The sequence below is a fragment of the Flavobacterium tistrianum genome, assembly GCF_003254545.1.
GTDB lineage: Bacteria > Bacteroidota > Bacteroidia > Flavobacteriales > Flavobacteriaceae > Flavobacterium > Flavobacterium tistrianum.
The window spans coordinates 115,344-173,014 of the sequence record NZ_QJRH01000067.1 but is presented as its reverse complement, the minus strand read 5'-3'; the positions used below and the strand labels follow the sequence as shown (position 1 = coordinate 173,014).

General features: G+C 33.5%; 56 protein-coding genes and 1 tRNA gene (1 of these 57 only partly in view). 14 read left to right on the top strand and 43 right to left on the bottom strand.

All coding sequences use genetic code 11. The features are described from left to right. Positions 1-22: 22 nt before the first annotated feature. Positions 23-397 carry a transposase gene (locus DMB71_RS09925; RefSeq protein ID WP_111365757.1) on the top strand — a complete coding sequence of 125 codons (375 nt, stop codon included), beginning with the start codon at positions 23-25 and terminating at the stop codon, positions 395-397. 160 nt (positions 398-557) lie between these two features. Here the strand turns inward: DMB71_RS09925 and DMB71_RS09920 are convergent, their stop codons facing one another. From DMB71_RS09920 to DMB71_RS09910, 3 genes are read right to left on the bottom strand one after another with little or no spacing between them, the layout of a single operon-like run. Then, positions 558-1,529 (bottom strand): lipid A deacylase LpxR family protein, encoded by a 972-nt coding sequence (locus DMB71_RS09920; RefSeq protein WP_111365756.1) that lies wholly within the window; start codon positions 1,527-1,529, stop codon positions 558-560. Then, positions 1,504-2,295 (bottom strand): monofunctional biosynthetic peptidoglycan transglycosylase, encoded by a 792-nt coding sequence (gene mtgA / locus DMB71_RS09915; protein WP_111365754.1) that lies wholly within the window; start codon positions 2,293-2,295, stop codon positions 1,504-1,506. The genes DMB71_RS09920 and mtgA overlap by 26 nt, the downstream gene beginning before the upstream one ends. Next, positions 2,295-3,407 (bottom strand): NAD(P)/FAD-dependent oxidoreductase, encoded by a 1,113-nt coding sequence (locus tag DMB71_RS09910; protein ID WP_111365752.1) that lies wholly within the window; start codon positions 3,405-3,407, stop codon positions 2,295-2,297. The genes mtgA and DMB71_RS09910 overlap by 1 nt, the downstream gene beginning before the upstream one ends. 205 nt (positions 3,408-3,612) lie before the next feature. Here DMB71_RS09910 and DMB71_RS09905 point away from each other — a divergent pair, with 205 nt between their 5' ends. Beyond that, a complete protein-coding gene (locus DMB71_RS09905) occupies positions 3,613-5,514 on the top strand; it encodes a S9 family peptidase (RefSeq protein ID WP_111365750.1) in 1,902 nt (633 codons plus the stop codon). 173 nt (positions 5,515-5,687) lie between these two features. Continuing rightward, entirely contained in the window at positions 5,688-8,120 is a 2,433-nt protein-coding gene (locus DMB71_RS09900) for a hybrid sensor histidine kinase/response regulator (RefSeq protein ID WP_111365748.1), read from the top strand. Between the two features lie 27 nt (positions 8,121-8,147). Here DMB71_RS09900 and DMB71_RS09895 read toward each other — a convergent pair whose 3' ends face one another. The 12 genes from DMB71_RS09895 to pdxA form a co-directional block, all read right to left on the bottom strand. Then, positions 8,148-9,509, bottom strand: a complete 1,362-nt coding sequence (locus DMB71_RS09895; protein ID WP_111365746.1) for a sigma-54-dependent transcriptional regulator — start codon at positions 9,507-9,509, stop codon at positions 8,148-8,150. Positions 9,510-9,646: 137 nt separating this feature from the next. Further along, a complete protein-coding gene (locus DMB71_RS09890; protein WP_111365744.1) occupies positions 9,647-9,943 on the bottom strand; it encodes a hypothetical protein in 297 nt (98 codons plus the stop codon). A gap of 15 nt (positions 9,944-9,958) precedes the next feature. Continuing rightward, entirely contained in the window at positions 9,959-10,252 is a 294-nt protein-coding gene (locus DMB71_RS09885) for a PepSY-like domain-containing protein (RefSeq protein WP_111365742.1), read from the bottom strand. A 17-nt stretch (positions 10,253-10,269) separates the two neighbouring features. Beyond that, positions 10,270-10,560, bottom strand: a complete 291-nt coding sequence (locus tag DMB71_RS09880; RefSeq protein ID WP_111365740.1) for a hypothetical protein — start codon at positions 10,558-10,560, stop codon at positions 10,270-10,272. 26 nt (positions 10,561-10,586) lie between these two features. After that, positions 10,587-10,883: a hypothetical protein gene (locus DMB71_RS09875; RefSeq protein WP_111365738.1), complete on the bottom strand. Its 297-nt coding sequence runs from the start codon at positions 10,881-10,883 to the stop codon at positions 10,587-10,589. A gap of 76 nt (positions 10,884-10,959) precedes the next feature. Continuing rightward, the gene (locus DMB71_RS09870) at positions 10,960-11,256 is read right to left on the bottom strand and encodes a hypothetical protein (RefSeq protein ID WP_111365736.1); all 297 of its coding nucleotides are present in this window, start codon (positions 11,254-11,256) and stop codon (positions 10,960-10,962) included. A gap of 312 nt (positions 11,257-11,568) precedes the next feature. Continuing rightward, positions 11,569-12,915: an acetyl-CoA carboxylase biotin carboxylase subunit gene (gene accC, locus DMB71_RS09865; protein ID WP_111365734.1), complete on the bottom strand. Its 1,347-nt coding sequence runs from the start codon at positions 12,913-12,915 to the stop codon at positions 11,569-11,571. Between the two features lie 107 nt (positions 12,916-13,022). Continuing rightward, positions 13,023-13,508, bottom strand: a complete 486-nt coding sequence (accB, locus tag DMB71_RS09860) for an acetyl-CoA carboxylase biotin carboxyl carrier protein (RefSeq protein WP_095928350.1) — start codon at positions 13,506-13,508, stop codon at positions 13,023-13,025. A 23-nt stretch (positions 13,509-13,531) separates the two neighbouring features. Beyond that, positions 13,532-14,530 carry a beta-ketoacyl-ACP synthase III gene (locus DMB71_RS09855; RefSeq protein ID WP_111365732.1) on the bottom strand — a complete coding sequence of 333 codons (999 nt, stop codon included), beginning with the start codon at positions 14,528-14,530 and terminating at the stop codon, positions 13,532-13,534. Positions 14,531-14,705: 175 nt separating this feature from the next. After that, on the bottom strand, positions 14,706-14,900 hold the full coding sequence (gene rpmF / locus DMB71_RS09850) for a 50S ribosomal protein L32 (RefSeq protein ID WP_008465217.1): 195 nt from the start codon (positions 14,898-14,900) through the stop codon (positions 14,706-14,708). Positions 14,901-14,909: 9 nt separating this feature from the next. After that, positions 14,910-15,452: a YceD family protein gene (locus DMB71_RS09845; protein ID WP_111365730.1), complete on the bottom strand. Its 543-nt coding sequence runs from the start codon at positions 15,450-15,452 to the stop codon at positions 14,910-14,912. A gap of 105 nt (positions 15,453-15,557) precedes the next feature. Next, positions 15,558-16,607: a 4-hydroxythreonine-4-phosphate dehydrogenase PdxA gene (gene pdxA / locus DMB71_RS09840; RefSeq protein WP_111365728.1), complete on the bottom strand. Its 1,050-nt coding sequence runs from the start codon at positions 16,605-16,607 to the stop codon at positions 15,558-15,560. A 57-nt stretch (positions 16,608-16,664) separates the two neighbouring features. Between pdxA and DMB71_RS09835 the strand changes: the two genes are divergently transcribed. Next, on the top strand, positions 16,665-17,255 hold the full coding sequence (locus DMB71_RS09835; protein ID WP_111365726.1) for a riboflavin synthase: 591 nt from the start codon (positions 16,665-16,667) through the stop codon (positions 17,253-17,255). A gap of 33 nt (positions 17,256-17,288) precedes the next feature. Here DMB71_RS09835 and DMB71_RS09830 read toward each other — a convergent pair whose 3' ends face one another. Then, a complete protein-coding gene (locus DMB71_RS09830; protein WP_111365724.1) occupies positions 17,289-17,540 on the bottom strand; it encodes a hypothetical protein in 252 nt (83 codons plus the stop codon). A gap of 418 nt (positions 17,541-17,958) precedes the next feature. On the opposite strand from DMB71_RS09830, the gene dcm reads away from it, so the two are divergent. Further along, positions 17,959-18,954 (top strand): DNA (cytosine-5-)-methyltransferase, encoded by a 996-nt coding sequence (dcm, locus tag DMB71_RS09825; RefSeq protein WP_111365722.1) that lies wholly within the window; start codon positions 17,959-17,961, stop codon positions 18,952-18,954. Here the strand turns inward: dcm and DMB71_RS09820 are convergent. The 5 genes from DMB71_RS09820 to DMB71_RS09800 form a co-directional block, all read right to left on the bottom strand. Next, a complete protein-coding gene (locus tag DMB71_RS09820) occupies positions 18,943-19,362 on the bottom strand; it encodes a very short patch repair endonuclease (RefSeq protein ID WP_111365720.1) in 420 nt (139 codons plus the stop codon). The two genes, dcm and DMB71_RS09820, sit on opposite strands and share 12 nt — an antisense overlap. Before the next feature lie 159 nt (positions 19,363-19,521). Then, positions 19,522-19,595: transfer RNA gene (locus DMB71_RS09815), tRNA-Ile, on the bottom strand. 145 nt (positions 19,596-19,740) lie between these two features. Beyond that, positions 19,741-20,145, bottom strand: coding sequence for a methylmalonyl-CoA epimerase (mce, locus tag DMB71_RS09810; protein WP_111365718.1), 405 nt, complete (start codon positions 20,143-20,145; stop codon positions 19,741-19,743). Between the two features lie 10 nt (positions 20,146-20,155). Further along, positions 20,156-22,516, bottom strand: coding sequence for a hypothetical protein (locus tag DMB71_RS09805; protein WP_111365716.1), 2,361 nt, complete (start codon positions 22,514-22,516; stop codon positions 20,156-20,158). Then, positions 22,476-23,384: a hypothetical protein gene (locus DMB71_RS09800; protein ID WP_111365931.1), complete on the bottom strand. Its 909-nt coding sequence runs from the start codon at positions 23,382-23,384 to the stop codon at positions 22,476-22,478. The genes DMB71_RS09805 and DMB71_RS09800 overlap by 41 nt, the downstream gene beginning before the upstream one ends. 270 nt (positions 23,385-23,654) lie before the next feature. Here DMB71_RS09800 and DMB71_RS09795 point away from each other — a divergent pair, with 270 nt between their 5' ends. Continuing rightward, on the top strand, positions 23,655-25,343 hold the full coding sequence (locus DMB71_RS09795; RefSeq protein WP_111365714.1) for an Ig-like domain-containing protein: 1,689 nt from the start codon (positions 23,655-23,657) through the stop codon (positions 25,341-25,343). On the opposite strand, the gene DMB71_RS09790 is transcribed toward DMB71_RS09795, so the two are convergent. The 5 genes from DMB71_RS09790 to DMB71_RS09770 form a co-directional block, all read right to left on the bottom strand. Then, positions 25,340-26,107 carry a nitrilase family protein gene (locus DMB71_RS09790; RefSeq protein WP_111365712.1) on the bottom strand — a complete coding sequence of 256 codons (768 nt, stop codon included), beginning with the start codon at positions 26,105-26,107 and terminating at the stop codon, positions 25,340-25,342. The genes DMB71_RS09795 and DMB71_RS09790 overlap by 4 nt on opposite strands. A gap of 35 nt (positions 26,108-26,142) precedes the next feature. Next, the gene (locus DMB71_RS09785) at positions 26,143-26,919 is read right to left on the bottom strand and encodes a DeoR/GlpR family DNA-binding transcription regulator (protein ID WP_111365710.1); all 777 of its coding nucleotides are present in this window, start codon (positions 26,917-26,919) and stop codon (positions 26,143-26,145) included. A 200-nt stretch (positions 26,920-27,119) separates the two neighbouring features. Continuing rightward, on the bottom strand, positions 27,120-27,866 hold the full coding sequence (locus DMB71_RS09780) for a succinate dehydrogenase/fumarate reductase iron-sulfur subunit (RefSeq protein ID WP_111365707.1): 747 nt from the start codon (positions 27,864-27,866) through the stop codon (positions 27,120-27,122). A gap of 95 nt (positions 27,867-27,961) precedes the next feature. After that, entirely contained in the window at positions 27,962-29,962 is a 2,001-nt protein-coding gene (locus DMB71_RS09775; protein ID WP_111365705.1) for a fumarate reductase/succinate dehydrogenase flavoprotein subunit, read from the bottom strand. Between the two features lie 11 nt (positions 29,963-29,973). Next, positions 29,974-30,639: a succinate dehydrogenase cytochrome b subunit gene (locus tag DMB71_RS09770; protein WP_111365703.1), complete on the bottom strand. Its 666-nt coding sequence runs from the start codon at positions 30,637-30,639 to the stop codon at positions 29,974-29,976. 356 nt (positions 30,640-30,995) lie between these two features. Here DMB71_RS09770 and DMB71_RS09765 point away from each other — a divergent pair, with 356 nt between their 5' ends. Continuing rightward, a complete protein-coding gene (locus DMB71_RS09765; RefSeq protein WP_111365701.1) occupies positions 30,996-32,357 on the top strand; it encodes a hydroxymethylglutaryl-CoA synthase family protein in 1,362 nt (453 codons plus the stop codon). 254 nt (positions 32,358-32,611) lie between these two features. Here the strand turns inward: DMB71_RS09765 and DMB71_RS09755 are convergent, their stop codons facing one another. The 4 genes from DMB71_RS09755 to DMB71_RS09740 are packed head-to-tail and all read right to left on the bottom strand — an operon-like array spanning position 32,612 to position 35,386. Further along, complete coding sequence (locus tag DMB71_RS09755; protein WP_111365697.1) at positions 32,612-33,061, bottom strand: GNAT family N-acetyltransferase; 450 nt, start codon at positions 33,059-33,061, stop codon at positions 32,612-32,614. Between the two features lie 4 nt (positions 33,062-33,065). Continuing rightward, positions 33,066-33,467: a nuclear transport factor 2 family protein gene (locus DMB71_RS09750; protein ID WP_239452953.1), complete on the bottom strand. Its 402-nt coding sequence runs from the start codon at positions 33,465-33,467 to the stop codon at positions 33,066-33,068. Positions 33,468-33,482: 15 nt separating this feature from the next. Continuing rightward, the gene (locus DMB71_RS09745) at positions 33,483-34,058 is read right to left on the bottom strand and encodes a hypothetical protein (protein WP_111365695.1); all 576 of its coding nucleotides are present in this window, start codon (positions 34,056-34,058) and stop codon (positions 33,483-33,485) included. After that, positions 34,055-35,386, bottom strand: a complete 1,332-nt coding sequence (locus DMB71_RS09740; protein WP_111365693.1) for a bactofilin family protein — start codon at positions 35,384-35,386, stop codon at positions 34,055-34,057. Before DMB71_RS09740 ends, DMB71_RS09745 begins: the two co-directional genes overlap by 4 nt. A gap of 175 nt (positions 35,387-35,561) precedes the next feature. Here DMB71_RS09740 and DMB71_RS09735 point away from each other — a divergent pair, with 175 nt between their 5' ends. Next, positions 35,562-35,969 (top strand): helix-turn-helix domain-containing protein, encoded by a 408-nt coding sequence (locus DMB71_RS09735; protein ID WP_066033377.1) that lies wholly within the window; start codon positions 35,562-35,564, stop codon positions 35,967-35,969. 64 nt (positions 35,970-36,033) lie between these two features. On the opposite strand, the gene DMB71_RS09730 is transcribed toward DMB71_RS09735, so the two are convergent. Then, positions 36,034-37,209, bottom strand: a complete 1,176-nt coding sequence (locus DMB71_RS09730; RefSeq protein ID WP_162614811.1) for a DUF5018 domain-containing protein — start codon at positions 37,207-37,209, stop codon at positions 36,034-36,036. A 254-nt stretch (positions 37,210-37,463) separates the two neighbouring features. Between DMB71_RS09730 and DMB71_RS09725 the strand changes: the two genes are divergently transcribed. Next, positions 37,464-38,756, top strand: coding sequence for an aminopeptidase P family protein (locus DMB71_RS09725; RefSeq protein ID WP_111365689.1), 1,293 nt, complete (start codon positions 37,464-37,466; stop codon positions 38,754-38,756). Positions 38,757-38,814: 58 nt separating this feature from the next. On the opposite strand, the gene DMB71_RS09720 is transcribed toward DMB71_RS09725, so the two are convergent. Both DMB71_RS09720 and DMB71_RS09715 read right to left on the bottom strand, forming a co-directional pair. Beyond that, the gene (locus DMB71_RS09720) at positions 38,815-39,333 is read right to left on the bottom strand and encodes a ferritin (RefSeq protein WP_111365687.1); all 519 of its coding nucleotides are present in this window, start codon (positions 39,331-39,333) and stop codon (positions 38,815-38,817) included. Positions 39,334-39,422: 89 nt separating this feature from the next. Beyond that, positions 39,423-39,779 carry a hypothetical protein gene (locus DMB71_RS09715; RefSeq protein ID WP_111365685.1) on the bottom strand — a complete coding sequence of 119 codons (357 nt, stop codon included), beginning with the start codon at positions 39,777-39,779 and terminating at the stop codon, positions 39,423-39,425. A gap of 177 nt (positions 39,780-39,956) precedes the next feature. On the opposite strand from DMB71_RS09715, the gene DMB71_RS09710 reads away from it, so the two are divergent. Both DMB71_RS09710 and DMB71_RS09705 read left to right on the top strand, forming a co-directional pair. Beyond that, complete coding sequence (locus DMB71_RS09710; protein WP_111365683.1) at positions 39,957-40,760, top strand: TIGR00266 family protein; 804 nt, start codon at positions 39,957-39,959, stop codon at positions 40,758-40,760. A gap of 133 nt (positions 40,761-40,893) precedes the next feature. After that, positions 40,894-41,670 (top strand): alpha/beta fold hydrolase, encoded by a 777-nt coding sequence (locus tag DMB71_RS09705; protein ID WP_111365681.1) that lies wholly within the window; start codon positions 40,894-40,896, stop codon positions 41,668-41,670. A 133-nt stretch (positions 41,671-41,803) separates the two neighbouring features. Here the strand turns inward: DMB71_RS09705 and DMB71_RS09700 are convergent, their stop codons facing one another. Then, entirely contained in the window at positions 41,804-42,124 is a 321-nt protein-coding gene (locus DMB71_RS09700; RefSeq protein ID WP_111365679.1) for a roadblock/LC7 domain-containing protein, read from the bottom strand. 286 nt (positions 42,125-42,410) lie between these two features. Here DMB71_RS09700 and DMB71_RS21950 point away from each other — a divergent pair, with 286 nt between their 5' ends. Continuing rightward, entirely contained in the window at positions 42,411-42,554 is a 144-nt protein-coding gene (locus DMB71_RS21950; RefSeq protein ID WP_162614810.1) for a hypothetical protein, read from the top strand. A 6-nt stretch (positions 42,555-42,560) separates the two neighbouring features. On the opposite strand, the gene DMB71_RS09695 is transcribed toward DMB71_RS21950, so the two are convergent. The 7 genes from DMB71_RS09695 to DMB71_RS09660 form a co-directional block, all read right to left on the bottom strand. After that, on the bottom strand, positions 42,561-43,235 hold the full coding sequence (locus DMB71_RS09695) for an ATP-binding cassette domain-containing protein (RefSeq protein WP_111365677.1): 675 nt from the start codon (positions 43,233-43,235) through the stop codon (positions 42,561-42,563). Between the two features lie 296 nt (positions 43,236-43,531). After that, positions 43,532-46,294 (bottom strand): PD-(D/E)XK nuclease family protein, encoded by a 2,763-nt coding sequence (locus DMB71_RS09685; protein ID WP_111365673.1) that lies wholly within the window; start codon positions 46,292-46,294, stop codon positions 43,532-43,534. A gap of 64 nt (positions 46,295-46,358) precedes the next feature. Then, a complete protein-coding gene (locus DMB71_RS09680) occupies positions 46,359-47,822 on the bottom strand; it encodes an OmpA family protein (protein ID WP_111365671.1) in 1,464 nt (487 codons plus the stop codon). Between the two features lie 113 nt (positions 47,823-47,935). Further along, positions 47,936-49,129 carry a glycine C-acetyltransferase gene (kbl, locus tag DMB71_RS09675; RefSeq protein WP_111365669.1) on the bottom strand — a complete coding sequence of 398 codons (1,194 nt, stop codon included), beginning with the start codon at positions 49,127-49,129 and terminating at the stop codon, positions 47,936-47,938. Between the two features lie 82 nt (positions 49,130-49,211). After that, entirely contained in the window at positions 49,212-52,370 is a 3,159-nt protein-coding gene (locus tag DMB71_RS09670; protein ID WP_111365928.1) for a UvrD-helicase domain-containing protein, read from the bottom strand. A gap of 132 nt (positions 52,371-52,502) precedes the next feature. Further along, the gene (locus tag DMB71_RS09665; RefSeq protein ID WP_111365667.1) at positions 52,503-53,102 is read right to left on the bottom strand and encodes a lipoprotein signal peptidase; all 600 of its coding nucleotides are present in this window, start codon (positions 53,100-53,102) and stop codon (positions 52,503-52,505) included. A gap of 119 nt (positions 53,103-53,221) precedes the next feature. Then, the gene (locus tag DMB71_RS09660) at positions 53,222-53,437 is read right to left on the bottom strand and encodes a hypothetical protein (protein WP_111365665.1); all 216 of its coding nucleotides are present in this window, start codon (positions 53,435-53,437) and stop codon (positions 53,222-53,224) included. A 181-nt stretch (positions 53,438-53,618) separates the two neighbouring features. Between DMB71_RS09660 and DMB71_RS09655 the strand changes: the two genes are divergently transcribed. Then, positions 53,619-53,975: a roadblock/LC7 domain-containing protein gene (locus DMB71_RS09655; protein ID WP_111365663.1), complete on the top strand. Its 357-nt coding sequence runs from the start codon at positions 53,619-53,621 to the stop codon at positions 53,973-53,975. A 35-nt stretch (positions 53,976-54,010) separates the two neighbouring features. After that, positions 54,011-54,391, top strand: coding sequence for a hypothetical protein (locus tag DMB71_RS09650; RefSeq protein WP_111365661.1), 381 nt, complete (start codon positions 54,011-54,013; stop codon positions 54,389-54,391). Between the two features lie 259 nt (positions 54,392-54,650). On the opposite strand, the gene DMB71_RS09645 is transcribed toward DMB71_RS09650, so the two are convergent. Continuing rightward, positions 54,651-55,031, bottom strand: a complete 381-nt coding sequence (locus tag DMB71_RS09645; protein ID WP_008465297.1) for a TraR/DksA family transcriptional regulator — start codon at positions 55,029-55,031, stop codon at positions 54,651-54,653. Positions 55,032-55,037: 6 nt separating this feature from the next. Next, positions 55,038-57,671: the 3' portion of an isoleucine--tRNA ligase gene (gene ileS, locus DMB71_RS09640; protein WP_111365659.1), read on the bottom strand. Its footprint extends 768 nt past the window's final position; 2,634 of the gene's 3,402 nt are visible here — the last part of the coding sequence; its start codon lies off the right edge, out of view — the gene reads right to left on this strand; the stop codon is at positions 55,038-55,040.

Genomic DNA, 57,671 nt, shown 5'->3' with positions numbered 1-57,671 from the left:
ACATTATACCTTATAGTGTCATATAAAAGAAAAATTATGGGCTTATCTTGGCGGGGTTTGCAAAGGTTTAGAGTGTAATCCCATTCAAGTAGGAGGATATAATGACCATGTTCATATTTTATGCTTATTGTCTAAAAAAATCACGCAAATGAAATTGGTTGAAGAAGTAAAAAAACAATCCTCAAAATGGATAAAAACTGTGGATTCACGTTATGCAAATTTTTATTGGCAGGATGGTTATGGCATTTTTTCTGTTAATCCCTCTCAATTGGATATCGTTATAAAGTACATTAAAAACCAAGAAGAACATAATAGAAAAAAGACATTTAAAAAAGAACTTTTAGCCTTTTTGAACAAATATAATGTTGATTATGACGAACGTTATCTTTGGGATTAGGCTTTCGCCCTTTCAGGGCTGGATTAACTGAAATCATTCATATTCATATTCATATCCATAACATAGCGCGTTGCGCTATGCTAATGGTTGTGCTCTTTCAGAGCATACCTCTGTAGAACTTTAGGCTGAAAGCCTAGAAGCATCACGATAGTGCAACGCACTATTTAAGCAAAAACCCCATCCTTATCGATCCATAAAAATATCCCGAATTAGTATCAATTCCTGGATCATTCAATTCTCTTCCGCGGTAGAGAAAAGAATAAGATATGTTGAAGTTATTGTGTCGGTATTTTAAACCAGCTTCGGCATTGAAACGAAGTGGTTCCAAATTGAAAGTTACTGGACTTGTATCATTGAACATACTTCCCTCAATTGTGGCATCATAAAACTGATAATTGATACTTGGTGCAGCGTAGAAATAAAATTCTCTAATGTTCGGCTGTACCTGCACATTTACAGAAGCATTATGCATATTAGAATCATAAATTGGAAGGAGTTTTTTAAATCCAAATCGTGCCATAAATCCCGTTGAAACTCCAGAAAAAATAGTTCCAAGATTTCCTTCTGACTGCCAATGAAGATCTACAAAATCATTGTGCTTTGAGGGAAACATTTTTTTAGAGTAAATAGCATGAGCCTGAACACCGAAAGCATTATGCAACTGATTTTCCCAACCGTAAACTTTTTTGTAGCCTATAATTTTATGAAAACCAACCTGAGTTTCTTCTCCCAAAGCATTTGGCCCCATAAAACCCAATTGAAAATCGATTTTTAAAACCGATTCGCTTTGATAAAAAAAGCTTTTTCCTGCTTCTGCAAAAAGATAAGCTGTAAAAGGACGGTCATTTACTGTAACGGCTTCTTTGTTTAAAAATCGCGGATTGTAAATATATTGCCCGATACGAAATTCGGTAATTTTTTTATTGATTTTTGGATTATCGTTTTTTGATAAAAATCGGTAAAAAAGCTCCAAACCATTGGTGTAATACATATCGTATTTAGACGATGTGTACAAATCATTATCCGATATAAAACCAATTTCTGTTGTTTTTCCTTGTCCAAAAGTTAACGTTACAGTCAAAATCAGAAAAGCAAAAAGCAGTTTTTTACTTTTTCTTTTCTTCTTTTCCATTGTAATTGATTTTGCCGACGTAACGCATCTCGCGCACAATTCGTTCTTTTCTTCTATTTATATAACTTGATGAACCTGTCGCTTTAAATTTTCTAGGATTTGGAAGAATAGCTGCAATTCCCGCAGCCTGCATTGGCGTTAAACTCGAAGCATCTCTGCGATACCAATGTTCGGTTGCAGCATAAGCGCCGTAAACTCCGTCGCCCATTTCAATACTGTTCAGATACACCTCCATAATACGTTCTTTGCCCCAAATCAATTCTATTAAAATAGTAAAATACGCTTCAAGACCTTTACGGAAATAACTTTTTCCTTGCCATAAAAAAACATTTTTTGCCGTTTGTTGCGAGATCGTACTTCCACCACGAATTCTTCGTCCGCGTTCGTTACTTTTATACGCTTTTTGCAATGCTTTAAAATCAAAACCATTGTGGGTAAGAAAAGTTCCATCTTCACTCGCGATTACGGCTTTTTGCAAATTCATTGAGATTTTATCAATCGGTTCCCAATCGTGATCAAAATAAACTTCTTTTCCAGCCATTTTATTTTCGATGGCGCGAATGAGCATTAAGGGCGTAAACGGCACAGGAACATATTTAAAAAATACAACCGACCCGATTGAAATTCCAAAAAACCATAAAGCGGCTTTGATAAAAAACCATTTTACTTTTTCTCCAAAAGAACGATTCGATTTTTTTGAAGACGAAGTCTTCGGTTTTGGTTTGTTTGTTGTTGATTTTGGTGCCGGTTTTTTGGTTGCTGCCATTATATTAAATCTGCTAATTCTGTTCCTATTAAACTGCCTATCGCAACTCCCATTCCGCCTAAACGCACTCCGCAGAATACATTTTCAGAAAGCTGGTTTACGACAGGATTCTTACTATTTCCGATTCCCATGATACCGCTCCATCGGTGCGCAATCTGAAAATCCTGATTTGGTAAAATTACATTTTTCAGTAAATCTTCCAATCTATTTTGAATAATTTTCGTCTGTCCAAATTCAGTAGTTGTTTCACCTTCAAAATCAAGATTTCTTCCTCCGCCTAATAAAATACGATCATTAATATTTCTGAAATAATAATAACCTCTATCTAAATGAAACGTTCCTTTGATATCTAAATTATGAATCGGCTCTGTAATAAGCACTTGTGCTCTTGCTGGTTTTACCGCTCCGTTTGTCAAAGATCCTGCAAAACCATTGGTTGCAAAAAGCAGTTTTTGTGTTTTAAAACTAAAATCATTTAAAACTACTTCGACATAATTTCCTGCATCTAAATATGAAGTTACCGTTTGCTGATTTAAGATTAAAATATCTGCCGAAATTGCCTGCTTCAGCAATTCCTGCATCATATTTCCTGTATCAATCTGCGCTTCAAACGGATTGAAAATTAAATACTCCTGAATATTCTGAAATCCGAAACGATCTACTTCTTTCGAAAAAACTTCTGCTTTGAAAAGTGGTTTTAAAACTTCATTAATAAACGGAATTTTAGAAATGCATTCATTAAATCCGAATTCGTCTTCTTTCAAAAACAATTCATACCCGCCGTGAGGCTTAAAATCAATTGCTTGATCTCCCAATCTTTTTCGAAGTAATTGCAAACCTTTCCAACGTTTTTCGATAAGCGCTACAACATCATCCTCAGAATGCGTTTTTAGATCATCCATAATTTCAGAAAGACTTCCGAAACAAGCAAAACCAGCATTTTTGGTACTTGCTCCTTGTGGCAGCATGCCGCGTTCGAGAACCAAAATTTTAGCAGTGGGAAATCTTTCGCGTAAGCGTAAAGCTGTATGCAAACCAACAATTCCACTTCCGACAATTGTGTAATCGACATTCGTAAACCAATTTTTAAGTTCCCAGTAACTTAGTTCCATCTTCAGAGTTTTTTATAAAAATAATGATTTTTTAATAGCCACAAATTCACGGATTATTTTTTGATAATCTTTGAGAATAAAAATTCGTGAATTCGTGGCGGAAAAACTTAACCCAGAATTTTAACATTTTTTGGGATTTGGAATTTAACAACTTGGATTTTAAATGTTGTATTTTTAGCACCACAAAAAATAGAATAATTTGATTATGAAAAAACTAGTATTAACAACCTTAATAATGATGAGTTTGAACGCTATCGGACAGAATGTTATGTCTCCAGAATTGTTATGGAAATTAGGAAGAGTGACACCTCTTGGCATTTCTAAAGATGCAAAAAATGTCGTTTTTAAAGTTTCAACTCCTTCTGTAGAAGAAAATAAATCGACTTCTAAAATTTACACAATTCCTGTAACTGGAGGAAATGCAACCGAAATTAAAGACACTAAAGAAATTTTGGCTGATAAAAACATTTCGCCTGATGGAAAATTTATCGTTTACAATGAAGAAGTAAAAATTGATAAAGTTTTGGGTAAAGATTTCTACCCAAGTCTAACAAAATCTGACGCTCAAATTTATGATGGTTTAGATTACCGTCACTGGGATACTTGGAACGAAGGAAAATTTAATCATGTTTTTTATAAAGAAAACAAAGACGGAGCGCAAGGAACCGACATCATGAAAGGTGAAACTTTCGATTCTCCGCAAAAGCCTTTTGGTGGTGACGAAGATTATATCTGGTCGCCAGACAGCAAAAGCATTTTCTACGTTTGCAAGAAAAAAGCAGGAACTGCTTATGCTATTTCTACAAACACAGATATTTATGAGTATAATTTAGAAACTCAAAAAACAACAAATAAAACCGAAGGAAATTTAGGTTATGATACTACTCCACAATTTTCTCCAACAGGAAATTTATCTTGGCTGCAAATGAAACGCGACGGTTATGAGTCTGATAAAAACGATATTATTGTTGAGTTTAAAGGAATCAAAACAAACTTAACAGCAAACTGGGACGGAACTGTAGATAATTTTATCTGGAGTAAAGACGGAAGAACTGTATTTTTTGTGGCTCCGATTGACGGAACAAAACAACTTTTCTCAGTTAATTTTCCAGGTTTAACTAAAATCGCAATCAACGTTCGTCAATTGACAAATGGAGATTTTGATGTGAATGATTTAATTGGTTTCTCAGGTGATGATATTATCGTTACCAGAACAGACATGAATCATGCTGGTGAAATCTATTCTTTCAATTTGAAGAAAAATACTTGGAAACAATTATCAAACATTAACACAGATACATATAAAACTTTAGCATTAAGCAAAACCGAAAAACGTTACGTTACTTCAACTGATGGTAAAAAAATGTTGGTTTGGGTAATCTTACCTCCAAATTTTGATGCTTCTAAAAAATACCCAACTTTGTTGTTCTGTCAAGGAGGACCACAAAGTGCATTGACACAATCGTATTCTTTCCGTTGGAATTTTTCTTTAATGGCAGCAAAAGGTTATGTAGTTGTTGCGCCAAACCGTCGCGGTATGCCAGGACACGGTGTTGAATGGAACGAACAAATCAGTAAAGATTGGGGTGGACAAGTTATGGACGATTACCTATCTGCAATTGATGATGTGGCAAAAGAGAGTTATGTTGACAAAAGCCGTTTAGGTTGCGTTGGTGCTAGTTACGGAGGATATTCTGTATTTTATTTAGCTGGCATTCACAAAAACCGTTTCAAAACTTTTATAGCTCACGATGGAGTTTTCAATACCGTTTCTATGTTAGGAACTACTGAAGAAGTTTTCTTTAATAACTGGGATTTTGGCGGACCTTACTGGGAAAAAGATAATGCTGTAGCTCAAAAAGCTTATACTACTTTTAATCCTGCAACTTTGGTTCAGAACTGGAATAAACCAATTTTGATTTTCCAAGGCGGAAAAGATTTCCGTGTGCCAATCGGACAAGGACAAGAGGCTTTTCAAGCAGCTCAATTAAGAGGAATCAAAAGTAGATTTGTGTATTTCCCAGACGAAAATCACTGGGTTTTAAAACCACAAAATGCTCAGGTTTGGCAGGGTGAATTCTTCAAATGGTTAGATGAAACTTTGTAACACCTAAAAACAATATTTTACAGCCGTAGATTTATATAATCTATGGCTGTTTTTGTTTTCAGACCTTACAATTATATAACATATTGGATAGATTTACTCTTCCAAAAACAGATTTTTTTAGATAAATTGCAATGTTTTAATAATCCCGAATTCCCAAATCTTTTAAGCAAAATATGGAGACAAAAAGAAGCTACACCGCAATCAAAGTTTTATTCAGCTATGTTGCATTACTGGCTTTGGTTGTTACAGTTGGATGGTTTCTTTATTCTGAAAATGTTGTTTATAACAAACTGGAAGATAAAATTGCTTTAGAAAAAACCAAAATTCTTAGAGTTAGTAAATTATATTCAAATGTTTATAAAACTGAAAGTTTAGCAAGGCAAACCATTCAAAATAACTCCGAAAAAGATTTTAAAAATTATCTTATCGAAACCGATTCTCTTCGCAAACGTATCGATACTTTAAAACAAATTGTTACTACAGAATACCAAAAAAAACTTTTGGATAGTGTTACCTATTTCTTGGCCGAAAAGACAGAAAACATCAAACAATTAAGAGAAATCAAAAATAAAGCTGATGATGAAACTTCTGTAAATAATGCGATTGATGAAATCACCAAAATGGAGTTTAACCTTAGAAAATTGGAACTTCAGGATTTTACAAAAAACCCGAATCAATTAGGAAGTTACCAGCGAAGTGTTCTACAACGTTATGTCGATTATTTAAATTCGAATATTCCAGATGACAGCACCAATACGCTGAGCAAAAAAGCTTCAGATTCAATTTTAGCCAATTCCAAAAAACTTTTAAGTTCTGTAAAACTAAAAGCCGAAAAGAAGAAAGAATCTTTGAATTTTGAAGAAAATAAACTGCTTCAAAATGAAATCGCGATTTCGGATCAGCTTAGAAAAATACTTCGAATTATCGAACGAGAAATCATCATCAATTCGATAAAAAACAATTCATTAAAAGAAAAATCATTAAAAAGAGTCAACGAAATTGTAACGGCTTCTGCTGTTATCGGTTTGTTGCTGACTGTTTTCTTTTCAATTCTAATTGTCAGCGATTATTCAAAATCTCAATTATATAAGAAACAGCTGGAAATTGCGAATTTTAAAACTAAAAATCTGCTGAAAAGCCGCGAACAATTAATTTCGACAGTAAGCCACGATTTAAAAACCCCTTTGAGCACTATTGTGGGCTATTCCGAACTTTTGGGCAATTCAGATGTCAATACCAAGCAATCGTATTTCGTCAAAAACATAAAAAATTCGTCTGAATATATCACGCAGCTCGTTCAGGATTTGTTGGATTTTTCTCAGATCGAAGCAGGGAAAATCTCTATAGAAAAAGTTCCATTCTCATTACCTGAGATTATTGAAGATGTTGCCCGAAATATTCAAACAGTTTACAAACAAAAAGATATTGATCTTATTATCAATGTAGACGACCAATTTCAGCAACGAATTGTTGGAGATCCTTTTCGCTTAAAGCAAATCCTGACTAACATTATTGGAAACGCTTATAAGTTTACCGAAGAAGGTCATATTCGAATTGCCGCTTACGCGAATGAGGACCAGTCTTTTACTATTTCAATTCAAGATACTGGAATCGGAATAGAAAAAGCCAATCAGAAATTGGTTTTTGAAGAATTTGCACAAGCAAACGAAGGCATTGAAAAGAAATATGGCGGAACCGGTTTAGGATTATCCATCTGCCAAAAGATTATTTCTATTCTGGGAGGAAGTTTAAGTTTAGAAAGCATTTTTGGAAAAGGAAGTACATTTATTATTCAATTACCGTTACTATTTGATAGCAGTCAAGGAAATATTGAAATCAAAAGTAAGCCATCAAAAAGCACCAAAAAACAAACTTTTATTGTTGTTGATGACGATATAAATCTTTTGAATTTGACGAGTGGTGTTTTAAAACAAGAAAAGCATCAGGTATTTTCGTTTACCAATCCAGCGAAAGCTTTGGAAACACTCAAGAGTACACCTTTCGATTTTGTAATTACTGATATTCAAATGCCAGAAATTGACGGATTCCAATTTTTAGAAAAACTTCGCGAACTTCCAGAAAGTATCTTTAAAAATCAGCCTGTAATTGCACTTACCGGAAGAACAGACCTTGATCTTTCAGTTTATAAAAATGCTGGTTTTACAACAGTTGTAAAGAAACCTTATTCGCCAAAAATTTTACTAGAAACTATTCAGCATATTTTAGATCATGAAGAAGTTCTTGTAACCGAATCTACAGAAAGTGTAAACAAAAATAGTTCTCAACTGTATTCTTTAGAAACTTTGAAAGACTTTTTAGGGCAAGATGAATCTGCCTTGAAAGAAGTATTAAAATCTTTTATAGAAACTACTTTAGAAAATATTCAGTTTTTAAAAACTGCGGTTCAAGAGCAAAATCATGAAGAAATAAAATCTATTGCACATCGTATCGCTCCAATGTTCAAACAAATTCAGTCAAACGAAATTGGCAAACTTTTAAAGGATCTGGAAAAAGAAGATTTAGACACAATTGATCTAAAAACAACATTCTCAGATTTAGACGGAAAAATAAAAAATCTTTTTAAGGAATTGAAGCAAGAAATTTAAAATATTGCTTTCAAGAAAAGTACTTTTTTACTCAATATTATATTGTTTCAATTTATTGTAAAGAGTCTTTCTGGTAATTTTCAGCAGTTTTGCCGCTTCCGATTTATTGTTCTGAGTTCTAGACAAGGCACTAATAATCGTTTCTTTTTCATTTTCAGATAATGAAAGAACTTCATTTGCTGAAGATTCCTGTTTTTGAATGTGGAAAAATTCTGCCGGAAGCACATCGCTTTCTATAAATTCGCCACGAGTTAAAAGAGTAGCACGTTTTACGCAATTTTGCAATTCGCGTAAATTTCCTGGCCAGCTGTAATTCTGAAAAATTGACACTACTTCTGGAGAAAATCCGATAACATCTTTATCTAATTGCTGATTCGCTTTTTCAAGGAAATAATCCGCAAAAACCATTAAATCTTCACCGCGATCTTTTAAAGATGGTGACTGAATAGAAAATTCGTTGATTCTATGGTATAAATCTTCTCTAAAATCGCCGTTTTTTACTGCCTCGCGCAAATCTTCGTTAGTAGCCGTAATAATGCGTATATCGACGTTTATTTCTTTATTACTTCCAACAGGTTTTATTTTTCTTTCCTGAAGCGCTCTCAACAACTGAATTTGATTTTCATATGAAAGATTTCCTATTTCGTCCAAAAATAAAGTTCCGCCATTAGCAGCTTCAAAATATCCTTTTTTATCGCTGATTGCTCCAGTAAAAGATCCTTTTAAATGGCCGAAAAATTCGCTCGCCGCCAATTCTTTCGGAATCGCTCCGCAATCTACTGCAATAAAATTATTATCTTTTCTTCTACTCTGCTGATGAATGCTCTTTGCTATAATTTCTTTTCCTGTTCCGCTTTCGCCAATAATCAGGACAGACATATCCGTTGGGCTTACCAATTGAATATGATCTAAAAGTTTTTTTGAAGCTACAGAAATTCCCTTAACAAATTCATTTTCTGTCGCAACTGGCTTTTTCGCTGTTTTCCTCTTTTTTTCTGGAATTTCAGACTGTTCTTCTGCTCCTACTTTTGGAGCTTGCAGTGCATTGGTAATAACCAAAAGAACCTCATCTGGATTAAACGGTTTAGAAATATAATCTGCCGCTCCATTTTTGATGGCTTTAACTGCGGTGTTTACATCAGAATAGCCTGTCATTAAAATAACTGGAATATGAGAATACGAATTTTTAAATTCAGACATCAATCCAATACCGTCAGAATCTGGCAAGCGAAGGTCTGTCAAAATCAAATCGAATGATTCGCTCTTAACTGCTTCACGTGCTTCTGCGGCAGAGAACGCTATCGTTACATCGTACGCTTTTTTGATTAGAAATTTTTCTAATAATTTACAAAACGCAATATCATCTTCTATTACTAATATCTTCGGCATCTGCTTTTAGGGACTTTTTGCTAAAATAATATTATTAAACTTGTTATTTCATAAAATTATGTAAAATATGTAAAAAAAAAGAGATTGCACGACGCAATCTCTTTTTCACCAAAAACATAAATCTAAATTCACCTAATTTATATCTTCAACCAGTTCCCATTGACATCTGAGTAAACAGTAGCCTTCTGGTCTCCAACTGATATTTCGAGTTTATACTCTTTTTTTTCGTTTACAAATGCTTTGTCCAGTTTCGCTCCCGGATAAGCGGTCTGCAAGGCTGTTTTTACAGCTGCAGGCACAGCATCTACTGTAACTTCTGTATATTCTGTCTGAATTGTTACAGTTGCTTTAGCATTTTGGGAAACAGGCAATACATTTGCATGTATAGACATTGTTCCTAAAACCACTATTGCCGATAAGATTAATTTTTTCATGATGCTGATTTTTGATTATTTCTTGATGATATTACCAGAAGCATCCGTAAAAATGGTGTACTTTTTGTCTCCACTTGAAATTTCAAGTTTGTACTCGTTTTTATCGTTTTTATAAGCTTTTTCTAGCTTAGTATTTGGAAACGATTTTTCAACTGTAGATTTCACCGCTGCCGGTATTTGGTCTGCGGCTACTTCAGTAAATGCATCTTGAAAAATTACTGATTGAGTAATTGAGATTGCTGGAAGAACTGCAGCATTTACTGAAAGACTTCCTAAAACAATCGCTGCTGATAAAACTAACTTTTTCATAATATTTGTGGTTTAAATTATTTTTTAAGAATATTACCAGAAGCATCTGTATAAACGATCGATTTTTCTCCTCGAACGGTTATCTCAATTTTATACTCCTTTTTTTCATTTACCCATGCTTTTTCAAGCACTACACCAGGATAAGCTTCATCTAAGCCTTTCTTTACAGCTGCCGGAACTCCGTCTACTTCTTTATATCCATCCTGATCATTAACTGTCTGTACCATCGGGTTTGTTACAGCAGTGGTTTCTGCATGCATCGACAAACTGCCTAAGACAATTGCTGCCGATAAGATTAACTTTTTCATAGTTATAGTTTAAGGGTTAGACTTAATTATTTTTTAATCCAAGTTCCGTCTGCATTAGCAAAAAGATTTCCTGTTTTATCTCCAACAGTTACTTCAAGCTTGTATTCAGATTTTGTGTTTTTAAATGCTTTAGAAAGCACAGCATCTGGATAAGCTTTTTTAAGAGCATCTGTTACTGCTGTTGGAAGTTCTTCCAATTTAATTTCTGTATAATCATCTTGGATAGAGATTGTTTTTACGATTGTATTTGAAATTGGCGAAGTTGAAGCAAATGATGTTAAACCTCCCAAAACGATTGCGGCTGATAAAAATAAATTTTTCATGATAGTTGTTTTTTAATATAGTTAATTTGATCTTAGTATTCTTGATCCGGATTTTCACAAGACCTTAGTTTTAAGATTATTGTTTAATCCAAGTTCCGTCTGCATTTGCGAAAAGATTTCCAACTTTGTCGCCAACAGTTACATCAAGTTTGTACTGTGCTTTTTCGTTTTTGTATGCTTTAGTAATTACCGCTTCTGGATATGCCTTTTTCAAAGCGTCAGTAATAGCAACTGGTAATTCTTCTAATTTGATTTCAGTGTATTCGTCTTCAATAGAAATCGTTTTTACGATTGTATTTGTTACTTGTGTAGTTGAAGCGAATGAAGTTAAACTTCCTAAAACAATTGCGGCTGATAAAAATAATTTTTTCATAACGTATATATTTAAATTAATAGTTGTTTACGCTTTAAGTAATGAAATTATTATGCCGTAAAAGAAAAGAGCTGTGTCAAAGATCATAAAAACCTGTTTTTAAAGGTTTTATATCAAATATAATAAAAAAAGAGACAACTTAGAAGGTGTGTAAAAGAGAAAAGAAGTGTGTAATAAGTAAACACTTTTAGTGTTACCTTGAATGGAAATTCCAAATTATGGAAATTCCAAGTTTAAAGTTTCATGTTCCAAGTTTGGAATTTGGGATTTGAAGGTTATAAAAAAGGCCGTCAATATTTGACGGCCTTTGAATTATTCTGGACTATTCATTTTAAATGTATCCATAAATGCAGTTGTATAATCTCCTGCAATATATTTCGGATCATCCATTAATTGTCTGTGGAAAGGGATTGTAGTTTTCACACCTTCGATTACGAACTCATCTAAAGCTCTACGCATTTTGCTGATAGCTTCTTCACGAGATTGCGCCGTAGTAATTAACTTAGCAATCATAGAATCGTAGTTTGGCGGAATGCTATATCCTGAGTAAACGTGAGTATCTAAACGAACTCCGTGTCCTCCTGGCATATGAAGCGTAGTAATTTTTCCTGGTGAAGGACGAAAATCGTTATAAGGATCTTCAGCATTAATACGAACTTCAATAGCGTGTAATTGTGGAAGGTAGTTTTTACCAGAAATTGGAATACCGGCAGCAACCATAATTTGCTCACGGATCAAATCATAATCAATAACTTGTTCTGTGATTGGGTGCTCTACCTGAATACGAGTATTCATTTCCATGAAGTAGAAATTTCTGTGTTTATCAACCAAGAATTCTACAGTTCCAGCTCCTTCATATTTAATGAATTCAGCAGCTTTTACAGCAGCTTCTCCCATTCTTGTACGAAGTTCGTCTGTCATGAAAGGCGAAGGTGTTTCTTCAGTAAGTTTTTGGTGTCGCCTTTGAACAGAACAATCTCTTTCAGAAAGGTGACATGCTTTTCCGTAAGAATCTCCAACAACTTGAATTTCGATATGACGTGGCTCTTCAATAAGTTTTTCCATGTACATTCCGTCATTACCAAAAGCTGCAGCAGCTTCTTGACGCGCGCTTTCCCAAGCTTTTAAAAGATCATCCTCTTTCCAGATGGCACGCATACCTTTTCCACCACCACCAGCAGTAGCTTTCATCATTACTGGATAGCCAATTTCTTTAGCTACTTCTTTTGCATGTTCGTATGATTCTAATAAACCGTCTGAACCTGGCACACAAGGAACTCCTGCAGCTTTCATTGTCTCTTTTGCAGTAGCTTTATCTCCCATTCGGTCGATCATTTCTGGAGCTGCACCGATAAATTTAATTCCGTGCTCTTGACAGATTTTTGAGAATTTAGCATTCTCAGAAAGAAATCCATAACCTGGATGAATTGCGTCTGCATTTGTAATTTCTGCAGCAGCAATAATATTTGACATTTTCAAATACGATAAGTTACTCGGAGGAGGACCTATACAAACCGCTTCGTCTGCAAATTTAACATGCAAACTTTCTGCATCGGCTGTAGAGTAAACTGCAACAGTTTTGATTCCCATTTCCTTACATGTACGAATTACACGAAGTGCAATTTCTCCTCTATTCGCAATTAATATTTTTTTAAACATCTTATTTTAATTAGATAATTAGACAATTTGATAATTAGATAATTTTAGATGTCTGTAATAACTCTGCCAGATCAATCTAAAATCTAAAATCTAAAATCTAAATTTATTTATGATGGATCTACTAAGAATAAAGGTTGATCAAATTCTACTGGAGACATATCGTCGACAAGAATTTTTACAATTTTACCAGAAACTTCAGATTCGATTTCGTTGAATAATTTCATTGCTTCAATTACGCAAAGAACATCACCTTTAGATACAGTGCTTCCAACTTCTGTGAAAACAGGTTTGTCTGGAGATGGTTTTCTATAGAATGTTCCAATAATTGGAGATTTTATAGTAATATATTTAGAATCGTTAGCAGCTGGTGCTTCTGGAGTTACACTTACAACTGTTGGAGCTGTAACTTGTGGAACTGCAGCTTGAGGTAAAGCTGCCTGAGCAGGTAATTGCTGTACGTAAGTTGCTTCTGTTACATTTGTTTCTAAAGTTGTTCTGATCGTGATTTTTACATCATCCATTTCTAACTTCACTTCTGCAACGCCCGAATTTGCAACAAATTTGATTAGGTTTTGAATTTCTTTTAAATCCATAATGATTCGTTTTTAGTTTTAATTTATTTTTTATCGTAAGCCCATTTTAAATAGATAGATCCCCAAGTGAACCCACCACCAAAAGCGGCAAAGATAATGTTATCTCCCTTTTTAAGTTTATCTTCAAAGTCAGCCAATACTAATGGCAAAGTTCCAGAAGTAGTATTACCATATCTTTCAATGTTTACTAACACTTTAGACTCATCTAATTCTAGTCTTCCTGCAGTAGCATCAATAATACGTTTGTTAGCTTGGTGTGGTACTAACCAATCAACATCTTGATTTGTCAAATTATTTCTTTGTAAAATCAATTCGCTGGCATCAGCCATATTAGTTACAGCATATTTGAAAACAGTTTTACCGTCTTGCATAATATTGTGCTGTCTATTTTTTATAGTGTCTTCTGAAGGTGGAATCAAAGAACCTCCAGCAGGAATTTTAAGGAAGTCGCGACCTACACCGTCACTTCTTAAATATTCATCTTGCAAACCTAAACCTTCGTAGTTTGGTTCAAAAAGAACTGCTCCAGCTCCATCACCAAAAATAATACAAGTTGCTCTGTCTGTATAATCTACAATTGATGACATTTTATCGGCACCAATTAAAAGCACTTTTTTGTAACGTCCTGACTGAACGTAAGCTGCAGCCGTTGACATTCCGTATAAGAAACTTGAACATGCAGCCTGCAAATCGTATGAAAATGCATTTGTTGCTCCAATTTCTGTAGCAACATAGACTCCTGTAGAAGCCACCATCATATCTGGTGTTGCAGTTGCCATTATAATCATATCAATCTCAAGCGGATCAATATTTGCTTTTGCAATCAAATCCTTTGCTGCTTGTATAGCAAGGTACGATGTACCTTTATCAGCGTCTTTAAGAATTCTTCTTTCTTTAATTCCTGTTCGAGCGGTAATCCACTCATCATTGGTATCAACCATTGTTTCTAGTACTTGGTTCGAAAGAACGAAGTCAGGAACATAAGCTCCAACAGCGGTAATTGCGGCTGTGATTGTATTCATTATATTCTATTATTTTCCTTTCAAATTAATAATAATTTGAAAAATTTTTAAAAGACCCGAAAATTACAAAAAAAAACGTAACGAATTTGTCTATATTTTCCTAAAAAACGAAAATTATAACCAACAAAAAAAACTCTCACTATGTGAGAGTTCTAGTATAATTTACAAAAACGTATTAAGCAACCGCTTCAGATTTATCGATAACAACTTGCCCTCTGTAGTACATTTTACCTTCATGCCAGTAAGCTCTGTGGTATAAATGCGCCTCACCTGTAATAGGACATGTAGCGATTTGAGCTACAGTAGCTTTGTAATGTGTTCTTCTCTTATCTCTTCTTGTTTTCGAGGTTTTTCTCTTAGGATGTGCCATTTTACTATATTATTTATCCGTTAATAGTTTCTTTAATTTTTCCCAACGCGGGTCAATATCTTCTTCTTTGTTACTCTCTTCCTTTTGTTCTTTTACTCTTAATTCATTCAGTTTCGTTAAAGCTTCTGTTTGCAGACTTCCATCTTTAACACCTGGATGAATTCTTTTCTGAGGTACAGAAAGCGCGATCATTTCATAAATATATTGTGCAATATCTATTTCATGTTCACCATGTGGTAAAATCAACAACTCTTCATTATCATCATTAAATTCTTCTCCAAAGCGAACAATCAGTTTCATTTTCCCTTTTATAGGTAAATCAAAATCCTCGCCTGTCAGATCACACGGAACATTTACGGTTCCTTTGTGTTTGAATTCTAACTCTAACATATTACTTTTCTTATCGAAAAGTAAATTGACTTTAATATCTGAACTTTGAAACTCATCGTACTCAAAGTCCTTAAAGAACGTGTTATTTATTTGATACTCAAAATGGTGTTTTCCTAGTTTTAATCCTACGAAAGGAATTAAAAATTCTTTTGTTTTGCTCATTTCAACATCAATTTGATCAATTCGATTCTAAAACTAGATATCTGAATTGGGGTGCAAAGATATAAAATTATTACAAATCTAATAATCTTATTCACCTTTTTTTGTTTATAACTGTTTTTCTTTTATTTTAAGAGGTTTTTGGCTAATCTCCTCATACTGATTACGCGAGCGAAAAATATCAATCGCAAGATAGACTGCTTCTTTAAACGAATTGTAATCTGCCATGTCTTTTCCTGCTATATCATATGCTGTACCGTGATCTGGAGAGGTTCTAACCTTATCCAAACCTGCCGTATAATTCACTCCTTTTCCAAAAGAAAGCGTTTTAAACGGAATCAATCCTTGATCGTGATACATTGCCACAATAGCATCATATTTCTCATAATGACCACTTCCGAAGAAACCATCTGCTGGAAATGGACCGAAAGCCATCGTACCAGAATCAAATATTTTTTTCAGAACTGGTTTTAAAATCAAATCATCTTCTTTACCAATTACACCACCGTCACCAGCATGCGGATTCAATCCTAAAACTGCAATTTTTGGTTTCACTATACTAAAATCCTGAACTAAAGATTTTCTAATAGTTTCTATTTTTTTAGTAATCAACTCCTCTGTCAAATGAGAAGTAACTTCATTTAATGGGACGTGATCTGTAATTAAACCTACTCTCAAATTATCTTGAACCATCATCATCAAAGCATCGCCTTCTAGTTCCTGATTCAAATAATCGGTGTGCCCCGGAAATTTAAAATCCTCAGATTGTATATTATATTTATTTATAGGAGCTGTAACCAAAACATCTACCTCACCATCTTTCAAAGCTTTTGTTGCCGCTGCAAAAGATTTTATAGCATATTCTCCTATTTTAGGATCATTTACTCCAAAGTTTATATCAACTCCTTCTCTCCAAAGGTTTAGAACATTTACTTTACCTGGAATAATTTGATCTAATTTATCTACTCCATGAAATTGAACTGTCGATGTGAAGTTTTTTCTAACAAAGGAAAGAATTTTAGCATTTGCAAAAATAACCGGCGTACACAATTCTAACATACGAGAATCTTCGAATGTTTTCAGTATAACTTCGCTTCCAATACCGTTTAAATCTCCTACCGAAATTCCAACAATTATATTTTCTGCTTTTTTATTCATGAGCTCAGTTTATTTATTACTAATTTTGATGTGCAAATTTAGTAAAATAAAACCACAATGTTCACAGGAATTATAGAAACACTCGGCAAGGTTCACGAAATCAGAAAAGACCAAAACAATCTTCATATAACAGTTGACTCATCCATAACTCACGAATTAAAAATAGATCAAAGCGTTTCTCATAACGGAATATGCCTTACAGTTGTCGCCATTAACGACTCTCTTTACACTGTAACTGCCATCGACGAAACTATTTTAAAAACCAATATCGGCGATTGGAAAACAGGCGATGTTGTAAATCTAGAAAGAGGAATGAAGCTTGGAGACCGCTTAGACGGACATATTGTACAAGGACACGTAGACCAAACTGGAACTTGTATTAAAATTGAAGAAGCAAACGGAAGCTGGAATTACACTTTTGAGTATGACAAAAACCTAAACAATATCACAATCGAAAAAGGCTCAATTACAGTAAACGGAGTTAGTCTTACTGTTGTAAATTCTAAAGAAAATGAATTTAGCGTCTCAATTATTCCGTACACTTACGAACACACTAATTTCAAAGATTTTAAAGTCGGAACAAAAATCAATCTTGAATTTGATGTAGTTGGAAAATATATTTCCAGACTTTATTCTATAAACAAATAAAGACTAAATATTTCTCCACAAAAAAAGCTTCAATTAAATTGAAGCTTTTTTTATTTTATTTTTATATGTAGCGACAGCTCCTAACGCCAAACCAGCCATAAGCAGAAAACTAATATTTTTATTTATTGGAAATTCTTCTGGACATGTTGGACAAGCAGCTTGCGCTTTAGCTGTCGTATTTTTGCTGGCATTACCAGGCTCAGGAAGCGTTTCATTTGCTACAGCTAATGAAACATTTAACAACAATAAGGCAGTTACTAAAAATGGGGCTTTTAGATTTTTCATAAATTCAAGCTATTGCAAAATGCAAGTCTAGATAATTATTGATAAACATTCTTCAATAGAAATTTCGCACAAATGCATTTCTATCTCAAAAATCTAGGACAAAAGTATAAGTTTTTTGCTCAAAAGCAACTTTTAAATTGAAAAAGGCACAACAAATTTTAACATTCTTATTTCTAAATTCAGCTAATCCTTTTCAGAAAACGCTCTAAGACACAATCTCCCTTTTCTATCCCAGTTTACAAGAATCAAAAGCTTATAAGAATTTCCTGATTTCAACAAACCCTCTTTTTCCCAAAAAACCTAATATACTCAATTACATCACAGAAGAACTCTATATTCATTTTTATTCCCAAAGAGAGAATATATTCAAATTAATATATTTGTACCATTCAAATTCATATCAACCAGAATTAAACACATGAAAAACAAATACACAGTCGGAAGTTTATATGCAGGCGTGGGCGGTATTTGTTTAGGTTTTGAAAATGCTGGATTCAAATTAGAATGGGCAAATGAATTTGACAAAAAAGCCTGTGTTACTTATAGAAATAATTTTGAGCACAAACTTATCGAAGGCGATGTAATGCAGCTCGATGTAAAAAAACTCAACAAAGTAGACATTCTTACCGCTGGTTTTCCATGCCAGCCTTTTTCTCTTGCCGGCCACAGAAAAGGTTTTAATGACAGCCGAGGAAATCATTTTTTCAAAATATTAGATTTTATTGACGAAATGAGACCGAAAGTAGTATTTCTGGAAAATGTCAAAAATCTTAAAGGACACGACAAAGGAAATACCATGAAAGTAATTCAGCGCGAAATCAAAAAACGCAATTATACTTTTGACAGTGCTATACTTAACACCAAAGATTTTGGAAACATTCCGCACAATAGGGAACGAATTTTCATGGTTGCGTTTGACAAGGATTTCGTAAAAAAAGGTTTTAAATTTAATTTTCCTGAGAAAGAAGAATTAACCAAAAAAGTCACCGATTTAATCACAAAAGAAAAAGTCGACAAAAAATTCTATTACACAGAAGACAAATACATGTACAACACGCTGAAAGAAGCGGTTGTGAGAGAAGACAGAATTTATCAGTTCAGGAGACATTACGTACGAGAAAACAAAAAGGAAGTCTGCCCTACTCTAACAGCAAATATGGGAACCGGCGGTCATAACGTTCCAATTATCACAACAGAATTTGGCTTTAGAAAACTAACTCCAAGAGAATGTTTTCGTTTTCAAGGTTTTCCAGACAGTTATAAATTGCCAAAAATCTCTAATTCCAGTCTTTACAAACAAGCTGGGAATTCCGTAAGTATGCCAGTCATTGAAAGATTGGCCTCAGAAATATTCAAGTGCATTGAGAAAACAGAAACTAGATTATTAAAAGCTGAAAAAAAATTAAATACTTAAAAGCATAATTGTTCCTTCAATTCTAGCAAGGCAAACCTCTAGATTCTTCTCGATCTCTTTACTCCAGAATCTCAAAATCGTCCAATTTTCAGAAACTAGAAAAGCATTGACCTCTTCGTCACGCTGGATATTCCTTTCAATTTTCGGAATCCAATATTCGCGATTCGTTTTAATTCTTTGTTGCTCGGTTTCCCAATCTTTTCCATGAAAAAATTCGCTATCAACAAAAATGGCAAGTTTATATTTGGCAAAAGTAAGATCAGGCCTTCCAAATACTTTCTTATTGTTTTTTCGGTATCTGTGACCCAATTTCCATAAAGCCTTTGCAAGCCTTACTTCGCCTTTTGTAGCAGTACTTTTTATCGCCTGCATAGTTTTTCTCCTCTGTTCAGGAGTCAATCTATCCATCTGAAGATTAAATTTGTTTTGGATGGATAAAGTTAATGCATTTTACAGAAACAGGAATTTAATTATTATGTGCCAAAAATTTCAATTTTCACATTTTAAAAAGCACTGAAAACAAAAAAGCCTCTACATTTCTGTAAAGGCTTCTGTTCTAAATAGAAGTGGTCCCACCTGGGCTCGAACCAGGGACCACCTGATTATGAGTCAGGTGCTCTAACCAGCTGAGCTATAGGACCGGTTTAGAGGATGCAATATTACTACTATTTTTCATTCACTCCAAATATTTTAAGACATCATTTTAATTTAATTTTAAAACTTTCGTTGAATTTCAAAAACGAAATTGATTTTCAACATCTTATTTAAAAATTAAAATGACATTTTTTATTTAATTTCTTGGCAAAGCTCTACCAAAACGCCATTTGTGTTCTTCGGATGAAGAAAAACAACCAATTTATTGTCGGCACCTTTCTTCGGAACTTCATTAATCAAGACAAAACCTTCATTTTTTAAACGCGCTATTTCAGCTTCGATATCATCAACATCAAAAGCGATGTGATGAATTCCTTCTCCTTTTTTCTCCAGGAACTTTGCAATCGGGCTTTCAGGATTTGTTGCAACCAAAAGCTCAATTTTATTGTTTCCCGTCTGAAAGAAAGAAGTCAATACCCCTTCGCTCTCCACAGCCTCCATTTTATAAGACGGAACACCGAGCATTTTTTCGAACAAAACATTGGCCTCATCCATGTTTTTTACCGCAATCCCGATATGTTCTATTTTGTTTACCATTGTTTCAAATTTATTGATTCGTGTATGTTCTAAAATAACCACATTCTGCAATTACATCCTGATAATATTTGGTGTCAGAATAGTCTTTTCTTAACGCCTTGAATGAGTTCCAAGCAATAAAATTAACTTTATCATCTTGAATTTCCCAATAGCTGTTTACGGCGTTGTATTTTTTATTATAATAATCATTTCTTTCGCATTTTGAAATCAGATACAAACATTTTGCTTTTTGTTCTTTGTTTGTAGCTGCTTCAAAAGCTTTTTGATAATACATTTTCGAAACAGAATTGTTTGTAATCATTTCTTTCATCGAATCTCTAAATGAATATGGACTTGATCCGTAACCTACAATACTCATTTCATAAAAAGTTCTTCCGTTCCCAAAATGAGAAATATTATAAAACGCATTTCCTAACAAAAGGCTATTTGTATAAACATCTTCTTTTTGAGCCAATTTATCCTGCATTTCTTTTATTGTCGTCAAGAAATCCATATAAGTATATTTTCTTTTCTGATAAGCAGCGTGCTCACAATCATGACAGTCTTTTATATTTCCGTTAAACGGATTTCCTAAGAATTTAACATGCTGAACAGAATCCGTTTGCTTCATAAATTCAATCGCTTCTGGAATTTTGTTTTTGAATGTAGCCTGAACAGCTTGAAAGTTATTAATGTCTTTCAACTTCAAACTATAAATTCCTGCGCCAATTTTTTCGATTTCCGTTTTATTTGGTTTCTCCAAAAAGCTTTTTATTGCCAGCAAATTCTTTTCATTGTCATAATATGCATTCCCATCGTTCCAATAACTGTAGCGTGATTCTCCATAAATCTCGGCCATAACCTGATCTCCTTTTTCTTTATACAAATGCGACAAATAACTTCTGCTCCATGAAGAAGCATTTTGGTAACGAAATTCGTTTCCTTTATAATTTTTAGGAAGTTCAGTGTACAGCCAATTCAAATCAGCTAGAATGGTTTTCTCATTTTTATCTGTCAGTTTATCGATCTTGCTTAAGTTATTTACAAAACGCAATAAGCGAAGCTGCATTCCTGCCAATTCTGTTTTCGGGAGTGTTTTTTCAGCTTTCGTATAATTCTTATCTGCATTAGCATAATCGCCTTTTAGCGTTTGAAGATATCCAAGTGCAATATCCCATAAATAGGGTTTATCGGTATTTCCTGCAGCCGAAATTTTTGCTATCAAATCAACAGCGCTATTGTCTACTTTTGCCTTGTTTTCAGTCTTATTTTCGGCAACAGTCTGCGGTTTTGGTTTCTGATTTTCTCCTTGTCCATCAATCTGAAACGAATTGTTTATTTTTTGCTCTAGCGAATTAACCAATCTTGTTCCTAAATAATTTAGATGTTCGCTTTTTGGGTCTAATTCGTAAATTTTTTCAATTGCTTGCTTTTCATCTTTGTAATATCCATGAATTGCCCAAAGAGCTGCTTTTTCTTTATTAGTTTTGGCCATTGCCAAAGCTTTCGTCCAATCTGACTCATTTTTCGGCTTGAAACTATAAGCTGTAACAACTCTTAATTCTGGGCATTTATCAAAAACCTGAGCATATAAATAGTTCGAAGTTGCATATTTTTTCTGCTTATAATTAATTCCAGCTACATATGCGAGAGCACGATAGTACAAAGTATTTTTGGCAACAGAACTTTCGGTTTTATTAAAAAAGTCAATTGCTTTTTGTTTATCGTTGCTATAAAAACGTGCTTTCATGGTCAGAAACCAATATCTGTTTTTCAAAAACGGATCCGAAAGAGTATTGTACACATTTTCTATAGATTGGATCATCTTGGCATCTTTGAAAGTTTTTGCCACAACAGGATCATAACTCCAGTAATCGTCTCCAATAGAAACCGTTTCTATTTTTTGGGCCAAATACAAAAATTCGACAAAGTTTTTTACTTTCTCATCTTTCAAATTCAGCTTTTTGCCCCATTTTTGAGAACTTTTATTTTCCTTTTTCGTTTTATAATAAACATGCAAACCTTCTATTTCTTCTTTGTTTTTGATGGCACTTTTTTCATCAGAATAATATCTTGGCTTTTCATCTCCAATTAAAAAATAATTGACAGTTGTTGTATCCGCTTTTCCTTTAAGATAATCTGCCCAATCTGATTTTATGTTTTTATTAAAACGAGAATTATGTTGGGTATCAAAACCAATTCCGTAAAAAATTCCGCCCGATAAAAACAAAGGCGAGTATGATTTGTCGGCAAAAGTTTCTGGAGTAAAGTTTGAATTATAAGCACCAAAATAATCCCAATCTCCATCTGCGCAGGCGTAAATTATTCCGCAGGCAAAAAGTAATGCGGCACTAAAACCAAGAAACAACTTGCTTAAAAATATTTTTTTCATAATTATTTAAATTGAATTCGTCTAAATCGTAAAATATAATTTCGTTTGGCTTTTCGACAAGATTATCTTGCAAATCTTCTGCCATTTCTTTTAAATCTTCTGTTTTAATTTCTTCTATTTTTAGTAGATCATTTTCTTCATAAAAAACACCATTTTTATAATTAGAATGTTTTACCCTAAAAAAAATCGGACTTGTTTTTTCAAAATTGGAATCTTTCTCTAATGCTTTGCCATTTATTTTAGAGCGAAGTCCAATCACTTTATGATCTCTAATATGAACTCCCCAAGAATAAATTGGGAATGCAAAATCAAGATGCAGCGGATATCTCTTTAAACTCTTAAGATAGCGCTCTGCTACTTTCTGATCGTAAATAGAATTTAGAGAATCTGGAGCAATCGATCCCATATTGTAGTACATCAAGACACCAGAATCTACATTGGGGATTTTTGTTTTTTTGAAGTATTTGACCTGATGCAATCGAATGGTAGCTGAAAGTTTCTTTTTCGAAAGTTTTTTAAAAACCTCTATGAACTTCAAATAATTGTCTTTGCTTTTTAATGTCCAATCACAGTCAATTTGAATTTCTTGGCAAGGAATGCTATTTTTTGAATTGATTTGTTCTATAAAATCAAACGTTTTTTGAGCCAGATCATTTACATCAAGATTAGGCTGGAGCATGACTTTGTTCTGAATAAAAACAACTGGAACAATAACATATTCTTTTGGGCTTTCTTCAAAACGAACGGGACTAATTGGAATAGGGGAATTTGATTCCGATTGAAGTCCAATGTCAAAATATCTTACGTACAGTTTTTGAACATCATTTTCATTCAATGCTTCTTTTTCTATTTTAGAAAACTTAAACACTGTCTTCCAGTAATAAAAGGAGATTGCAGGTTTTTCATTTTTAGTGCATGATAACATTAAAAAGAGAAACAAAACTGGAAAAAGTCGCTTGAACAAAACTTAGGAAAATTACATTTTAGTTCAAAAGTAAGAAATTATATCATTTTAAAATATTGAAAACAGTAAAATTTTAAAAGATTCGCAAAAGTTGCAAATCCTAATAAATGGATAAAAAATTTCAATTAAAGCAAATATAATTGTTATTTTGTGCAATCAAATTGAAAAACCGTTATGTTGAAAAACACTCTTAAATATATTTCATTTATAATTTTAATATCAATGATAAGCTGTGCCAAAAGAGGCAGCATTACCGGCGGTTTAAAAGACACACTTGCTCCTGTTTTAATTTCGAGTTTTCCCGAAAACTACAGTACAAATTTCAAAGGAAAGACCATCACTTTGAATTTTGACGAATATATCAAACTGAAAAACACCAACAAACAGCTGATTATTTCTCCTCCGTTTAAAAACGAGCCATTAATTACACCTCAGAGTGTTAGTAAATTTATAAAGATCGAAATTCGAGATACTTTACAGCCAAACACTACTTACAGTTTAAATTTCGGGCAAGCAATTCAGGATAATAATGAAGGAAATCCTTTAAATCAATTTAAATATGTGTTTTCTACAGGAGCTTATATTGATTCGCTTAAACTGAGCGGAAGAATTAAAGATTCTTACGGAAAATATGTTGACAATTTCGTTTCTGTAATGTTATACGAAGTAAATGATAAATTTAAAGATTCTACCATTTACAAAGAATTCCCTCGCTATATCACCAACACTTTGGATAGTATGCGAACTTTTCAGTTTGAAAATCTAAAAGAAGGGAAATATCTTTTGGTTGCTTTAAAAGATAAAGGATCAAACAATAAATTTAATCCGAAAGATGATAAAATCGGTTTTTTAAAAAGCTATATCACAATTCCAACAGATACTGTTTACGAGTTAGAATTGTTTAAAGAAACGCTTCCGCTAAAAGTCTTCAAACCTATTCAGGCTTCTGGAAACCGTTTGTATCTTCCTTACGAAGGAAAACAGAATTTCAAGAATTCAAAACCAAAAATTACACTAAAAAATGGAAATGAAGTTTTAGAAACTATCGTCACTCAATTTCCTAAAAAAGATTCGCTTCAAGTTTGGTACAAGCCCGTTAAAGCTGATTCACTATCAATGGAAGTAGAAAAAGAAAGCTACAACAAAAAATTTTCTTTCAAAATTAAAGCCCTAAAAAAAGACACTTTAAATATTAAAGCGGTACAAAATGGCCAGCTTAATTTTAGAGAGCGTTTTACATTAGAGAGCGAAACTCCATTGGTAAAATTTGATAAATCTAAAATCAGATTAGTTAATAAAGATTCTGTTGCTGTTCCTTACACAACAGAATACGACGAATTTGACCAGAAATTATATTTTGATTTCAAAAAAGAACCTTTGGACAAGTATAGTTTTACTTTCTTACCAGGCGCTTTGACCGATTTTTATGAAAAAACAAACGATACTTTATCGTATAAACTTGCCACTAAAGAATATGCTGATTACGGAAATATCATACTGAATCTGAAAAATGTAAAACGTTTTCCTATCATTGTCGAACTAACCAATAAAAAAGGAGATGTTGTTTTGGCCGAAGGATATTCTGAAGGCGAAACTACTCTAGAATTCAACTTATTGCAACCTGACGTTTTTACCATTCGCATTATTTATGACGACAATAAAAACAAACAATATGACACTGGTAGTTTCTTAGAAAAGAGATATTCTGAAGAAGTGTTTTACAATCAAGAAGAATTTGATGTCCGCGCTAATTGGGATCGAAACGAAACCATTGACCTGAGTATTCCGTTTAATCCGGAAGTCGAGAAAAAACAGGATGATAAAAAGAGAAAAGAAGCACAAAAGAAAAGTAAAGCTTTCTAAAGTTTAATTTCAAATTGGTCTCTATCGCTTAAAAAGTCTAATTTTTTACGCGTTTCATACATGGTGTTTTTGTCCAGTTCTACGACAAAGACACCATTTTTTTCTTGTGGCTCTAGAATATAATTCCCCAAGAAATCGATTGCCTGCGAATGGCCTATATGTTCAAAATTGTGAACATCCTTCCCTATTCTGTTTACTCCAATTACATAAGAAAGATTTTCTATAGCTCGAGCTTTTAATAATGCATCCCAAGCATTGGTGCGCACTTTTGGCCAATTAGCCACGTACAAAATAAGGTCGTAATTTTCTGCATTTCGTACAAAAACAGGAAATCTCAAATCGTAACAAATCTGAAGGGATATTTTCCAATCTAAATAATCTACAATAACTTTTTGATTTCCGCATGTATATACTTTGTCTTCACCCGCGAGAGAAAAGGAATGTCTTTTATCGTAATATTGAATTTCGCCTGACGGAAAAACAAAAATCATTCGATTGTAATATTTTCCGTTTTCTGCAATGACTACACTTCCCGTGATTGCTGTTTTTTTTTGCTTTGCTTTAAACTTCATCCAACCAATTGTTTCACCCTGCATGGTTTCAGCAACTTCAGAAGCATTCATTGTAAATCCAGTCGAAAACATTTCTGGAAGCACAATCAAATCTACTTCCGAATCAATTTCATTGATTTTTGAATCGAAATTTTCTCGGTTTTTACTGGCATTCTGCCAAAAAAGATCGGTTTGGATTAAAGCAATTTTCATTTTTAAATTGTATGAAAGTCAAAAGCACTTTGAAATTAGACCACAATAAGACTTGGGACAGCGTCTTTATACGGCTGTAATTTTTCGTGAGTTGGTTCTACTTCTGTAATTACATAATTTACTTCAGATAAATTAGCAATTTTCATTTTAAGAACCGTATTCAATTTTTCAGTAATGGTTAAAACCGCTGTTTTTCTAGAAGCATTAATCATGGCTTTTTTCACCTGAACCGTTTCCCAATCAGAATCAGAATAACCGCCATCGACATCAAGAGCATTTGTTCCCAAAACCAAAAGATCTGCTTTTATACTGGCTAATTGCTGAAAAGCTTCCCCACTTATACACATTTGGCTGTAAGACGAAATACTGCCGCCAATCATGATGGTTTTGATATTCGGTTTATCCAAAAGCTGAACAGCCGTTAAAGCAGTAATCGTAAAAACAGTCAGATTAAGATCATTTGGAATTAATCGGATAAACTCACGAATAGTTGTTCCTCCGTCAACAATTAAAACCATTCCGTCATGAAGAAGGCTTACCGCTTTTTGCGCAATAACTTGTTTCGCCTCAACAGCATAAGTCTGATTTAAGGAAGAATAGTGATATCCTTTGGTCATGGCACCGCCTTTTACTTTAATTATAAGTGCTTCGGCGTCAAGTTCATTTATATCACGGCGAACAGTATCTTCAGAAACACCAAGTTTAGCAGAAAGAGTTTCAAAGCTCACACGCGTGTGCAGGTTGATCTCTTTTAAGATATGATTTTTACGTTCTTCTTTGCTGTAATTTAAAACTTCATTTTCAGTGCTCATGCCAATTATTTTTTTCTTCTTACAAAAATAAGAATTTAAATGTAGCTTGAGAAGCTGTTAAACCTTAAAAAAAGATTTTATAAGCTCATTACGCTTGTTTAGAAAAAGAATTGAAGACAAAATGGCATCTACTTCATATAAACAAAAAAAACGCATTCAAATTAATGAATGCGTTTTTCTAAAATATACTAAATTGTGTATTATCCTTTCAAGCTTGCTGCTAAATACTCACGGTTCATACGTGCGATATTTTCAAGCGAGATTCCTTTTGGACATTCGATTTCGCAAGCTCCTGTATTTGTACAGTTACCAAAACCTTCTAGATCCATTTGGTGAACCATGTGTAAAACACGATCCGTTGCTTCAACTTTACCTTGTGGCAATAATGCATATTGAGAAACTTTTGCAGCAACGAATAACATTGCTGAAGAGTTTTTACAAGTTGCAACACAAGCTCCACAACCAATACAAGCAGCTGCATCAAATGATTTATCTGCATCGTCTTTTGGCACTGGAATAGTATTCGCATCGATTGTGTTTCCTGAAGTGTTTACAGAGATAAATCCTCCAGCGTGCTGGATTCTATCAAAAGAACTTCTGTCAACCACTAAATCTTTAATTACCGGGAAAGCTTTTGCTCTAAATGGCTCGATAAAGATTGTATCGCCATCTTTAAACATACGCATGTGTAACTGACAAGTTGTAACGCCTCTGTCTGGTCCGTGTGCTTCACCGTTGATGAATAAAGAACACATTCCGCAGATTCCTTCACGACAATCGTGGTCAAATGCTACAGGCTCTTCTCCTTTATTGATTAAACCTTCGTTAAGAACGTCTAACATTTCAAGGAAAGACATGTCTGGTTCGATTCCATCGATAGGATATTCTACAATCCCTCCTTTATCTTGAGCGTTTTTTTGACGCCATATTTTTAATGTAAGTTTCATACCTTTTTCGTTTGAAAGTCATAAAGTCGAAAGTCGAAAGTCGCTTGGCACATTTTGCCTTTTGACTTTAAGACTTTGGGCTTTCGACCAAATTCTTATTTATAACTTCTTTGAACTAATTTAATGTTTTCGTAATTAAGAGGTTCTTTATGCAATACTGCATCGCTTGGTTTTCCTTTGTATTCCCAAGCTGCAACATATGCAAAGTTTTCGTCATCACGAAGTGCTTCTCCTTCTTCTGTTTGGTATTCCTCACGGAAGTGACCTCCACAAGATTCGTTACGGTGTAAAGCATCTTTCGCGAACAATTCTCCTAATTCTAAGAAATCGGCAACACGAGTCGCTTTTTCTAATTCCTGATTAAATTCGTAAGCGCCTCCAGGAACTTTTACATCTTTATAAAACTCTTCACGTAAAGCAGCGATTTCTTCGATAGCCTCAGCTAAACCTTTAGCGTTACGAGCCATACCTACTTTATTCCACATGATCTTTCCAAGTTTTTTGTGGAAATAATCAACAGAATGTTTACCGTTATTATTGATAAATTTATTGATTTGATCTACAACAGCTTTCTCAGCTTCTACGAATTCTGGTAAGTCTGTAGAAATTGGTCCCATTTTAATATCTGGAGCTAAATAATCTCCGATAGTATATGGTAATACGAAATATCCATCAGCTAAACCTTGCATTAAAGCAGAAGCTCCAAGTCTGTTTGCTCCGTGGTCAGAGAAGTTAGATTCTCCAATTGAGAAACATCCAGGAATTGTAGTCATTAAGTTATAATCAACCCAAGTTCCACCCATTGTGTAGTGAACCGCTGGGTAAATCATCATTGGTGTGGTATAAGGATCTTCGTCAACGATTTTGTAGTACATCTGGAATAAGTTTCCGTATTTACTTTTCACGATTGCAGCTCCTAATTTTGTTACCAAAGCAGCATCTTTATCATCTAAACCTTTTACATAAGCATCTTCAGTTCCGTAACGTTTAATTGCTGCTGCGAAATCTAAGTAAACTGCTTCACCCGTTTTGTTAACTCCAAAACCAGCATCACATCTTTCTTTAGCCGCACGAGACGCAACGTCACGAGGTACTAAGTTACCAAAAGCAGGATATCTTCTTTCTAAGAAATAATCTCTTTCGTCTTCAGATAAATCAGTTGCTTTTTTCTTTCCTTCACGGATAGCCTGAGCATCTTCTAATTTTTTAGGAACCCAAATACGACCGTCATTACGTAAAGATTCAGACATCAAAGTCAATTTTGACTGGTGATCTCCTGAAACTGGAATACATGTTGGGTGAATTTGCGTGTAACAAGGATTTGCGAAAAACGCTCCTTTTTTATGAATTTTCCAAGCTGCTGTTGCGTTACTTCCCATAGCATTTGTTGAAAGGAAAAATACGTTTCCGTATCCTCCAGAACCAATTACTACCGCATGAGCAGAATGTCTTTCTATTTCTCCAGTGATTAAGTTACGAGCGATAATACCTCTCGCTTTTCCGTTCACGATTACAATGTCAAGCATTTCGTGACGGTTATACATTTTGATTTTTCCACGACCAATCTGGCGGTTCATTGCAGAATAAGCTCCTAACAATAACTGCTGTCCAGTTTGTCCTTGTGCGTAGAATGTACGAGAAACCAAAGTTCCTCCAAAAGAACGGTTATCTAATAATCCACCGTATTCACGAGCCAATGGCACCCCTTGAGCCACACATTGGTCAATAATATTTCCTGAAACTTCAGCCAAACGATAAACGTTTGCCTCACGAGCACGGTAATCTCCACCTTTTACAGTATCGTAAAACAATCTGTAAATAGAGTCACCGTCTCCTTTATAGTTTTTTGCCGCGTTGATACCTCCTTGTGCTGCAATAGAGTGCGCACGACGTGGAGAATCTTGGAAGCAGAATGCTTTTACGTTATATCCTAACTCAGCCAAAGTAGCCGCAGCCGAACCTCCAGCTAAACCTGTACCAACTACAATAATATCTAAATTACGTTTGTTAGCAGGGTTTACTAAATTAATATGATCTTTATAATTTGTCCATTTGTCCGCTATAGGACCATTTGGAATTTTTGAATCTAATGCCATTATAATTGATATTAATTATTGAAATGATGAAATAAAGCGATAATTACGAAAAGCGCTGGAACTACAACTGCAAACCAGTAACCTACTTTTGATAAAAATCTAGAGTATTTGTTGTGCATCCCTACAGATTGAAGAGAAGATGCGAACCCGTGCCATAAGTGGAATCCTAAAAGAATAAATGAAACACAGTACAATGCTGTACGGATTGGATCGTGAAATTTGTGAACTAACTCACCATAATACCTTGTAGCATCTGGCGCAGTACCTGCAATATATTTGTAGGTAACTTCAGGAAACCAGAAATCATAAAAGTGCAATCCTAAGAAAGCTAAAATAACCAATCCAGAAATAATCATATTTCTAGAACTCCAAGAAGCGTTTGCAGCCCCGTTGTATTTAGCGTATGCGATTGGTCGTGCCGCGCTGTTTTGAGCCGTAAGAATAAATCCCATTACGAAATGGAAAATTACTCCAAATGCCAAAATTGGCTGCATTACATACTGAATCAGCGGATTGTATCCCATAAAGTGAGAAGCTTCGTTGAAAACGTCTTCACTAATAATAGAAATAAAATTTAAGGAAACATGCAGCGCTAAAAACGTGATTAAGAATATTCCCGAAAGAGCCATAGCTACTTTCTTTAAGATGGAAGCATTCAATAGTGCAGATTGTGCCATAAGTGTTAAGTAGTTTGTTTTAAAAAATTACACAAAAATAATTCAATTACAAAAGAACTACAACCATTTCGCTGTTATTTATAATGATTTTAAAATAGCTTTCTTCTACGTATTTTTACGTACAAAAACAAAGCTGCTAAAAAATAATTCACTATGGAAAATTTCAAAACACTGCTTTTTAAGTGATATCAAGGAAATTCGATTCTAAGTAGATTACCAAAAATTTATCATATTGTTATTTTATTCAAAGTTTTAATTTATTTTCTTCAAAAGTGCTGATGAGCAGAAATTTTGTCTAAGTAAAAAATTGTCATTCCGTAACATAGTTTTACCTTTAGCGCCTCAAAAAAATAAGAATGAAAACAGGAATTGATGCTATTTCGTTTGATGTAGCAAACATACATTTACCCATAAAAACTTTGGCAATCGCCAGAAATATTGAACCAGAAAAATTAGAAAAAGGTCTTGGATTACTAAAAATGACTTTTCCAGACGTTCATCAGGACACGGTTGTTTTTGGAGCAAATGCTTTAACCAAGCTTATCATCGATAATAAAATTGACTTAAAAGAAATCAGCCGAATCTATGTTGGTACCGAAAGTGGCATCGACAGTTCTAAACCTATCGCTTCTTATTTAATTAGTCTAATGGAGCAAAAATTTGGCGAAGATTCTTTGGCAGAATGCGATGTTGTTGATTTCACATTCGCTTGTATCGGCGGTGTAGACGCAATGCAAAACTGTCTTGATTTTGTAAAACTGAATCCGACTAAAAAAGCAATTGTAGTTACTTCTGATTTTGCAAAATACGATTTGAACTCTGGCGGAGAATACACGCAAGGCGCCGGAGCTGTTGCAATGTTAATCTCAGCAAATCCAAAAATTATTGCTTTTGATGACAATTGGGCAACAAGTACAAAAGGTGTTTTTGATTTCTTCAAACCTTACAGAACGATTTCTAAAGAAGAAATTACTAAAAACGCCAATAACGATTCTTGGTTTGACAATTTAGAAGCCGAAATAGAAATCCACAAAGACCAACCAGTTTTTGACGGACAATATTCCAACCAATGTTATATGGATCGTACGCGCAATGCTTACTTTTCATTCAAAAAATTAAAAAACACTACCGAAACTTTATATAACACCTGGCACAGTATCGTAATGCACTTGCCATATTCTTTCCAAGGAAGAAGAATGTTATCTGAAATTTACGCTTTAGACAGTGCTGAAAAAATTATTGCTGATGATATTGCACCTGCAGATTATCAGACAAAAATTAAAGAAGTGGCAAAATCTGAAGATTATAGAAGTTTTGTAACCGAGAAATTACAGCCTGCAGAATTGGCTTCATCATTAATTGGAAATCTTTACACAGGTTCTATTTTCATGGGATTACTATCGACTTTGGCTCATTTTTATGACACTAAAAAAGAAGTTGCTGGAACTAAATTTGGTTTCTTAGCTTACGGAAGCGGATCTAAATCGAAAGTTTTTGAAGGAACAATTCAGCCAGAATGGAAATCGGCTTTAGAAAATGTAAAGCTTTTTGAAAATTTAGCCGAAAGCGTAGAAATTGATTTCAATACTTATGAAAGCCTTCATAAAAAAGAACAAAAACAAAGTATAAGAACTCCGAAAAACGAATGGATTTTAGACCGAATTGAAAAAGAAATTCCTGTTTTAATTGGAGCCAGATATTATAAGTGGATTGATTAAATTCCAATTTTTGAAATTCCAAATTCCAAAACTCACAAAAAACCGAAGTAATAGCTTCGGTTTTTTTATTTACACACAGGGTGTCATTGCGAGGAACGAAGCAACCACACTACCAAAAATCACGCGTGATAAGATTGCTTCGTTCCTCGCAATGACAAAATCACAAAAAAACTTTGTCAAAGTTTAAAACTTTGACAAAGGTAAATTGCATAGTTTCAAGAATTAATAATTTTCTAATTAGAAAAAAATCTAATCTATTTATACTGTTCTCTAGAAATCGTAAACTTATTATGACTCAAAGTAAAACCCAAATTTTCATAAATCGCGACATTCTCTACTCGTTTTTTATTTGTCGTTACTTCGATGCTTTTCAAAGCATTTTTCTCAGCAAAATCTAAAATCTCATTTATTAATAATCTTCCAATGCCTTGACCACGGTATTTTTGATGAATGAAAAACTCTTGAATTTCGCCAACCAATCCGCAATGATGAAGCAAATTTTGAGTATGAAAACTAATAAATCCTAAACCTTCATTTTCGTTTTCTGCAATCAAATATAGATTTCTGGGGTTTGAAATATTTTCATTGAATATCATTTTGAAAACCTCAAAGTCTAAAACTTTATTTTCGAGTTCGCAAATTGCTTTGTAGATGAAGTCTAGATCTTGGTTTTGGACTTTTCTGATTTCTGCTTTTAAGCCCATAACATTAACTCATATCAGTTAGTTTGACAATCTTATCATCTAAAAACTGAAAAATTGACTTCCCTTTCATATTTAATCCCTGACCAGCTTTTAATCCGTTGGGGAAATCTATTGCTAGAACTGCATAATAATCGATATCGATAATTGCTGTAATTTCATCTTGTATGAGTGAAGTAATAGTTTGTTTTCTTTCCGAAAAATATTCTTTGGCTTTTTCGGCTTGAGCTGTAAATTCTTTTATTCCGCTCAAAGTCAGATTGATTTCGCCATTTTGGATGTTTTCAAAAATAACCGATTCGTCAAAATCAGCAATCATTTTATTGATATCAAATTGATTGTACCCTTCGATGTAATTATGGATTATTTTTTCTTTGTTGGTCATATTTTTTTCTATTATTTTTTGCATGAATTTTATATCAGTTTAAACTGATATCCATTCTAAAGTTATAAACTTATCACAATTATCTCTCATATCTTCAGCCCAATCAACCAGTATTGCCGCACCTCCATTTTTAATTTCATTTCTAACTATATCGTAGTTTTCTTTTGCGTCAACAGGTCCTAATCCCGCTAATTCAAAAACGATATATTTTGTTTTAGAGAATGTTGCGTATAATGAAAGAAGTCCTTTAGATTTCCAATAAAGTTCATTTATTTTAGTCTTTTTATTAATCCATGGAATTTCATAAATTTTTTGGATAAATTCACTTTCTAGATTTGCTTTTTTCTTTAAATATTCACCAACTCTTATTGGAAAAAATAAACTTCTAAATTTCGATTCTCTAAAGTAATCTACATAAGTCAATGGCTTAATAACAGTTACATTTTCATTTTTTACTTTTCCAGTAAAAATATTAACCAATTCCGTTTTGACACCATGAAAATGAGCTCCGCCATACAAATACAAAATAACCAACTCTCCTTCTCTTAACTCAAAAGGCGGTATAAAATACTCCTTGGTTCTTATTCCTTTACTTTCAATTAATAGCTCTTTCATTTCTCAAGACGCTCAAATTTCTGTTTGTACGTTTGTACATAATTATTCCACTCCTCATCATTTTTATAAACAGAAAAAGCATAATCAGCAGTTTCTTTGCTGAAATGATTTCCAAAAATATTCTCTAAATATTCTATTCCAGCATCGATTACTTGTTTTAAAACCTGTAGTTTATCAAATCCAGTTGCTTTGCAGGCTCTATCGAGCCATAATCCTTTTCCAATTTTCACATATTCTACAAGAAGATTTTCTGTTATAAATTGAGGAGGAACATCGTTGATATCTGGTTCATGTTTTCCGTTTTTAAAAACTAACAAAATCAATTCTTCCGAATAATAATCTTCTGGAATTAATCTCAACATCGTACCATTTTCTGCGGCTTTAAAAGAAAGCTCTTTGGTGATAAATTCATCAGGAATTACCTGAATTGCAAAACCATCTTTATTGACTAATTTCTCGCAGAGCTCAGAAGTTATTAAATCCTGCTCGATAAATGGTAAAGCATGAAATGTGATATCTAATGCCAAATTGCAAAGCTCTTCGGTTTTAAATTGCTTCGGAACCAGTTTAAGATCTCTATAATTTGCCAAAACACGCTCACGCCAATATTCGTAAGTTTTAGCTGGCGGATTGTTTTGTTTTAAAACCAATTCGCCTCTTGCCAAATCTCGTTCCAATTCTTCAAAGGTTTCAATTAATGAGTTATCAAGTAATTTTCGAAGTTCGTGTGAGATAATTTCTTCATCAGTTTCGTCGTCATATTCACATTCATTTTTTGGATCAATTTCATCTCTATCATTATAATAAAACAAGTCTATTTTCTTTTCTGTAAATGCTGTATTGTGATCTGTAACAATAAAAACCGGAGAATTTATTGAACCCAAACAATTGAAATTTCCATGATTATAATACGTCATCACGACTTCTTTTGCTGTAACATTTCCTTTTATTTCAACATTCGCTCCGCCAAGTAAAAGACTTTGACAACTTACGCTTCCGCTAATGAAAACATACGGACCATAATCGCCTTCAACATTAATAATTGAACCATTTACAGAGAAATTTCCCTTTATAAAAATACCTTCAATTCTTATTTCTTCAATATTTTTAGTCGGAAGATTTAGCAAATTGGCCAACCATTTTTTCTCTTTATTTTCATAAAGATCTAAATAAAAACTTCCTTCAAAATTGACATCTTTTTCTGCTGTCAGAAAAAAATCCTCGTCTTGCCATTCATCAAAATAATCAAACTTTTCATCTTCTATTAAAAAAGGATATTTGGTTTTAATTTCGGCTATTGTAATTAATTTGAAATTGGAAGTCTGCATTTTATTAGTATTAATCTAAGTGATTTTTTGAATATCAAGATTACACAATTCTAAATTCAAAACCAATTCGATAGTCAGAAAAATTGTATTTTTACTCCACAAAAAAGAACTTGCAACTGCAAACTTGTTTTCTGCATAAACCAAAAAGTAAAAGAATTTTAAATATCTTTGAATCATGAGCACAGCAATAAAACCAAAACATATCGGCAGAAACATTAGCCGAATTAGAGAACTGAGAGATATGAAGCAGGAAGCGCTTGCGATTGCACTTGGTGTTAGTCAACAGACCATCTCTATTATTGAAGGAACTGAAAACGTTGATGAAGAAAAACTAAAGAAAATTGCAGAAGTTTTAGGTGTTCCAGCTGATGTAATCAGGAACTTTTCTGAAGAAGCTGTTTTTAATATTATGGGAAATAGTTATGATAATGGGTCTTCATCAATAAATCATAATAATTGTACATTTAATCCGCTTGATAAACTTTTGGAAGTTATTGAAAAGAATGAAAAACTTTACGAAAGATTGGTTGAAGCTGAAAAAGAGAAAGTGGCTCTTTTGGAAAAGTTGCTTGATAAGAAATAAGAATATATTTTATATAAAAGGAAAAACCGAAGTCTTACATAACTTCGGTTTTTTTAGATTCTATTTATTCTTTCCCTTCCAATTCTATATTAAAATGCCATGAATGTTTAAACCAAACATTTGAATTTTCAAGGCTGTTATTTCTACTAATTCTGGATTCTCCCGAATAACCGCTGTTAAAACAGAAGCCCTCACCAGCTTTAGTATTACCTGAACTGCCTGTCATAATTCCTAGTTTTTCTCCATCAACTAGATACCAATAAAAACTATACGTTTTATTAGCCTCCAAATAAAGATTTAGCGCTTGCAGATCGAACGGAACAAAACCTCCGCTGAAGGATGCTGAAACCTCTGTAGATGTAGTAGCTAAAACATTAAGATTTGCGTCTCTAATAATTAATTTCAGCGTTACTGGTTTATTATAATTTTCTCTATCTTCATAATATGCAAATCCTTCCTGAAGGTGAATTCTAAAAGTAGAAGGAACTAAATTTTTATCAACTATTACAGTTTGCCCTGTTCCTATATTTCTATCGTAAGGCAAAATATCTGGAGCAGTAGTTCTGTTATCTCCACCAAACCACTTCGTAGCATTTGCATCAGAACATGATCTGGATATATAATTATTCATATGTTCTAATTTTACTTGGTAGACCTTTTCTGTCCCAGATTCTGATTTAACAGTAAAATTTACTGGCTCAGAATAGTCTTTTATTGTTTTAGGATCTGGCATTATAGTAGCATGTTTTGAAAACTTTAATTCAACATCTAAATTTTTAAGGTCATTAATTTCAGGAATTCTTTTTGTTACTAATCCACTTTCGTTATTGATATCGGCACTCAATACCAAATTTGGAGTTTTGACATTCACTTCTAAGATAAAATTATCAGTGCTTGGCTCTCTTCTTATGTCGGCCAAATAACTTTTTACATCGCCATTTTCTGCTGTAACTTCAAAAGTCACTGGCCCATTAATAGATTTAATTGTTGCTGGATCTGGATTTATATGTGCTCCTTTAGGAATTGAAATTTCTAAAGTTATATCCTCTAGTTCAAATGCACTTTCTACGATACCATTTATTGAGTTGCCCTCAATTGGAAACTCTTTGGTAACGTTTTCTTTCGTTATACTAAAAGATTGAATTGTATTATCGGCACTTAAACCTGCTTCAGCTACACAAGATGCCATTAAAAGGGATGCAAATAAGAAAATTGCAAATAGATTAATTTTAGTTTTCATTGGATTTTAAGGTTAGTTTATTTTTTTACAAATATTATTATTTATAAAATAATTTAATTACGGGAAACCGTATTCCATGAAAATCATTTTTTAATCATGACTGATAATTATGAAAACTAAACAAGCTTTCTTTAAAACCCTGAATTTGTGATTTCGAGACAAATCAATAAATAAGAAAACTTTAATAAATCAATTATACTCCATTACTGCAAAATCATTAATTTTGAAATTCGAAGTTCAAAAACGAAATAATTATGAAATATCATCAAATAAACAGCGCTCTTTTTGTAAAAAACCGCAGAAAGTTCATGGCTGAAATGAAACCTAACTCTGTTGCAGTATTCAACTCAAATGACATTTATCCAGTTAGTGCCGATAGTACTTTGCCATTTGCACAACATAGAGATATTTTTTATCTAAGTGGTGTTGACCAAGAAGAAAGCGTTTTGCTTTTGTTTCCAGATGCACCTTATGAACACCAAAGAGAAATACTTTTCTTGAGAGAAACCAACGATCACATTGCAGTTTGGGAAGGCGAAAAACTAACTAAAGAACGTGCTTTTCAGGTTTCTGGAATTAGAACGGTTTATTGGCTACAAGATTTTCATAAGATTTTGAACGAAATGATGACGTATGCCGATACAATGTACATCAATACAAATGAACATTACCGCGCAACTGTAGAAACAGAAACTCGCGAGGCTCGTTTTGTAAAATGGTGGAAAGAGCGTTATCCAGCTCACAATGTTGCAAAAAGCAACCCAATTTTACAAAGACTTCGTTCTGTAAAAGAAAGCGAAGAAATTGATCTGATTCAGCACGCTTGTGATATTACAGAAAAAGGTTTCCGTAGATTATTAGGATTCGTAAAACCAAATGTTACAGAATATGAAATCGAAGCTGAATTGGCTCATGAATTCATCCGTAACCGTTCTAAAGGTTTTGCCTATACGCCAATTATCGCTTCTGGAAACAATGCAAATGTTTTACATTATATCGAAAACAATCAGCAATGTAAAGAGGGCGATTTAATTTTGCTTGACGTTGCGGCTGAATATGCTAATTACTCAAGCGACATGACGAGAACAATTCCAGTTTCTGGACGTTTTACAGATCGCCAAAAAGCGGTTTATAATGCTGTTTTGAGAGTAAAAAACGAAGCTACAAAAATGCTTACGCCAGGAACACTTTGGAAACAGTATCATGTTGAAGTGGGTAAAATTATGACTTCTGAATTATTAGGTTTAGGTTTAATTGACAAGGCCGATATTCAGAACGAAAATCCAGAATGGCCAGCGTATAAAAAATATTTCATGCACGGAACTTCTCACCACTTAGGACTTGACACGCACGATTACGGTTTGCTTCACGAACCAATGAAAGCGAATATGGTTTTTACGGTTGAGCCAGGAATTTATATTCCAGCGGAAAAATTCGGAATCCGTTTAGAAGATAACGTTGTGGTTCAAGAAAAAGGAGAACCTTTCAACTTAATGAGAAACATTCCTGTTGAAGCTGATGAGATTGAAACTCTGATGAATGAATAGATAAAAAGAAAGCCCTTAATAAATTATTAAGGGCCTTTTAATTATATAAATCGTTTATTTATCCGATTTTCGAAATCTGTAAATCCAATTGAAATTTACCATCAGCTTCGTTTCCGTTGATTAGGTCAAAAAGCTCTAGAGCTCTTCTTGCGTTTTTCTCTTCTTCTCTTTGCTCAGCTACATACCACATCATAAAGTCTTCTGTAGCGTAGTCGTTTTCAGCTCTACATTTTGCAATTACTTTATTGATTGCTTGTGTAACTGAAATTTCGTTTTGCAAAGCAATTTCAAACACTTCTCTAAAAGAAGCAAATTCCTGCTGTACTTCTGGAACAGATGGTGTAATGGCAATGCCGCCCATATCTGTAATGAATTTGAAAATTTTTAGAAAATGCTCTCTTTCTTCTTCTGCTTGCTTGTACAAATACGATGCTGTATTAGCATAACCATTTCTATCCAACCATGCTGCCATAGCTAAATATTTGTTAGAAGCGTCACTTTCTAATTTTGCCTGTAAATTCAATATATTTTCTACACCTTCAGTTAATGAAGTACGTGTTCTTAGTAAATCTTTCATAACCTTTAATTTTTATACGTGTAAATTTACAAAAATTAAAGCTGGCAACTCTAACTGCCTGAAAATTTGGATTTAATCTAAGTAAGAATCTAAATAAGCTCAACATTTGCTACACTACAAAGCATAGAATGTAAAGTAAGTGTAAATTTAGTTCCGTTTAATAAATCCCTAAGTTGCACTATTTCGCAGATAGTAAGATTTCTAGAAAAGTTTCTTTTGGTAGTTTCAATCAGCTGAGCATCTGACTGATCAGACAAGTCGTAAAGCATATTAAGAATGTCAACGCTATTCACCTTTCTTTGAAAAATCAAAAAATCCTGAATTTTATAACTTGACACTGTATCAACAAAATTGATAACTATACTATTGGTCAAATCACATTGGTAACTATATCCTTTTTCGGTTTCAAATAATACTTTGGTAGTCAAATCGCTAACTAATGCCATTCTGATAAAATTATAACGATGCAAAAATATATAATTTGAACGAATTAAACACATAATTAAGACTAATTTAAAATAACAAAATGGTTTTATATTTTTAAAAACCACTGAAGTACAATAAAAAATGTAACATTCTGCAGTATCAATAGTCTAATTTTAAAAACAAATAACTAAGAAATTATGCAAGCACACGAAATAGATTATCAGATTTTTGGCGAAGAAATGCAATATGTAGAGATAGAACTAGACCCGCAAGAAATTGTAATTGCCGAAGCTGGCAGTTTTATGATGATGGAAAACAATATCCAAATGGAAACCATTTTTGGCGATGGTTCTCAACAACAAGGTTCTGGTTTATTTGGCAAACTTTTAAATGCCGGAAAAAGAGTTCTTACTGGCGAAAGTTTGTTTATGACAGCATTTTTAAACCAAGGCAACACTAAAAGCAAAGTTTCATTTGCATCGCCTTATCCTGGAAAAATTCTTCCAATTGATTTAACTGAGTTTCAAGGTAAATTCATATGCCAAAAAAGTTCATTTTTATGCGCTGCTAAAGGCGTTTCTGTTGGAATTGAATTTTCTCAGAAATTAGGTCGCGGACTGTTTGGCGGTGAAGGTTTCATCATGCAGAAAATTGAAGGAGACGGAATGGCGTTTGTACATTCTGGTGGAACAATGGCAAAAAAAGTATTGGGTCACGGCGAAGTCTTAAAAGTAGATACAGGATGTATTATTGGTTTTACTAAAGATGTAGATTACGATATTGAATTTATTGGCGGCATCAAGAATTCTATTTTTGGTGGCGAAGGTTTATTTTATGCTACTTTAAAAGGCCCAGGAACAGTTTACATTCAATCACTGCCTTTCTCTAGATTGGCTGACCGTATTATTGCCTCGGCTCCAAGGTCTGGCGGAAACAGTCGCGATGAAGGAAGTCTTCTTGGCGGATTAGGAAATCTTTTGGACGGAGACAATAGATTTTAATACAAAACGGCTTTCAGAAATGGAAGCCGTTTTTTTGAACTCAATGCCTTATATTTTTTGACTGAAATGAACTTATATTTCTCATATGGTTTTTCAATTCTTACCTTTGCGTTTTACATTTTAAAACATCATTTTGAAAAATATTCTATATAAAAACACCAATATCTCTTTTACAGATTCAGGAAAAGGAAACGCAATTGTTTTACTTCACGGCTTTTTGGAAAACAAAAAAATGTGGAAGGACTATGTTGATTTTTTCGCAGAAAAATATCGCATCATCACTATCGATTTATTAGGTCACGGCGAATCTGAGCCATTAGGTTATGTTCACGAAATGGAAGATAATGCCAATGCTGTAAATGAAGTTTTAGAAAGCTTAAAAATTGAAAAAGCTACAATTGTTGGACATTCAATGGGTGGTTATGTCGGTTTGGCTTTCGCCGAATTGTATCCACAGAAAATCCAAAAATTGGTTTTATTGAATTCAACTTCAAAAGAAGACAGCGCTGAGAAAAAACTAAACCGAACTCGTGCAATTAAAGCTGTAAAACAAAACTACGTAAGCTTTATAAGTTTAGCAATTGCAAATTTATTCAGCGAAAATAATAGAACGCGTTTGGCAGAAGAAATTGAAAAAGTAAAAATAGAAGCTTTAAAAACACCTTTGCAAGGAATTATCGCTTCTCAAGAAGGAATGAAAATCAGGAAAGACAGAGAGTGGCTTTTAAAAGAAAACCGTTTTCCTGTTTTATTGATTCTAGGTAAAAAAGACCCTGTCTTAAACTACGAAGAAAGCCTTTCGCAAATTGAAGACACAACTGTAGAATTAATTGCATTTGAAGACGGACACATGAGTCAGATAGAGAACAAAGAAGAATTAAAAACAGCTTTACAGCATTTCTTTGAATAAAAAAACGAAATATTAAATCGAAAAAGGCCATTTCTAACCTAGGGTTGAAACAGCCTTTTTCTCATTTTTGGGGGCAAAATATCGTTATAACTTTTATGTAATATCTTTTTTTAGTGAAAGTTGGTTTTTAAATCTAGTTTCTAAAAACAGAATCCATTCTTCTTAATAATAGTCCCATTTTACTCAAATCTTTAGAAAGCAATGCAATGCATTTATCATCATGACTTTTGTTTGCCACAACGATTCCATCCTCATTTTTAATCATAACTTGTTTAAGATCTCCATTATTAACATCTTCCGACATTTCAAGACACATCTTTAAAATCATTCCGATCATTGCTGCAACGTTACCGTCGTATTCTAAATTAACAGACTCGTTTAAAATTCCATCAATATTAAAACTTAACCCAGATTCTGCGCCAGTCTCTTCTACTAGTGTTTGTAAATCAGTCATGTTTAATTGTCATGTTTTTGGAGCGTCAAAGATATTTTAATATTGGTAATTGTGCGATAAACACTTGTTAAAAAAAGGCCTTAACATAACGCCCTAAATCACTTTTATTTATCATCTAATTATTCCTGTTTTTTTGCAAAAAAAATGCAATAAAAATTAACATAAAAAACAAATAACATTAAAAACGTAACATTTTACTTGATAAAATTAATTCATAAAATCAACATTTTTAGATTGTTGCATTTCGCAAAAGTTTTTCTATAGATTTGCAAAAAATTTTATAAAAATGAAAACTGTTGACGAATTACGCTTTGACTTAAATGTAAAACTAGAAAGGTTTAGAAGATTTCGTATTGAAAACGGACACATTAATACTACAGCTTCTGGAGAAAAATCCAAAAAAGGTTTTTTCAAAAAAATATTTAGCTAAAAGTGCTTAAAAATTATCCGAACTTACAAGATAACCTTCATTAACAAGTTCGGCTTTCGTACTGATTTTATGCAACTTACCACCTTTCAACAGATTTAAATCTGTCGAAATTTCGATTACTTTTCTATAATTATGATCGGTGAGAACAATTCCTTTTTCTTGAGAATTTTCTTTAATTAACTGAGCTATAATTTCAATCATTTTTGGAGACAAACCACTAAATGGCTCGTCCAGCAATACGAATTTTGAGTCGTTAAAAAGAATCAATTTAACCTGAAGATATCTCAATTCTCCAAAAGATAAATTTCTAATTTTTTGATTTAAAAGAGGTTTTAAAAAATCATCATCGCAAAAAATGCTGATTTTTTGTTTATCGATTGATAGTCGAATAGCTTGAAAAACCGAAAAATGATTTGGAACAAACTGGTTTTGACACAGATAACCAATTTCATTCAACAATAAAGACGAATTTCTTTTAGAACTCCCATCGATAAAGAGACTTTTATCAAAATCTGGTATTATTCCGAATATGATTTTGAATAAAGTAGATTTTCCAGAACCATTTCTACCAAACAAACCAATTATTTGTCCCGTTTCTAATTTTAAATAAATATCTGAAAGCAATAATTTATTATTAAAACTTTTTTGGACACCGCTTATTTCGAGAACATGCTTTTTCAAGATATTTTCTGAATTGAAATTAGTACAATCGCAAACAAAAGCACAAAAGCAAAATTCAACAAGAAACTGCAAAACAAAAGGCTTCTTTTCGAAAAACCATTGTTTCTGAAAAATAAATATTCATTTTGGCGATATATTTCTTTAAAACCTATACTTGCGGCGAAACCTACTGTGACTATCATTAGCAAAAAATAACCAACTCCTCCAAAAAGAAATGCAATAACAGAGATCGTCAAATTCACAATCAAAGTCGTCTTATAAAATTCAAATATATTTAGAAATTTTCTGATAAAATTCTAGATTTTTTCCTCAAAAGGAATATTAACATCAAAAATTTCACTCAACAAATTGGCAATTTCTTCTAAATAAGAATTCAATATTTGAGGCGTCACTATAATATCTAAATCTTTCTCTTCTTTAAAACCAAAAGGCAAAAATCCGGATTTTAGGTTTTTGAATGAAATAATTCCAACTTCTATAGGAAGACCTCCCGCCTCTTTCTCAAACATGTAAGCATATGCCAAAACCTGAATAATTTTATCATTTTTAAGCTCCTGCGTTAATCCGTTCCAAGTTTTCAGTATAACATTAGATTTCTCTACTTTTCCTGTCTTATAATCAATAATTCTAATCTTACCATCTCTACGTTCTATACGATCGACATTTCCTTTTATTAAAACAGGAAATGGCAATTTCGGATGAACAAACTCACGCTGAAAAGTCTGCTCTAAAGCAATAATCTGAATTGCTTCATTATTTTTTACTGAATCTAATTCCATTCGTAAAAAATTCGCAACGTTTCGTTTCGCTACTTCAAAAGCCAGAAGGTTTCGCCCTTTTTTGATTTCCCCTTCTTTATAAACCAATTTAAACTGCTTGAGAACTTCATTATCCAGTAATTTGAAACAATTTAAAAGATTGGTCTCAGAAATAAACTTTCCAATGAAAGGTTCATAAAGCGCTTTTAATGTCTCGTGAATAATAGTTCCCAAAGTATTCAAAGCGATGTTTTCTTCAACCTCTTCTACTTCACGAATTCGCAATATCTTTTGAAAATAAAACTCAATCGGATTTCGGATATAACTAGTCAATGCAGACGGCGAAAAACCATTAACAGCTATTTCCTTCAATCTTTCCATTACCAAGTCAGATTTAGAAACAGAAATTGGTTCATAAGCAGTATTCGGCAACTCTGGATTATAAATGTCAAAAGTTATATTATGCTTTGATTTTTTTTCAACTTCTAATTGCGTGATAAAACGACTTCTTTCACCAGCGTCCAATCCATCGTTTTCTGTATTATAAATCAAATAAATATTTTTAGCTCTCTGAAGCAAATGATAAAAGTGATAGGTATAAATCGCATCTTTTTCTTTAAATGTCGGAAGACCTAATTCTCTCTTGACATCATATGGAATAAATGAATTCTGAGATTTCCCAGCAGGAAATTTTCCTTCATTCATAGACGTTATAATCACGGTTTCAAAATCTAAAACACGGCTTTCTAAAACCCCCATAATCTGAAGACCACGTAATGGCTCACCTTCAAAAGATACTTCAGCCAAATCTATAATTTGCTTATAAATCGAATGAAGTGTATCAATATTGTCAATATGATGATGTTTCGAGTAATAATTGATAAGCTTATTAATTACTTTAAAAACTCCATACACAAATGCTTTTGCAATTTTTTCTTCCTCATTATCATTACTAAAATGGTCTTTAATCGTAATTAATAAAGCAGAAATATTCTTTAGAACCGCAATTGATCCATTCTCCCATTTTTCAAATAATAAATTAAAAAAACTCGAAGGCTCAGGATGAAGCTCGAAAATTTTGTGATGCGTAATGAAAGTATAATTATTTTCTTTGATAATCCTTACCAGCCTTTGGGCATTAGCATACGGCTCAACCAAAGGATGTGTTAAAATATCAAGTACATCTTTATAATAAAACACATAATTGCCGCCCTTTCGAGAAAGCGCATTGGTATGCATTTTAAACAGTTTAGCGACAAAAATCTGAGACGGATTATTCTTTCCTGAATATCCCATTGTAATATTCAATGCTCCAACAGATGCAGGAAGAGAATATAAAACTGGAACAAGTAGGTTTTCTTCACCAAGCACAACCGCAACTTTATCCAACGAAGCATCAGGATTTTGATCAGTTAAATCCTCAATAATACTTCCAGCTAATTTGGCTTGCCCGATTGTCTTAGGAGTTCCAATTACCTGAATGTTTTTTGGTTGCGAAAAATCATCTACGATCCATTCAAAAACATTCGCCTTATAATGTTTCCAACTTTCTTTAAATCGCCTTAAAAAAAGCCCAGCATCATGATAAGGATCATTTAGAAAGGCTTGATCGGCATCCCAATAAATTTTTGCTTGATCTAACGCCAATAAATGTTGCACAATTTTTTCTTCGGCAGCATTCAAAGCGTTGAATCCAGCAAAAATAAAAGTACGACCAACAATAGTATTCGAAAAATGATTCAGATTGTTTACTGCTTCTCTATAAATCAAACCTTGGTATCCAATTGATTTAAACAGCAAATGATTATATAACGATTCGTAATATACAGGAAGTAATTTCCAGAAATCTATATAATTCTCTAAAAGTTTCGTTTTCTGATCAACTTCAAGTCCCCATCTCTTTATGTCTTCAATATCTTTTAAATAAGACAGAACATGTGAAGGATCTAATAGATATCTGTCAATTTCATTAAAGTCTTGAATAAGAGTTTTTGCCCAATTTGCAAATAACTCAAACGACTGTTGATTATTTTTTTCTGTAATAGATAAATATACCTCATAGAATTCAAACAAAAGTTCGATCGAATCTATAGTACGTATTGACGCCACATCTTGAACAAAATCTTCAATGCTTGTAATCTGTGGTGCAATTATAGTTTTTGAAGTCGCATTTTTAAGCGCTTCAATCAAGAAAACCTTTGCCCTTTTGTTAGGAAGAATTATAGTTATTTCAGAAAGTTTCCCTGCATAATCCTGAATTACAACAGAGGCAATTTTTTGAAGAAAAGAATCATTTATCATAGTATAAAAATAAAAAAAGCCATTCAATTAAGAATGGCTTTTCCTTTTTATTTAGAAACTAAAATTATAGTTTTCCTTGGTATTTAGAACCAATGTGTCTAATTTCAGTTCTTCTGTTTTGTGCTTTACCTGCAGCAGTTTTGTTACTTGCAACTGGTTGGCTAGAACCAAATCCTTTAGACTCTAAGTTTTCTGGATTAACACCTCTTTGGATTAAAGCGTCCATTACAGCTTTAGCTCTGTCCTCAGAAAGTTTTTGGTTGATTTTAGCAGAACCTGTACTATCTGTGTGTCCTTCGATAGAGAATTTCGCGTTTGGATAGTTTTTAAGGATTTCTTTAATAGCATCTAATCTAGCTGGAGTTTCTTTATCACCAGTTTTGAAAGTAGCTTTTCCTGAGTTGAAGTATACCGCTCTAGCTTGAACTTTAAGATCTTCTAACGCCTCAGAAGTTACTTCTGGACATCCTCTGTTACTAGCAGGACCTGCAACTGTAGGACAGTCGTCATCTTTGTCAGCAACACCATCTTTATCAGCATCTAAGAATGGGCAACCACCGTTTTCTTTTGGACCAGCAACTGTAGGACATTTATCGTCTTTATCAGCGATTCCGTCACCATCAGTATCAGGACAACCTTTTAAAGCAGCTAAACCAGCAACATCTGGACAAGCATCATCTTTATCAGCGATTCCGTCACCGTCAGTATCAGGACATCCGTTTAATGCAGCTAAACCAAATACATCTGGACAAGCGTCAGAAGCATCAACGATTCCGTCACCGTCAGTATCAGGACATCCGTTGAATTGTTTTAAACCTGCAACATCTGGACAAGCATCGTCTTTGTCATAGATTCCGTCTCCGTCAGTATCTTTACCTCCGAATTTGAAAACTAAACCAGCTGTGTGTTGGAAGTGAGATGGTGCATCTGGAGTACCATTAGCATCTTGTCTATCACCACTAACAGCCCATTTGTATCTTGTAGCAAGCTCAAGACCAATAGCATCTGTAAACCAGAAAGTAACACCAGCACCTGGGTTAACAGTTCCGTAGCTGCTATCTCCAAAGAAAGTATAACCACCACCAACAGATAACGAAGGATCAACCACTTTAGATTTGATTAATTCTTGGAAACTGTATTTAATAGTAGCGTCAATTCCGTAGTACATTAAATCACCAGGATTAGTTACTACATTACCTCTTCCATCATGCCCTGGAGCCTTTGGATCAAAAGTAACATATTTATCAATTTTGTTTACAGATCCTTGTAAACCAACTGAGAAACCGCTTCCAACATATCTATTTACACCAATGTAAGATAGAGAAGGTAAAATATTCCAGTTGTCTTTTACAGCGAATGGCTGAGAAAAGTGTTGGTCAAAGAAACCATGACCAGCACCTGAACTTGTTCTAGTATCCACAGCATTAACCCCGAAAGAGATCGCCCATGGATTGTTACTGTCTTGCGCGTGAGAACTTAAACCCATCGCCATCAATACAGCAACTAAAAGTTTGTTAAGATGTTTCATACTTAATTTTTTTAATTACAATTTAGTTAATTACAAGCAAAAGTAACACCAAATTTTTTAAATACAAAATGAAATGTTAAAAAAAACCTACAAAAATTTAATCGAAGTGGTAATTATATAACTTTTAACATTTTACCGACAACTGTAAAGGCATTTATTGCTTTATCCAAGTGTTCTTTTTCATGTGCTGCAGATAACTGTACACGTATTCTAGCTTTCTCTTTCGGAACTACTGGAAAGAAAAAACCAATAACATATATCCCTTGTTTCAAAAGTTCGTTTGCCATTGTCTGAGATAATTTTGCATCGTACAGCATAACTGGCACAATTGCAGAATCTCCATCAATAATATCAAAACCTGCTTTTTTCATACCTTCTTTAAAGTAATTGGTATTCCATTCTAGTTTATCACGAAGGGTTGTATCTTTTTCTAATAATTCAAATACTTTTATCGAAGCACCAACAATTGCAGGAGCCAATGAATTTGAAAACAAATATGGTCTAGATCTCTGACGCAACAATTCTATAATTTCTTTTTTGGCAGTAGTGTAACCTCCCATAGCGCCACCTAAAGCTTTACCAAGAGTTCCAGTGATAATATCCACTCTTCCCATTACTCCTTTTGCTTCAAGAGTTCCTTTTCCTGTCGCTCCAATAAAACCTGCGGCATGACATTCATCAACCATTACCATTGCATCGTATTTATCTGCCAAGTCACAAATTTTATCCAACGGCGCCACTAAACCATCCATAGAGAAAACTCCATCGGTAACAATCAATTTAAAACGAGCTCCAGCTTCGTTCGCTTTTATCAACTGCTGCTCTAAATCTTCCATATTATTATTTTCATAACGATAACGAGCCGCTTTACACAAACGAACTCCATCAATAATAGAAGCATGATTCAAACTATCCGAAATAATTGCATCGTTTTCTCCTAATAAAGGTTCAAAAACTCCACCGTTTGCATCAAAAGCCGCTGCGTATAAAATAGTATCTTCTGTACCGTAAAAATCAGCAATCTTTTTTTCTAATGTTTTATGAATGTCCTGCGTTCCGCAAATGAAACGCACAGATGACATTCCAAAACCATGTGTATCCATTGCATCTTTTGCCGCTTGCACTACTTCTGGATGCGAAGAAAGTCCTAGATAATTATTAGCACAAAAGTTCAATACTGTTTCTCCAGTTGAAATTGTGATTTCAGCACCTTGTGGAGAAGTAATAATTCTCTCTTTTTTGAAAATTCCATTTTCTTCAATCGTCTGCAATTCTTTCTGCAGATGCTCTTTTATTTTACCGTACATTTTTTATTTATTTAAAATGTTAAAAATTAACAACTTAACCAAAATTAAGCTTCGTTTTTTCTTTAACATCTGATTAATTTTTTCACAAATTTACTACTTCAATCTCCTCTCCTATATACACAAGGGATTTTTTTAACACCGTATACCCTAAATCTTCAATTGCGTCTTGATATTCCTTAATTTGTTGCTGATATTTAGTATTAGACACCCCTGTTTTATAATCTAACAAATAAGCTTCTTTATTTTCTAAAAACACAATTCGATCAGGTTTTAAAATCCTGCCCTCTTTTTGAACAATAGTCTGTTCATTTAATATAGTGTGATTTCCATCAAAACACATATTAAGCTCTGGATGATTTACAATTTCTTTCAAGGTCTTCAACACCTTATCCACCTGATCAAAAGTTATCAAACCATTTTCAAGCGATTTTGTAACCGCTAAATCAACATCTGATTTATCTTTAACGAAAGCCAAAATCTCATGCACAATGTTTCCATACGAAATCGCTTCCTGCTGATGAGTTCCCCACATTAAGGCTTCTCGTTGGGCAATTTTAATATTTTTTGGATTCAAAACATCTCTCACAATCGGAATGGATTTAACCATATCAGTAGTTTTAGAAGCTTTTGATAATCTAGTTTTACTTCCAAATTCGTAATTCAATTTTTCCTCATCATAAATTCCTTCATGAATCAAAAATTTAATGAAAAAAGAAGCCATATTATTCGGATATTCGCCATCGCTTTTAGCCTTTAGCGATTGCGAAATCACATACAATTGCTCTTCCGCGCGAGTTAGCGCAACATAGAGTACATTTATATTATCTAAAAGTTCTTCTTGCTTTTTTAAATTAAAAACTGCTGATGCGCTTTCTCCAAAACTTTCAACCGCACTGCTATTATCCACTAAGGCTTTTGGAACTCCTAAATCTATTTCTTCAGTATCAAGCCATAATTTATCTTTTGGTTTTCGATTATAATCTTCATCTGCAAAAGGCATAATTACAACTGGAAATTCCAAGCCTTTTGATTTATGAATTGTCATAATTCGCACAGCGTTATTTCCTTCAGGAGACGGAATACTAAATTTTTCTGCATTTTTATCCCAGAAAACTAAAAAATCTGCAACTCCGGCCTGGTTTCTAATATCTCTTTCCAAAACAATATCCAAGAAAAACTGGACATAGGCATTTCCTTCTGACGGAAGAATGAATTTAGAAATAATAATTTCAACCGCTTCGTACAAAGATTTTTTTCTAACGTCTTCAAAAGAAAAAGAAACATCAAAAGTTAAAAGCCATTCTTCAAATTCTTTTTCAAATCTGTAACTCATCCCCTTTGCGATGAAATCGTGAACAGGCATCGATAAATCTTTTGTCGAAGAGAGAAAATGCAAAAAATTGGCTTTTGATTCTAGATCTGAGCTATTATTTAAATATCGAAGAAGATGAATAATCAGACGAACTTCTGATGCATTTTGAATCATTAGAGTTTCTGAAGACAGCAGCGGAATTCCCTGTTCTGTCAAATAATTCGCAATTGCAATTCCCTGATCTCTTTTTCTGGTTAGAATAACTATGTCTTTATATTCAAAACCTTGCTTGACTACTTCTTGAATTGTATTTAAAGTTGCTAAAACATACAAATCCGATTTCTCCACAACATCTTCTTCATCCGCAAAATCATTTTTATCAATAATCGGAAGAAACGAAATGTCTACATAACCGCCTTTTTTCGAATTGCTGTTTTGAAAACTATGATTCTCATAAAGATTTTTATAATCTTCATTTGAAAATTCGCTAGAAATCAATTTAAAAAAAGCATTGTTAAACTCAATAACCTCGCTATAACTTCTATAGTTTGTATCTAAATGTTTGACTTTCTTTTCGTGATGAAAAAAAGCCACATCTTCTTTACTCAACTCAATAAACTGCTCTGCTTTTCCTCCGCGCCAGCGATAAATAGATTGTTTCGGATCTCCAACAATCATAAGAGTCCCTTTATTTCCAAAATCATCTAAACCAGAAAGCGAATTATCAATCAGCGGAATCAAATTCTGCCACTGCATTTCTGATGTATCTTGAAATTCGTCAATAAAGAAATTTCGATAACGCTCTCCCAAACGTTCATAAATAAAAGGTGCTGGCTGATTCTGAATTTCGCGATGAATTATCGCGTTGAATTCTGAAATGGATAAGATATTTTGTTCAGACTGAATTTTTGCAAGCTCATTACTTACGGTATTCAGCAAAGAAAGAGGCGTAATATTTTTTAGAAAGGCCCTATAAAAATCTCTTTTTTCGAAATTTTGATAAACCTCTTTCAGTATTTGAATCAATTCTGGGATAATACTTTCGATTAAAGCTCGGTCTTTAGCCGTTTTATTAATCGCAATATCATCAAACTCATGAAACGTCTTATTTTTAGGATTGAATTTTCCGTCTCGAATGCTTTGCAAATGGTTTGGAAAAGTTCCTCTTGAAAATGATTTTGGGTCAATTCCGTTTTTATCAATTAATTCAATTGCTTTAACCGCAAGACCTTCGTTGATTTCTTCCAGTTCTTTACAAAGCGCCTGCATCTTCTTTTTAATCTCAACAAACTCTCCGATAGTTTTGTTTTGAAAATGCAGAATTTCATTTCGATTATTCTCATTCAAAACCAATCTACCAGTATCGAGGATTTCCCGAGAAATATCCCAGCTTTTGTCATCATCGGTTTTTTCCATTGTAAAATCGATGAGCAGTTTGGTCAAAGTTTCATCTTCACCAGCTTGCGCAATAATGGCATCAACGGCTTCAACCAATAAATTTTCGGTATCCAAGGTAACCTCAAAAGTCATTGGAAGATTAAGATCGTGCGCAAAAGCACGAATAACTTTATGGGTAAATTTATCAATGGTAGAAATATCAAAAGCAGCATAATTATGAATCAAGTGCTTAATGATTTGCTGCGATTTGGTTTTAATTTTAATGATTGAAAGACCAGTATCACGCGACAAATCTTCCATTAAATCGGCCGCCTTTGGAGACGGATCGTCTTTTGCGAATTCAGATAGATTCCCAACGATACGGCTTTTCATTTCATGAACCGCTTTGTTGGTAAAAGTAATTGCTAAGATATTTCGATATGCATCGTTTTTTGGAGAAGAAAGAATAATCTTTAAATATTCTTTTACCAATGTATACGTCTTTCCTGATCCTGCAGAAGCATCATAAATGGAAAAAGACGGACTTTGCATAAGTTTGGTTTTAGTATTGTAAAAATAATACAATAATATTAAATGCCAATAATGAAAAATTCCAAATTCCAATATCTGTTTCTTGCGAATGTCTCAAATATTGGAATTTGGAATTTTGAAAATTTTGGAATTTTATTCGTGTTTAGGAAAAGCTCTTCTATTGAAAACCAAAAGTATTCCTACACCTGTAGAAATTGCTATATCTGCTACATTAAAAATAGCATTGAAGAAAGCAAAATGTTTTCCGCCGAATATTGGAAGCCATTCTGGAAGATTTCCTTCCCAAATAGGAAAATAGAACATATCTACAACCAAACCATGAAACCAAGTTCCGTACGGAGCTGGAGAAAAAATTGTTGCAAGGTTGTGAGTACTATCATCAAAAATAACTCCATAGAAAACAGAATCGATAATATTTCCTGCTGCACCTGCAAAGATTAATGCAATGGCAACTACTAAATATGTGGAATGGCGTTTTTTAATCGAATCAGAAAGCCACCAGCCAATTCCAACAACAGCAAAAATTCTGAAAACTGTCAAAATTAGCTTTCCGTACTCTCCTGGTATTTTTGTTCCCCAAGCCATTCCTTCATTTTCAATAAAATGAATTCTAAACCAATCAGCAATTACAACTTCTTCGCCTAAAACGAAATTTGTTTTGACATAAATTTTAGAAAGCTGATCAACAATTAAAACTAGAAATATAAGGAAATACGCTTTTCGTAATGACATTTTATGATTTTTTGATGGGCAAAAATAACAATTAAATCAAAAAAAACGCTCCTAAAGGAGCGTTAATTCTTTTCCACCAAACTAAACAAGTTTATCTGCTAATCTAAACCCAGTAAAGTTTACTTTTTCACAGCAGCTTTTGCTGGTGCTTTTGGGCTGTCGGAGAAAAAATCTGATATGGATTTAAAGATTCCCTTGCTCTCTTTTCCGGCAGCAAGCTTCTTAGCTTCTCCCTTTTTTACATCTGCTTTAAATTTAACGCGCAGTTTTTCAAATTCTTTCATTCTGCGCTCTACATCAGAGTTTACTTCTTTGAATTTCAATACTTTAGCCATAATGTAAGTTTTTCGTAGTAAATAATTTAAATTATTACTGATTTGGTATTACAATGATACATAATTTAATTTATATTTGTTAATAAAAATTAACACTTGTTTAGCATAACTTGCAATTAATTTTAAAAAACGAATACCAAATGAACTGAATTTAACATTCCTCCCAAAATCCTACAAAATCATGAATGAAATCACAACTACTCTAAATGACTTTCTTGTTAGCACCAAATCTACTGCTGCATTAATTTTAAACGGAAAAGGAAAACTGATCACATCCTTAAATATTGATTACGGCGACAGTATTGCCGCAATGAGTGCTGCTATTCTATCTATGAGCGAAAAATTCTTAATCGATTTGGAAAAAGGCTCTCTAAAACAATTATACCTAAAAAGCGCTGAAGGCGTTATTGTTGGAAACAAAATAAGCGGCTCTAACTTTATCGTTGCTTTTTCTAAAGAAGGAAGCAATCTAGCATTATTAATGCGCTCTACAGAAGAAGTTTCTGTTGAATTAAGCAAAAATTCTCTATTGAAATAACATAAAATTCTATTAACAAATAACCCAAATGAATTATGAGCAATGATTTTTTAAACGTGTTTTTAAACGAAATGAAAAGCAACGTAAACGGCTTTATCGCTGTAGCAGTAACAGAAATTGAATCTGGATTAAGCTTTGGAAATTTAACTATCGATCCAAGTTTTGATCCTGAATTAGCCGCAGCATACAACTTAGAAGTTGTAAAAGCTAAATTGAGCGCTGTAAAAGCACTTAACTTAAACCAAGACATCGAAGATATTTTGATTACTTTATCGAATCAAATTCACATTATCGATATTTCTCCAAACAAAAAATTCATGATCTATCTTGCTGCTGATGCTTCAAAAGCAAATTTAGGCATGACAAGAGCTATCTTAAGAAAACATAAAGCAGACGTTGAAAAAAATCTAGCATAATAATGCAACAACTTTACTTTTAAATACCGCCATTAACCAAGGCGGTTTTTTTTTGATCTGCTTCAAAAACTCTTAAGTAATTTTACCTATTTAATTCTTACAAAAAAACTCATCTCGAAAATTAGTCTATTTTGACTAATTATAAATAATTTCTTTCAATACACAATTTCACCAGAAAAAAATAACCTTACCAAACATTAAACAAAAAAAAGCTCCTAAAAAAGGAGCTTTTTTTTTCTATTTTGAAGATATTTATAAATTATCTCTGCAAGTTTTTAGCTTCGATACTCATTGTTGCATGAGGAACGATTTTAAGCCTTTCTTTGCTAATTAATTTACCTGTTACTTTGCAGATACCGTATGTTTTGTTTTCTACACGGAATAAAGCATTTTTTAAGTCACGAATGAATTTCTCTTGTCTGATAGCCAACTGAGAGTTCGCCTCTTTTGACATGGTCTCACTTCCTTCTTCAAAAGCTTTAAAAGTTGGAGAAGTATCGTCAGTTCCGTTATTCAAATCGTTCATATAGGCACTTTTGATCAAATCAAGATCTTCTTGTGCTTTTTTAATTTTTGCTTGGATTATTTCTTTGAACTCTGCTAAATCTGCATCTGAGTATCTAATAATTTCATCTATCATTTTCTACTATTTTGAAATTAATATAATGGTTCTAATGTCATCAAACTCAATTTCTGTGCCGTTTTCTAACGTGTCAGCAAAAACCAGTTCGTCTGTTAATGTTTCAGACTTAATATAGTCTTCATTTTTTGAAACTGCATCTTCTAAAATACCGTCTCTTTTTATTTGAACTTTAATCTTATCCGTAACCTCAAAACCTGAATCTTTACGGATGTTTTGTATTCTATTAACTAATTCTCTAGCGATACCTTCATTTTTTAATTCTTCGGTAAGAGTAATATCAAGCGCAACTGTTATTCCGTTTGAATTAGCAACCAACCATCCTTCGATATCTTGTGATGTAATTTCTACATCTTCTAATGATAAAGTTACACTATTTCCTGCAATAACAATATCTAGCGTTCCTTGCTTGTCCAGCTGATTAATCTGATCTGCTGAAAAACCTTGTATCTCCTTAGAAATCAAGCCCATATCTTTTCCAAAACGTGGTCCAAGAGCTTTAAAATTAGGCTTAATCTGTTTCACTAAAATACCAGAAGCATCGTCTAAAAGTTCGATTTCTTTAACATTTACCTCAGCTTTTACAAGGTCAGAAATAGCTTCAATTTCAGCACGCTGATTCTCGTCAAGTACTGGAATCATTACCTTTTGCAGAGGTTGACGAACTTTAATCATCTCTTTTTTACGCAGTGATAACACCAAAGATGAAATGGTTTGCGCCTTCTGCATTTTGCTTTCCAACGTTTTATTAACAAAGTTTTCGACAAATTTTGGGAATTCAGCCAAGTGAACACTAGCAAAATCCTCTGTTCCCGTAGATGACGTTAAATCTCTGTACAATTTATCCATAAAAAACGGAGCTACTGGAGCGCTTAGTTTACTGATTGTAAGCAAACAAGTATAAAGCGTTTGGTAAGCTGCAATTTTGTCTTTTGCATATTCTCCTTTCCAGAAACGACGACGGCATAAACGAACGTACCAGTTACTTAAGTTCTCCTGAACGAAGTCAGAAATCGCTCTTGTCGCTTTTGTTGGCTCGTAATCTTCATAACATTCATCAACAAATTTGATTAACGAATGTAATTCAGAAATAATCCACTGGTCGATTTCCGGTCTTTCGTTTAACGGAATTTCAGCTTCTGCATATTTAAATCCGTCGATGTTAGCATATAACGAGAAGAAAGAATAAGTGTTGTATAAAGTCCCGAAGAATTTACGTTTAACCTCAGCAATTCCTTCAAGATCAAATTTCAAGTTGTCCCACGGATTTGCATTCATAATCATATACCAGCGCGTAGCATCTGGACCGTTTTCTGCAATGGTTTTAAATGGGTCTATAGTATTTCCTTTACTCTTAGACATTTTAATTCCATTTTTATCCAAAACAAGACCGTTTGAAACTACGTTTTTGTAGGCTATTTTATCAAAAACCAAAGTTCCGATAGCGTGTAAGGTATAAAACCATCCACGAGTTTGATCTACTCCTTCAGCAATGAAATTCGCTGGAAAATCTTTATTTCCATCAATTTTATCTTTGTTCTCAAAAGGATAGTGCCATTGTGCATAAGGCATTGCTCCAGAATCGAACCAAACGTCGATTAGATCACTTTCGCGCTTCATAGGTTTTCCAGAAGCAGAAACCAAAGTAATGGCATCAACAACATTTTTGTGCAAATCGATTAAATCATAATTTGATTCAGACATATTTCCGATTTCAAATCCTTTAAATGGATTTTCTTTTTGGAAACCTGCTTCGATCGATTTTTCGATTGCATTGTACAATTCTTCAACAGAACCGATAATAACTTCTTCTGTTTTATCTTCTGTTCTCCAGATTGGTAAAGGAATACCCCAATATCTAGAACGAGATAAATTCCAGTCGTTGGCATTTTTAAGCCAGTTTCCAAAACGTCCTTCACCAGTAGATTTAGGTTTCCAATTGATAGTTTCGTTCAGGTCGAACATTCTATCTTTTACGTCGGTTACTTTAATAAACCACGAATCTAATGGATAGTATAATAACGGCTCATCTGTTCTCCAGCTGTGTGGATAACTGTGCACGTATTTTTCAACTTTAAAAGCTTTGTTTTCTTCTTTAAGACGAATAGCGATTTCAACATCTACAGATTTCTCTGGAGCTTGTCCTGCATCGTAATATTCGTTTTTAACGTATTTACCAGCCAAATCACCTACATGAGAAGTGAATTTTCCTTGTAAGTCAACCAAAGGAACTGCAGTTCCGTTTTCATCCAAAACTAACATTGGAGGCACTTCTGGTTTTGCTTCTTTTGCCACTTTAGCATCATCTGCACCAAAAGTTGGAGCCGTGTGCACGATTCCTGTTCCATCTTCTGTTGTAACGAAATCACCAGAAATTACTCTAAATGCATTTTCAGCATTTTGATATGGCAATACGTAAGGCAATAATTGCTCGTAACGGATTTCTACTAAATCTGCTCCTTTCGCTTCGGTTAAGATTTTGTATGGCAATTTTTTGTCGCCATTTTTTACATTGTCAAAATCAGCATCGTCTTCGCTTACAAAATATCCTTTTCCGAATTGTTTTCCAACTAAATTTTTAGCCAAAATCACATTGATTGGCTCAAAAGTATATTGATTGAAAGTTTTAACTAAAACATA

Bases quoted from the DNA above. Each gene is read 5' to 3' on its own strand.
- DMB71_RS09920 (WP_111365756.1), bottom strand. From the start codon at position 1,529: ATGGAAAAGAAGAAAAGAAAAAGTAAAAAACTGCTTTTTGCTTTTCTG.
- mtgA (WP_111365754.1), bottom strand. From the start codon at position 2,295: ATGGCAGCAACCAAAAAACCGGCACCAAAATCAACAACAAACAAACCA.
- DMB71_RS09910 (WP_111365752.1), bottom strand. From the start codon at position 3,407: ATGGAACTAAGTTACTGGGAACTTAAAAATTGGTTTACGAATGTCGAT.
- DMB71_RS09905 (WP_111365750.1), top strand. From the start codon at position 3,613: ATGAAAAAACTAGTATTAACAACCTTAATAATGATGAGTTTGAACGCT.
- DMB71_RS09900 (WP_111365748.1), top strand. From the start codon at position 5,688: ATGGAGACAAAAAGAAGCTACACCGCAATCAAAGTTTTATTCAGCTAT.
- DMB71_RS09895 (WP_111365746.1), bottom strand. From the start codon at position 9,509: ATGCCGAAGATATTAGTAATAGAAGATGATATTGCGTTTTGTAAATTA.
- DMB71_RS09890 (WP_111365744.1), bottom strand. From the start codon at position 9,943: ATGAAAAAATTAATCTTATCGGCAATAGTGGTTTTAGGAACAATGTCT.
- DMB71_RS09885 (WP_111365742.1), bottom strand. From the start codon at position 10,252: ATGAAAAAGTTAGTTTTATCAGCAGCGATTGTTTTAGGAAGTCTTTCA.
- DMB71_RS09880 (WP_111365740.1), bottom strand. From the start codon at position 10,560: ATGAAAAAGTTAATCTTATCGGCAGCAATTGTCTTAGGCAGTTTGTCG.
- DMB71_RS09875 (WP_111365738.1), bottom strand. From the start codon at position 10,883: ATGAAAAATTTATTTTTATCAGCCGCAATCGTTTTGGGAGGTTTAACA.
- DMB71_RS09870 (WP_111365736.1), bottom strand. From the start codon at position 11,256: ATGAAAAAATTATTTTTATCAGCCGCAATTGTTTTAGGAAGTTTAACT.
- accC (WP_111365734.1), bottom strand. From the start codon at position 12,915: ATGTTTAAAAAAATATTAATTGCGAATAGAGGAGAAATTGCACTTCGT.
- accB (WP_095928350.1), bottom strand. From the start codon at position 13,508: ATGGATTTAAAAGAAATTCAAAACCTAATCAAATTTGTTGCAAATTCG.
- DMB71_RS09855 (WP_111365732.1), bottom strand. From the start codon at position 14,530: ATGAATACAATCACAGCCGCAATTACCGCTGTTGGAGCTTATGTTCCT.
- rpmF (WP_008465217.1), bottom strand. From the start codon at position 14,900: ATGGCACATCCTAAGAGAAAAACCTCGAAAACAAGAAGAGATAAGAGA.
- DMB71_RS09845 (WP_111365730.1), bottom strand. From the start codon at position 15,452: ATGAGCAAAACAAAAGAATTTTTAATTCCTTTCGTAGGATTAAAACTA.
- pdxA (WP_111365728.1), bottom strand. From the start codon at position 16,607: ATGAATAAAAAAGCAGAAAATATAATTGTTGGAATTTCGGTAGGAGAT.
- DMB71_RS09835 (WP_111365726.1), top strand. From the start codon at position 16,665: ATGTTCACAGGAATTATAGAAACACTCGGCAAGGTTCACGAAATCAGA.
- DMB71_RS09830 (WP_111365724.1), bottom strand. From the start codon at position 17,540: ATGAAAAATCTAAAAGCCCCATTTTTAGTAACTGCCTTATTGTTGTTA.
- dcm (WP_111365722.1), top strand. From the start codon at position 17,959: ATGAAAAACAAATACACAGTCGGAAGTTTATATGCAGGCGTGGGCGGT.
- DMB71_RS09820 (WP_111365720.1), bottom strand. From the start codon at position 19,362: ATGGATAGATTGACTCCTGAACAGAGGAGAAAAACTATGCAGGCGATA.
- mce (WP_111365718.1), bottom strand. From the start codon at position 20,145: ATGGTAAACAAAATAGAACATATCGGGATTGCGGTAAAAAACATGGAT.
- DMB71_RS09805 (WP_111365716.1), bottom strand. From the start codon at position 22,516: ATGAAAAAAATATTTTTAAGCAAGTTGTTTCTTGGTTTTAGTGCCGCA.
- DMB71_RS09795 (WP_111365714.1), top strand. From the start codon at position 23,655: ATGTTGAAAAACACTCTTAAATATATTTCATTTATAATTTTAATATCA.
- DMB71_RS09790 (WP_111365712.1), bottom strand. From the start codon at position 26,107: ATGAAAATTGCTTTAATCCAAACCGATCTTTTTTGGCAGAATGCCAGT.
- DMB71_RS09785 (WP_111365710.1), bottom strand. From the start codon at position 26,919: ATGAGCACTGAAAATGAAGTTTTAAATTACAGCAAAGAAGAACGTAAA.
- DMB71_RS09780 (WP_111365707.1), bottom strand. From the start codon at position 27,866: ATGAAACTTACATTAAAAATATGGCGTCAAAAAAACGCTCAAGATAAA.
- DMB71_RS09775 (WP_111365705.1), bottom strand. From the start codon at position 29,962: ATGGCATTAGATTCAAAAATTCCAAATGGTCCTATAGCGGACAAATGG.
- DMB71_RS09770 (WP_111365703.1), bottom strand. From the start codon at position 30,639: ATGGCACAATCTGCACTATTGAATGCTTCCATCTTAAAGAAAGTAGCT.
- DMB71_RS09765 (WP_111365701.1), top strand. From the start codon at position 30,996: ATGAAAACAGGAATTGATGCTATTTCGTTTGATGTAGCAAACATACAT.
- DMB71_RS09755 (WP_111365697.1), bottom strand. From the start codon at position 33,061: ATGGGCTTAAAAGCAGAAATCAGAAAAGTCCAAAACCAAGATCTAGAC.
- DMB71_RS09750 (WP_239452953.1), bottom strand. From the start codon at position 33,467: ATGCAAAAAATAATAGAAAAAAATATGACCAACAAAGAAAAAATAATC.
- DMB71_RS09745 (WP_111365695.1), bottom strand. From the start codon at position 34,058: ATGAAAGAGCTATTAATTGAAAGTAAAGGAATAAGAACCAAGGAGTAT.
- DMB71_RS09740 (WP_111365693.1), bottom strand. From the start codon at position 35,386: ATGCAGACTTCCAATTTCAAATTAATTACAATAGCCGAAATTAAAACC.
- DMB71_RS09735 (WP_066033377.1), top strand. From the start codon at position 35,562: ATGAGCACAGCAATAAAACCAAAACATATCGGCAGAAACATTAGCCGA.
- DMB71_RS09730 (WP_162614811.1), bottom strand. From the start codon at position 37,209: ATGAAAACTAAAATTAATCTATTTGCAATTTTCTTATTTGCATCCCTT.
- DMB71_RS09725 (WP_111365689.1), top strand. From the start codon at position 37,464: ATGAAATATCATCAAATAAACAGCGCTCTTTTTGTAAAAAACCGCAGA.
- DMB71_RS09720 (WP_111365687.1), bottom strand. From the start codon at position 39,333: ATGAAAGATTTACTAAGAACACGTACTTCATTAACTGAAGGTGTAGAA.
- DMB71_RS09715 (WP_111365685.1), bottom strand. From the start codon at position 39,779: ATGGCATTAGTTAGCGATTTGACTACCAAAGTATTATTTGAAACCGAA.
- DMB71_RS09710 (WP_111365683.1), top strand. From the start codon at position 39,957: ATGCAAGCACACGAAATAGATTATCAGATTTTTGGCGAAGAAATGCAA.
- DMB71_RS09700 (WP_111365679.1), bottom strand. From the start codon at position 42,124: ATGACTGATTTACAAACACTAGTAGAAGAGACTGGCGCAGAATCTGGG.
- DMB71_RS21950 (WP_162614810.1), top strand. From the start codon at position 42,411: ATGAAAACTGTTGACGAATTACGCTTTGACTTAAATGTAAAACTAGAA.
- DMB71_RS09685 (WP_111365673.1), bottom strand. From the start codon at position 46,294: ATGATAAATGATTCTTTTCTTCAAAAAATTGCCTCTGTTGTAATTCAG.
- DMB71_RS09680 (WP_111365671.1), bottom strand. From the start codon at position 47,822: ATGAAACATCTTAACAAACTTTTAGTTGCTGTATTGATGGCGATGGGT.
- kbl (WP_111365669.1), bottom strand. From the start codon at position 49,129: ATGTACGGTAAAATAAAAGAGCATCTGCAGAAAGAATTGCAGACGATT.
- DMB71_RS09670 (WP_111365928.1), bottom strand. From the start codon at position 52,370: ATGCAAAGTCCGTCTTTTTCCATTTATGATGCTTCTGCAGGATCAGGA.
- DMB71_RS09665 (WP_111365667.1), bottom strand. From the start codon at position 53,102: ATGTCATTACGAAAAGCGTATTTCCTTATATTTCTAGTTTTAATTGTT.
- DMB71_RS09660 (WP_111365665.1), bottom strand. From the start codon at position 53,437: ATGGCTAAAGTATTGAAATTCAAAGAAGTAAACTCTGATGTAGAGCGC.
- DMB71_RS09655 (WP_111365663.1), top strand. From the start codon at position 53,619: ATGAATGAAATCACAACTACTCTAAATGACTTTCTTGTTAGCACCAAA.
- DMB71_RS09650 (WP_111365661.1), top strand. From the start codon at position 54,011: ATGAGCAATGATTTTTTAAACGTGTTTTTAAACGAAATGAAAAGCAAC.
- DMB71_RS09645 (WP_008465297.1), bottom strand. From the start codon at position 55,031: ATGATAGATGAAATTATTAGATACTCAGATGCAGATTTAGCAGAGTTC.